The organism is Geothermobacter hydrogeniphilus, assembly GCF_002093115.1.
Classification (GTDB): Bacteria; Desulfobacterota; Desulfuromonadia; order Desulfuromonadales; family Geothermobacteraceae; genus Geothermobacter_A; species Geothermobacter_A hydrogeniphilus.
Map to the genome: position 1 here is coordinate 1 of NZ_NAAD01000010.1, position 57671 is coordinate 57671.

General features: G+C 61.2%; 50 protein-coding genes and 1 tRNA gene (1 of these 51 running past the window's edge). 33 read left to right on the forward strand and 18 right to left on the reverse strand.

The features are described from left to right. Positions 1-162 precede the first annotated feature (162 nt). Positions 163-942 carry a co-chaperone DjlA gene (gene djlA / locus B5V00_RS08825; RefSeq protein ID WP_085010420.1) on the forward strand — a complete coding sequence of 260 codons (780 nt, stop codon included), beginning with the start codon at positions 163-165 and terminating at the stop codon, positions 940-942. Between the two features lie 29 nt (positions 943-971). Here the strand turns inward: djlA and B5V00_RS08830 are convergent, their stop codons facing one another. After that, the gene (locus B5V00_RS08830) at positions 972-2780 is read right to left on the reverse strand and encodes a diguanylate cyclase (protein ID WP_085010421.1); all 1809 of its coding nucleotides are present in this window, start codon (positions 2778-2780) and stop codon (positions 972-974) included. A 389-nt stretch (positions 2781-3169) separates the two neighbouring features. Here B5V00_RS08830 and asd point away from each other — a divergent pair, with 389 nt between their 5' ends. Both asd and B5V00_RS08840 read left to right on the forward strand, forming a co-directional pair. Further along, the gene (gene asd, locus B5V00_RS08835; protein ID WP_085010422.1) at positions 3170-4270 is read left to right on the forward strand and encodes an aspartate-semialdehyde dehydrogenase; all 1101 of its coding nucleotides are present in this window, start codon (positions 3170-3172) and stop codon (positions 4268-4270) included. Between the two features lie 113 nt (positions 4271-4383). Beyond that, a complete protein-coding gene (locus tag B5V00_RS08840; RefSeq protein WP_216355475.1) occupies positions 4384-5529 on the forward strand; it encodes a radical SAM protein in 1146 nt (381 codons plus the stop codon). Between the two features lie 73 nt (positions 5530-5602). Here B5V00_RS08840 and B5V00_RS08845 read toward each other — a convergent pair whose 3' ends face one another. From B5V00_RS08845 to B5V00_RS08855, 3 genes are all read right to left on the reverse strand, one after another. After that, the gene (locus B5V00_RS08845) at positions 5603-6445 is read right to left on the reverse strand and encodes a M48 family metallopeptidase (RefSeq protein WP_085010424.1); all 843 of its coding nucleotides are present in this window, start codon (positions 6443-6445) and stop codon (positions 5603-5605) included. A gap of 235 nt (positions 6446-6680) precedes the next feature. Next, positions 6681-7157: a YbjQ family protein gene (locus tag B5V00_RS08850; protein WP_172399684.1), complete on the reverse strand. Its 477-nt coding sequence runs from the start codon at positions 7155-7157 to the stop codon at positions 6681-6683. Positions 7158-7166: 9 nt separating this feature from the next. After that, positions 7167-7481 carry a YbjQ family protein gene (locus tag B5V00_RS08855; protein WP_085010425.1) on the reverse strand — a complete coding sequence of 105 codons (315 nt, stop codon included), beginning with the start codon at positions 7479-7481 and terminating at the stop codon, positions 7167-7169. 140 nt (positions 7482-7621) lie between these two features. Between B5V00_RS08855 and B5V00_RS08860 the strand changes: the two genes are divergently transcribed. The 7 genes from B5V00_RS08860 (at position 7622) to ilvD (ending at position 14842) form a co-directional block, all read left to right on the forward strand. Continuing rightward, positions 7622-7698, forward strand: a tRNA-Trp gene (locus B5V00_RS08860). 221 nt (positions 7699-7919) lie between these two features. After that, positions 7920-9113 carry a tRNA uracil 4-sulfurtransferase ThiI gene (thiI, locus tag B5V00_RS08865; RefSeq protein WP_085010426.1) on the forward strand — a complete coding sequence of 398 codons (1194 nt, stop codon included), beginning with the start codon at positions 7920-7922 and terminating at the stop codon, positions 9111-9113. A 111-nt stretch (positions 9114-9224) separates the two neighbouring features. After that, entirely contained in the window at positions 9225-9965 is a 741-nt protein-coding gene (locus tag B5V00_RS08870) for a DUF1847 domain-containing protein (RefSeq protein ID WP_085010427.1), read from the forward strand. Positions 9966-10025: 60 nt separating this feature from the next. Continuing rightward, positions 10026-10346, forward strand: a complete 321-nt coding sequence (locus tag B5V00_RS08875) for a heavy metal-binding domain-containing protein (protein ID WP_085010428.1) — start codon at positions 10026-10028, stop codon at positions 10344-10346. A gap of 327 nt (positions 10347-10673) precedes the next feature. Next, positions 10674-12419: a biosynthetic-type acetolactate synthase large subunit gene (ilvB, locus tag B5V00_RS08880; RefSeq protein WP_085010429.1), complete on the forward strand. Its 1746-nt coding sequence runs from the start codon at positions 10674-10676 to the stop codon at positions 12417-12419. A gap of 208 nt (positions 12420-12627) precedes the next feature. Next, entirely contained in the window at positions 12628-13098 is a 471-nt protein-coding gene (ilvN, locus tag B5V00_RS08885; protein ID WP_085010430.1) for an acetolactate synthase small subunit, read from the forward strand. Between the two features lie 40 nt (positions 13099-13138). Next, entirely contained in the window at positions 13139-14842 is a 1704-nt protein-coding gene (ilvD, locus tag B5V00_RS08890) for a dihydroxy-acid dehydratase (RefSeq protein ID WP_085010431.1), read from the forward strand. A 74-nt stretch (positions 14843-14916) separates the two neighbouring features. On the opposite strand, the gene B5V00_RS08895 is transcribed toward ilvD, so the two are convergent. Beyond that, positions 14917-16680 carry a methyl-accepting chemotaxis protein gene (locus tag B5V00_RS08895; RefSeq protein WP_245803939.1) on the reverse strand — a complete coding sequence of 588 codons (1764 nt, stop codon included), beginning with the start codon at positions 16678-16680 and terminating at the stop codon, positions 14917-14919. Positions 16681-16826: 146 nt separating this feature from the next. On the opposite strand from B5V00_RS08895, the gene B5V00_RS08900 reads away from it, so the two are divergent. From B5V00_RS08900 to lysA, 4 genes are all read left to right on the forward strand, one after another. Beyond that, the gene (locus B5V00_RS08900; protein ID WP_085010432.1) at positions 16827-17525 is read left to right on the forward strand and encodes a response regulator transcription factor; all 699 of its coding nucleotides are present in this window, start codon (positions 16827-16829) and stop codon (positions 17523-17525) included. Between the two features lie 171 nt (positions 17526-17696). Beyond that, entirely contained in the window at positions 17697-18761 is a 1065-nt protein-coding gene (locus B5V00_RS08905; protein WP_172399685.1) for a sensor histidine kinase, read from the forward strand. 79 nt (positions 18762-18840) lie between these two features. Then, entirely contained in the window at positions 18841-19308 is a 468-nt protein-coding gene (locus tag B5V00_RS08910; RefSeq protein ID WP_085010434.1) for an Lrp/AsnC family transcriptional regulator, read from the forward strand. A gap of 232 nt (positions 19309-19540) precedes the next feature. Further along, a complete protein-coding gene (gene lysA, locus B5V00_RS08915) occupies positions 19541-20806 on the forward strand; it encodes a diaminopimelate decarboxylase (protein WP_085010435.1) in 1266 nt (421 codons plus the stop codon). 82 nt (positions 20807-20888) lie between these two features. On the opposite strand, the gene B5V00_RS08920 is transcribed toward lysA, so the two are convergent. Beyond that, entirely contained in the window at positions 20889-21305 is a 417-nt protein-coding gene (locus B5V00_RS08920; protein WP_085010436.1) for a hypothetical protein, read from the reverse strand. 128 nt (positions 21306-21433) lie between these two features. Between B5V00_RS08920 and B5V00_RS08925 the strand changes: the two genes are divergently transcribed. From B5V00_RS08925 to B5V00_RS08945, 5 genes are all read left to right on the forward strand, one after another. Continuing rightward, positions 21434-21901, forward strand: a complete 468-nt coding sequence (locus B5V00_RS08925) for an RrF2 family transcriptional regulator (RefSeq protein WP_085010437.1) — start codon at positions 21434-21436, stop codon at positions 21899-21901. Positions 21902-21958: 57 nt separating this feature from the next. After that, the gene (gene cysK / locus B5V00_RS08930; RefSeq protein WP_085010438.1) at positions 21959-22879 is read left to right on the forward strand and encodes a cysteine synthase A; all 921 of its coding nucleotides are present in this window, start codon (positions 21959-21961) and stop codon (positions 22877-22879) included. 52 nt (positions 22880-22931) lie between these two features. After that, positions 22932-23732, forward strand: coding sequence for an ATP-dependent sacrificial sulfur transferase LarE (larE, locus tag B5V00_RS08935; protein ID WP_085010439.1), 801 nt, complete (start codon positions 22932-22934; stop codon positions 23730-23732). A 151-nt stretch (positions 23733-23883) separates the two neighbouring features. Further along, the gene (locus tag B5V00_RS08940; RefSeq protein WP_085010440.1) at positions 23884-24309 is read left to right on the forward strand and encodes a hypothetical protein; all 426 of its coding nucleotides are present in this window, start codon (positions 23884-23886) and stop codon (positions 24307-24309) included. Continuing rightward, complete coding sequence (locus tag B5V00_RS08945) at positions 24306-24791, forward strand: thermonuclease family protein (RefSeq protein ID WP_085010441.1); 486 nt, start codon at positions 24306-24308, stop codon at positions 24789-24791. The genes B5V00_RS08940 and B5V00_RS08945 overlap by 4 nt, the downstream gene beginning before the upstream one ends. Positions 24792-25034: 243 nt before the next feature. Here the strand turns inward: B5V00_RS08945 and B5V00_RS08950 are convergent, their stop codons facing one another. Both B5V00_RS08950 and acnA read right to left on the reverse strand, forming a co-directional pair. After that, entirely contained in the window at positions 25035-25793 is a 759-nt protein-coding gene (locus B5V00_RS08950) for an SDR family oxidoreductase (RefSeq protein WP_085010442.1), read from the reverse strand. Between the two features lie 328 nt (positions 25794-26121). Beyond that, positions 26122-28788: an aconitate hydratase AcnA gene (acnA, locus tag B5V00_RS08955; RefSeq protein WP_085010443.1), complete on the reverse strand. Its 2667-nt coding sequence runs from the start codon at positions 28786-28788 to the stop codon at positions 26122-26124. Between the two features lie 431 nt (positions 28789-29219). On the opposite strand from acnA, the gene B5V00_RS08960 reads away from it, so the two are divergent. Further along, positions 29220-30341 carry a mechanosensitive ion channel family protein gene (locus B5V00_RS08960; protein ID WP_172399686.1) on the forward strand — a complete coding sequence of 374 codons (1122 nt, stop codon included), beginning with the start codon at positions 29220-29222 and terminating at the stop codon, positions 30339-30341. 177 nt (positions 30342-30518) lie between these two features. Next, the gene (locus tag B5V00_RS08965; RefSeq protein WP_085010445.1) at positions 30519-31544 is read left to right on the forward strand and encodes a fatty acid desaturase; all 1026 of its coding nucleotides are present in this window, start codon (positions 30519-30521) and stop codon (positions 31542-31544) included. Between the two features lie 59 nt (positions 31545-31603). Here B5V00_RS08965 and B5V00_RS08970 read toward each other — a convergent pair whose 3' ends face one another. Genes B5V00_RS08970 through B5V00_RS08980 form a run of 3 tightly spaced genes read right to left on the reverse strand, consistent with a single transcriptional unit; the run spans position 31604 to position 36377 of the window. Next, positions 31604-32038 carry an Hsp20/alpha crystallin family protein gene (locus tag B5V00_RS08970; protein ID WP_085010446.1) on the reverse strand — a complete coding sequence of 145 codons (435 nt, stop codon included), beginning with the start codon at positions 32036-32038 and terminating at the stop codon, positions 31604-31606. Positions 32039-32068: 30 nt separating this feature from the next. Next, a complete protein-coding gene (locus B5V00_RS08975; protein WP_085010447.1) occupies positions 32069-35440 on the reverse strand; it encodes an AAA family ATPase in 3372 nt (1123 codons plus the stop codon). Further along, positions 35370-36377, reverse strand: coding sequence for an SPFH domain-containing protein (locus tag B5V00_RS08980; RefSeq protein WP_245803940.1), 1008 nt, complete (start codon positions 36375-36377; stop codon positions 35370-35372). Before B5V00_RS08980 ends, B5V00_RS08975 begins: the two co-directional genes overlap by 71 nt. A gap of 162 nt (positions 36378-36539) precedes the next feature. Here B5V00_RS08980 and B5V00_RS08985 point away from each other — a divergent pair, with 162 nt between their 5' ends. Next, positions 36540-37667 (forward strand): DUF362 domain-containing protein, encoded by a 1128-nt coding sequence (locus tag B5V00_RS08985; RefSeq protein WP_085010448.1) that lies wholly within the window; start codon positions 36540-36542, stop codon positions 37665-37667. A gap of 58 nt (positions 37668-37725) precedes the next feature. Here B5V00_RS08985 and B5V00_RS08990 read toward each other — a convergent pair whose 3' ends face one another. Beyond that, on the reverse strand, positions 37726-38964 hold the full coding sequence (locus B5V00_RS08990; protein WP_172399687.1) for a cytochrome c biogenesis ResB family protein: 1239 nt from the start codon (positions 38962-38964) through the stop codon (positions 37726-37728). Between the two features lie 108 nt (positions 38965-39072). On the opposite strand from B5V00_RS08990, the gene B5V00_RS08995 reads away from it, so the two are divergent. Then, positions 39073-39459, forward strand: coding sequence for an OsmC family protein (locus B5V00_RS08995; RefSeq protein WP_085010540.1), 387 nt, complete (start codon positions 39073-39075; stop codon positions 39457-39459). A 694-nt stretch (positions 39460-40153) separates the two neighbouring features. On the opposite strand, the gene nudC is transcribed toward B5V00_RS08995, so the two are convergent. The 5 genes from nudC to B5V00_RS09020 are packed head-to-tail and all read right to left on the reverse strand — an operon-like array spanning position 40154 to position 44452. Further along, positions 40154-41014, reverse strand: a complete 861-nt coding sequence (gene nudC, locus B5V00_RS09000; RefSeq protein WP_085010450.1) for an NAD(+) diphosphatase — start codon at positions 41012-41014, stop codon at positions 40154-40156. A gap of 15 nt (positions 41015-41029) precedes the next feature. Then, positions 41030-42247, reverse strand: a complete 1218-nt coding sequence (locus tag B5V00_RS09005) for an ABC transporter permease (RefSeq protein WP_085010451.1) — start codon at positions 42245-42247, stop codon at positions 41030-41032. Beyond that, the gene (locus tag B5V00_RS09010; RefSeq protein WP_085010452.1) at positions 42244-42903 is read right to left on the reverse strand and encodes a class I SAM-dependent methyltransferase; all 660 of its coding nucleotides are present in this window, start codon (positions 42901-42903) and stop codon (positions 42244-42246) included. The genes B5V00_RS09005 and B5V00_RS09010 overlap by 4 nt, the downstream gene beginning before the upstream one ends. Then, the gene (locus B5V00_RS09015; RefSeq protein WP_085010453.1) at positions 42893-43933 is read right to left on the reverse strand and encodes a hypothetical protein; all 1041 of its coding nucleotides are present in this window, start codon (positions 43931-43933) and stop codon (positions 42893-42895) included. The genes B5V00_RS09010 and B5V00_RS09015 overlap by 11 nt, the downstream gene beginning before the upstream one ends. 3 nt (positions 43934-43936) lie before the next feature. Beyond that, entirely contained in the window at positions 43937-44452 is a 516-nt protein-coding gene (locus B5V00_RS09020) for a methyltransferase family protein (protein ID WP_172399688.1), read from the reverse strand. Positions 44453-44590: 138 nt separating this feature from the next. On the opposite strand from B5V00_RS09020, the gene B5V00_RS09025 reads away from it, so the two are divergent. Then, entirely contained in the window at positions 44591-45259 is a 669-nt protein-coding gene (locus B5V00_RS09025; RefSeq protein ID WP_085010455.1) for a metallophosphoesterase family protein, read from the forward strand. A 179-nt stretch (positions 45260-45438) separates the two neighbouring features. On the opposite strand, the gene B5V00_RS09030 is transcribed toward B5V00_RS09025, so the two are convergent. Then, positions 45439-46653 (reverse strand): peptidase U32 family protein, encoded by a 1215-nt coding sequence (locus B5V00_RS09030; RefSeq protein ID WP_085010456.1) that lies wholly within the window; start codon positions 46651-46653, stop codon positions 45439-45441. Between the two features lie 145 nt (positions 46654-46798). Between B5V00_RS09030 and ybgF the strand changes: the two genes are divergently transcribed. The 9 genes from ybgF to B5V00_RS09075 form a co-directional block, all read left to right on the forward strand. After that, a complete protein-coding gene (gene ybgF, locus B5V00_RS09035; RefSeq protein WP_245803942.1) occupies positions 46799-47488 on the forward strand; it encodes a tol-pal system protein YbgF in 690 nt (229 codons plus the stop codon). A 265-nt stretch (positions 47489-47753) separates the two neighbouring features. After that, positions 47754-48806, forward strand: coding sequence for a LysM peptidoglycan-binding domain-containing protein (locus B5V00_RS09040; protein ID WP_085010458.1), 1053 nt, complete (start codon positions 47754-47756; stop codon positions 48804-48806). Positions 48807-48924: 118 nt separating this feature from the next. Then, positions 48925-50025, forward strand: coding sequence for a DNA-processing protein DprA (gene dprA, locus B5V00_RS09045; RefSeq protein WP_172399689.1), 1101 nt, complete (start codon positions 48925-48927; stop codon positions 50023-50025). 36 nt (positions 50026-50061) lie between these two features. After that, positions 50062-50532 (forward strand): DUF494 family protein, encoded by a 471-nt coding sequence (locus B5V00_RS09050; RefSeq protein WP_172399690.1) that lies wholly within the window; start codon positions 50062-50064, stop codon positions 50530-50532. A gap of 81 nt (positions 50533-50613) precedes the next feature. After that, the gene (gene topA / locus B5V00_RS09055; protein WP_085010461.1) at positions 50614-52935 is read left to right on the forward strand and encodes a type I DNA topoisomerase; all 2322 of its coding nucleotides are present in this window, start codon (positions 50614-50616) and stop codon (positions 52933-52935) included. 20 nt (positions 52936-52955) lie between these two features. Further along, complete coding sequence (gene trmFO / locus B5V00_RS09060) at positions 52956-54284, forward strand: methylenetetrahydrofolate--tRNA-(uracil(54)-C(5))-methyltransferase (FADH(2)-oxidizing) TrmFO (RefSeq protein WP_085010462.1); 1329 nt, start codon at positions 52956-52958, stop codon at positions 54282-54284. A 172-nt stretch (positions 54285-54456) separates the two neighbouring features. Beyond that, positions 54457-56499, forward strand: coding sequence for a diguanylate cyclase (locus tag B5V00_RS09065; RefSeq protein ID WP_085010463.1), 2043 nt, complete (start codon positions 54457-54459; stop codon positions 56497-56499). A gap of 95 nt (positions 56500-56594) precedes the next feature. Then, positions 56595-57224 (forward strand): Maf family protein, encoded by a 630-nt coding sequence (locus B5V00_RS09070; RefSeq protein WP_085010464.1) that lies wholly within the window; start codon positions 56595-56597, stop codon positions 57222-57224. After that, on the forward strand, positions 57221-57671 hold the 5' portion of the coding sequence (locus tag B5V00_RS09075) for a YggS family pyridoxal phosphate-dependent enzyme (protein WP_085010465.1). It continues 236 nt past the right edge of the window; 451 of the gene's 687 nt are visible here — the first part of the coding sequence; the start codon lies at positions 57221-57223; its stop codon lies off the right edge, out of view. Before B5V00_RS09070 ends, B5V00_RS09075 begins: the two co-directional genes overlap by 4 nt.

Consider the following 57671-nt stretch of genomic DNA (forward strand, 5'->3'; position numbering starts at 1 on the left):
GCTGAAGCGAAAATTCGAGCGTTTGAGCACAGATTTCGGCTCAATTGCCGCCTCATAGCAGTGGCTATGGGGCAAAATGGAGCTGGGATATGGGCCGAACGCGCGGATTTGCAGCCAGTTCATGGATAGTCCGACAGCCTCCCAAGGAAAGGATGAAACAGGATGAGTTGGTTATCAGGTATTATCGGCGGCGGCATCGGTGCCATGCTGGGCGGACCATTCGGCGCCCTGATCGGCGCCGCCATCGGCGCTTCGATGGGCGGCGGCCAGACCCGGCCGCAGCTCGAAGGCGGCTACGCCGGCGGCATTCATCCTTCCCAGCAGAAGCAGATGCTCTTTTTCACCGCTGCCTTTTCGATGGTCGGCAAACTGGCCAAGGCCGACGGCCGGGTCTGCGATGACGAGATCGCCGCTATCCGCCGCATTGCCAGGGACGCCATGGGACTCGACGAGCAGACCCGCCGCTTCGCCATCGAGATTCTCAACCAGAGCAAACAGAGTCCCGAAACCTTCGGCGACTACGCCCGCCAGTTCGGCGAACTCTTCTGGCAGCAGCAGGACATGTGCCAGTTCATGATGAGTTTCCTGTTCGAGGTCGCCATGGCTGACGGCAACCTGCATCCCGAGGAGGAGCGGATGCTGCTGGAAGCGAAGCAGGCCTTCCGACTGCCCGACGCCATCTATCAGTCCCTCTACGCGCGCTACGTCGGCCGGCAGCGGCCGGGCAGTCTCGGCCTGGAGGAGCATTACCGGACCCTCGGCGTCAGCAGCGACATCAGCGATGCCGACCTGAAGAAGCTCTACCGGAAAAAGGTCGCCGAATACCACCCGGACAAGATCGAGGGCAAGGGCCTGCCGCCGGAGTTCATCAAGTTCGCCAACGACAAACTGGCGGAGATCAACGCCGCCTACGAAGCAATCTGCAAAGCGCGGGGCATCTGAGCGGAATTCAGCAGGGTCTTCCGCAACAGTCAGAATTCATCCCCCTGCCACATCTCCTGCTCGAAGCGAACCACCCGGTTGCGCCCCTGTTCCTTGGCCCGGTAGAGGGCAACGTCCGCAAACTTGATACAGTGCCACAAAGTCTGCGCATCGGCGGGAAATTCGCTGGCCCCAACGCTGATCGTCTTGCTGAGAACCTCACGGTCGAGAATGAAACTCGAGGCCTCCACCCGGGAGCGGATCTTTTCTCCGATCGCCTCGGTCTGCCCCGCCTCCACATCCAACAGAATCACCAGAAACTCCTCGCCCCCGAAGCGAACCACGATATCGGCCTGACGCACACACTGCCGAATCACCGCCGCAGTCTCTTTCAGCACCAGGTCTCCCATATGGTGACCATGCACATCATTGACCTGTTTGAAATAGTCGATGTCGCACATCAGCAGGCCTGCCAACCGGCCGCGGCGCCTCAGTCCGGCCACGATGCCCTCGGTGTATTCCTGCAGGTAACGGCGGTTGTGCAGACCGGTCAAGGGATCGAGCAGAGCCGACTGCCGCAGCGCTTCCAGCAGTTTTTTTGATTCGATCACCGAAAGAGACTCCCTGACATACTGCTCCAGATGCGCCAGCCTGGTCTCCAGCTTCAGCCGCTGAATCCGGTTGTCCGGCAACGCAAATCCCACGTTCACCACCCCCGTCACTCCCCCGCTGACCAGCATGGGAATACAATAATGTCCCTTCCCCTTTCCGGCGGACTGGCAGTGGCAGATCTCCGGATAGTCCAGGTTGGAAATGACATGCCCGGTGCGCCGGACCTTGCAGAAACGTGCCTGTTCAAGGACCACCGCCTCACAGCCCGAAGCCATCTCTTCTTCCGGCGGCGGATAGACCAGATTCATCCGGTCAGCGTCCTTGTCGACTTCGAACAACACCGCGGAATCGAAATCGAAGTGGTCGGTAACCAGACGGCCGAGACGCTGATAGATTTGCGGCAGCGTTTCCTCCTCTTCGATCACTTTTTTGAACCGGGCCAGATGTTTCACCGAATCCATCAACCGATTGAACCGCTCGCCGAGGCGGCCAACCTCATCATGCGAATCGACCAGCACCTGCGGCTCCAGTTCGGCGCTACGGCCAGCGGCGACCAGATCGAGTCCATGCATGACCCGGCGCAGCGGTCGGGTAATCCCGGAACCGATCAGCATGGCCAACGCCAGAGTGCCACAGGCAAAAAAGACCGTACCGACCAACAGATCGTGCCGCAACCGGCTGAGATCGCGATCGATATCGTCAAGATAGATACCACTGCCCAGAATCCAGCCCCAGGGCTGAAAGAGCTTGACGTAGGAGATCTTCGGAACCGGATCCTGCCCGCCCGGCTTTGGCCAGCGATAGCTGACAAAACCGGCCCCCTTCTGTTTGCTGACCGCAACAAAATCACGAAACAGTAAATGGCCGGTCGAATCCTTGAAATCGGTCATATTCTGGCCGTTGAACTCAGTACGTATCGGATGCATGATCATGGTCATGTCGAGATCGTTGATCCAGAAATACTGATCCCGGTCATAGCGCAACTCACCAATCCGTCGGGCCGCTTCACGCCTGGCCAGTTCAACAGACAAACGACCTTCTTCGACCTGCCTTTCGTAGTATTCGAGCAGGGTGAAGGCCACCTCGACGACACTGCGGATGCCCTGTTTTTTCCCCTCCCGCATCTTGCCTTCGATCATCGGCAAAAAATAAAGCAGTGAAACCACAATGAACGCCGTCACACTGATCACCGAAATGCTGAGAATTTTCCAGAGAATCGGCCAGTGCCGGAATTGAATCCTGATCATGGGAACTCCTGACAGTTGTCACCTGCCCTCATCGACAGAACAACGTTTTGACAATAGTTGTTTTCTCTGAGGGCGCTCAACCATCAGATTCCACGACCCAAACCCTGTCCCCGAACGCGAATGATAGCCCCTTGACAAAATCGGCCCCTTTGGGCAGACTGCGACACATGCTGACCATGACCCTCAAGAAACAGACCAAGACCACCACCCGGACCACCAAACCGGGACGAGTGACGGTCTGTGTCCAGAAGGTTGCGTAAAGCGAAATTGAACGACACGCAATATACCGACGGCCACGGATCATCGCGATTCGTGGCCGTTTTTCATTTCCACCAACCCCCAATCCCTGCCCGCAGCGGGCAGCCGGACAGTTTCAAGGAGCGAGCCCAATGAACGTCGGATTTATCGGCTGGCGCGGCATGGTCGGATCGGTGCTGATGCAGCGCATGCAGGAAGAAAACGATTTCGCCGCCATCAACCCGGTCTTCTTTTCCACCTCCCAGGTCGGCCAGAACGCGCCCTTCGATGCCGGCAAACTGCTCGATGCCGTCGCCATCGATGAGTTGAAAAAGCTCGATGCCGTCGTCACCTGCCAGGGCGGCGACTACACGAAACAGGTTCACCCGCAGCTGCGTGCCGCCGGCTGGACCGGCATCTGGATCGACGCCGCCAGCAGCCTCCGGATGGCCGATGACGCGGTCATCATTCTCGACCCGGTCAACCGGGAGGTGATCGACGCCGCCCTGGCAGCCGGAAAGAAGGATTTCATCGGCGGCAACTGCACTGTCAGCCTGATGCTGATGGCCCTCGGCGGCCTGTTCCGCGCCGGGCTGGTCGAATGGCTCAGCTCGATGACCTACCAGGCCGCTTCCGGCGCCGGGGCACCGAACATGCGCGAACTGCTGACGCAGATGGGGCACCTGCATGACAGCGTCGCCGACCAGCTCGCTGACCCGGCTTCGGCGATTCTCGACATCGACCGCAAGGTCACCGCCGAGTTGCGCGGCAACGCCATCCCCACCGACAACTTCGGCTACCCGCTGGCCGGCAGCGTGCTGCCCTGGATCGACCGCGAGGTCGAGGACGGCCAGAGTCGCGAGGAGTGGAAGGGCTACGCCGAGACCAACAAGATCCTGCGCAGCACGACCCCGATCCCCATCGACGGCATCTGCGTCCGCATCGGCGCCATGCGCTGCCACAGCCAGGCCCTGACCATCAAGCTCAACAAAGATATTCCGATGGCCGATATCGAAGATCTGCTCGCCAACGACAACCCCTGGGCCGAACTGGTTCCCAACCGCAAGGAAGAAACCCTCGCCAGGCTGACCCCGGCGGCGGTCTCCGGCACCCTCAAAACCCCGGTCGGCCGGGTGCGCAAGATGAAGATGGGCCCGCAGTACCTCTCCGCCTTCACCTGCGGCGATCAGCTGCTGTGGGGCGCCGCCGAGCCGCTGCGACGGATGCTGCGCATCCTGCGCGAACAATCCTGAAACAGCGAACTCATTGCCGGCGAAGAGCACAGGGCATTGACCCGCCTGACTTCCCGGTTCGGGTTATACTCAGACAGGTGACGACAGACACGACAACGGAAAGCATGACCGCGATGGAAGACTACCGAGGCTACGAGCTGGGTCCGATCCGGCCGCCGAGCGAGGCGATGAGCCTGCTGCTGCGGGTGACGCGCAATTGTCCGTGGAACAAGTGCACCTTCTGCGGCGTCTACAAGCGGAAGCCGTTCAGTCTCCGCCCGGTGGCGCACGTCAAGCAGGACATCGACCGTATCCGCCATCATGTCAGCGCCATCGAAGACATCATCAACCGGCCCGGCGGCGGAAACCGGCAGGACCTGCTCGCCCTGCAGCCCGAGCAGCCGGAAAGTGAACAACTGGCATTCCACTCGGCCCTCAACTGGGTGCGCAGCGGGATGAAGTCGGTCTTCCTGCAGGACGCCAACAGCCTGGTCATCAAGCCCGACCGGCTGGTTGAAATCCTGCTGTACCTCCGCCAGGCCTTTCCCGACATCGAACGGATAACCTCCTACGCCCGCTCCCACTCCATTGCCCGCATCAGCGACGCGGATATGGCCCGGCTGGCCGCCGCCGGCCTCAACCGCATTCATATCGGCATGGAGTCGGGCGCCGACGAGGTGCTGGAACTGGTTAAAAAGGGGGTGGACAAAGAGACCCAGATTGTTGCCGGGCAGAAGGTGAAACGAGCCGGGATCGAGCTGTCCGAATACTTCATGCCCGGCCTCGGCGGCGACCGCTGCTCCCGGGAAAACGCCCTGGAGACCGCCGATGCCCTGAACCGGATCAATCCCGATTTCATCCGCATCAGGACCCTGGCGATCTCGCCCAGGCTGGACCTGTACCAGGATTGTCAGGAGGGAACCTTCCGCCAGATCGGCGACATCCGCATGGCTGAAGAATTGCTGCTGTTGCTCGACAACCTGCGCGGCATCACCAGCCGGATCAAGAGCGATCACATGCTGAACCTGTTCCAGGAGGTCGACGGCCAACTGCCGGACGACCGGGAAAGGCTGACCGCCCCGCTGCGCAGGTTTCTGGCGCTGCCGCCCGAAGAGCAGGTGCTCTATGTCGTCGGCCGGCGAACCGGGGTGCTCGCCAATCTCAGCGACCTGAACGATCCGCTACGCCGCGGCCAGGTGGAAACCCTCTGTGCCGAGAACAATGTCACCCCGGAAACCCTGGACGCGTTCACCGCCCGGGCGATGGCGCGCATGGTCTGAGCCTGAATCCGTCCGTGAGTCTCTGTCGGCAGAGACTCACGGACGGATTCAGGCTGAACGGTTCCGGACACTCTCATTCCCCTTTGCCGGCCTCTTCCGCCGACAACCGGCGCAGGTCATCCCCCAGAGGGGTACGCTCAGCAATCGGGAAGCCACGCTGCTCGATCAGTTGCCGCAGCAACTCGATCCGCTTTTCCGGATAAGGATGTGAAGCCAGCAGTCGGGATGGGCGCCGGCCTTTCTTCGCCGCCAGTCGGGCAAACAGGTCGGTTGCCCCGGCGGCCTGGCCGTAGCGGGCCACCAGCAACTCCAGGGCGTAGGCGTCGGCAGCCGCTTCCTGGCGGCGGGAATAACTCGCCTGCCAGGTCAGGAAGAGATCGGAAGCCAGTTCCGTCACCCCCGACCGTTCTCCGAACAGCAGCGCCGCAACCGCGGTGATCACCAGCCCCCGCCCCAACTGGCGCAGATGATCACGATGGGCAAAGTGTCCCAACTCGTGGGCCAGCACCATCGACAGCTCGTTTTCCGACGTCACTGCGTCCAGCAACCCGGAAAAGATCACGATGGTATTGCCCGGCAGGGCCACGGCATTGACCCGCGGATCGGAAGACAGCCGCACCCGAAAAATCCGGTCACGCAGGGGAGAGCCGGGCGGCAGGACGGCGGTCAGGGCATCGAGCCTCCGCTGCAGCGGGGCTGACTCCCGTGCCGGAAACTGCCGCCGGGCATAGTCCCCCAGCCAGTTCTCAACCCGCGTCGGCAGATGATCGACGGTCAGGTCGACCGCCAGCCCGAGGCCGCCGAACACCAGCAGACAGAGCAACAGCAACCCACCCAGCAGCCAGGCCAGTTCGGCCAGGGGATGGGTTCTCGAGACATTGACGTTTTCGTCGGGAAGTCGGGGGGTGAATTTCATCCGTTTATCCGGATTATGAGAAAATAAAGAATGCCGCCAAGATACCAAGAAGGCCAAAAACTCATTTAACGGAGAGGCGGAGAGAAGCAGAGAGGGAGAGAAAAATTTTTGGGTTTAAAACCAAAAATCTACTTTTGGTTTTCTCTGCGTTCTCTCCCTCTCAGCGACTCTCCGTTAAAAAAAGATTTTCCTGGCGCTCTTGGTATCTTGGCGGCCCAGAAGACCCTGAATCCGGTTACTTATTGAATACAATCGCCGTGCCGTAGGCAATCGCCTCAACACTGCCGACCTGGTTTTTCCGGTTGGCGTTGCGGCCGATGGTGGCGGTTTCGAGCCGCAGGTTGAGAATCATGCCGGCACCGCGCTGCTGCGCCTCGGCCTTCATCCGCAGGATCGCCTCGCGCCGCGCCCGGTCGACCAGCGATTCGTAGGCCTTGACCCGTCCGCCGAAGATGTTGCGCAGGATCGCCAGCAGGCGTTTGAAGTAGTCGATCGAAACCACCGTGCTGCCGCTGACCAGGAAGGCCTGCCGGACCCTGCCGGGAGGGAAACTGCCCTCGGCGGTGACCACGGCCAGGCGGACCAGCTCCCGCTCGCGTTTTTCGATCGACTTGTAGTGGCGTTTCTCGGCGAGACTGCCGGCGGCATACCCCAGGGCCAGCAACACGAGAAAAATCACCAGGTCGGGGGACTGGAGAAAGAACTCCACCATGGCCGCCCCCTATTCCACCCGCACCGCGGTGCCGTAGGCGAAGAGTTCCGCGGCCCCCTGAGCGACCGACGACGTGGCGAAGCGGATATTGACCACCGCGTTGGCGCCCATCTGCCGGGCCTGGTCGGACATCCGCTGCATTGCTTCGTTGCGCGATTCCTGCAGCAGCTCGGTATAGCCCTTGAGTTCGCCGCCGACCAGGTTTTTCAGACCGGCCATGAAGTCACGGCCGATATGCTTGGCACGCACCGTGCTGCCCTGAACGATGCCGAAGTGTTCAACAATTTTTTTGCCCGGCACGCTGCCGACATTGGTGAGAATCATACTGCCCTCCTGTTAACCTGAAACAGATTATTTTCGGCAAAGCATAATGAATTTTCGCTCACTTGGCAATCACGGAAAGAGCACCAAGACGACAGAGTCTTGCCTGCCGGACGCAGATCAGTTAACATGACCAACCTTGCAGGCCAGTAGCACAATTGGCTAGTGCACCGGTCTCCAAAACCGGGGGTTGCGGGTTCGAGTCCCTCCTGGCCTGCCAATTATCAAGAAGGGGAGCGGTCCACCCGCTCCCTTTTGCATTGCCTGAATCAGTGCGTTCCTTGTCGGCGGATAGCACAAGTCATTGATCTGCCTGGGCTTCCCAGAAATCACCAGCGAACCTATGGGTGCGCTTCAGATTTCTGGAAACCCCATTCAGGCCAAGCACTTGCACTCTCCATCCAACAAAAACTCACTGATTCAGGCATTGGAGAAACACGAATGTTTGACCGCATCATCATTCACTACAGTGAAATCGGCATCAAGGGCAAAAACCGCTCCTTCTTCGAGAACCAGCTGGTCAGGCGGATCAAGCAGGCCCTCGGCGAGCAGGCACGGGTTCACAAGCGTTACGGCCGCATCGTCTGCGTTCCGGAACCGGATGCCGATGCCGCACGGATCTCCGATGCCCTGCGCCGGGTTCCCGGCATCGCTCATTTTTCCATGGGCTGCGCCGCCGAAAAGGATCTCGAGGCGATCAGGGAGAAGGCGGTCGGGATGCTCTCGGAGATGGACTTCACCAGTTTCGGCGTCAAGAGCCGTCGTTCCGACAAGAGCTTCCCGGTCAACTCCAACGAAATCAACCGCCAGGTCGGCAGCAGCATCGTTCTCGGCCTCGACAAGAAGGTCAACCTGACCGACCCCGATCTCTGGCTCCACATCGAACTGACTCACGACGAGGCCCTGCTCTACAGCACCAAGATCTCCGGGCCCGGCGGGCTGCCGGTGGGCACCAGCGGCAAGGCGGTGGTTTCTCTCTCCGGCGGCATCGATAGTCCGGTGGCCGCCTGGATGATGATGAAACGCGGCTGCGAGCTGGTCTTCGGCCACATCCGCAACGAAACCCAGTTCGCCGGCGGAGCGGTCGGCAAGATCGAAAACCTGGTCGCCACCTTAAGCCGCAGCCAGCGGCGCTCGAAACTCTACATCTTCCCCTTCGGCGATATCCAGCGCCACATCATCGCCTTCGTCCCGGCCAAGGAGCGGATGATCATCTACCGACGCTGCATGATGCGCCTGCTCAACATGCTGGCAGAGAAGGAAAAGGCCGGGGCCATCGTCACCGGCGACTCCCTCGGCCAGGTCGCCTCGCAGACCATGGACAACATGCTCTGCATCCAGGCGGCGTCGAAGCGCCCGGTGCTGGCCCCCCTGGTCGGCCTCAACAAGGAGGAGATCATCACCATCGCCGAACGGGTCGGCACCTTCGAGGACTCGATCCAACCCTACCCCGACTGCTGTTCCTTCATGATCGCACCGCACCCCGACACCCGCGCCAGGCTGCCCGATATCGAGCGTTTCGAAGCCGCCATGCCGCAACTCGACGAGCTGCTGCAGGCCTGCCTCGACGGCGCCGAACTGCGGATCATTGATGCTGAGACCCCGGACGGAGCGGAGTCCGAAACGAAGACCTGAAACCGCCTGCCACTGAAGACGATCTTGCCGCGCCGGTTGCGGGGTGCTAAATTTATCGGATCGCCCCCCGCGAGGCAAACAAACTTTCTGGTTCGGGAAGGAATAAAACCCATGAGCGAAAAGACCGGCGTCAAACCCTCCTGTTCATCCTGCAGCGGCGTCTTCCAGAAACAGGGAGCGACCAACTGCTGGAGCGAACCGGGCCAGGGACCGGCCAAACCGGGCTACTGTCCGTCGGATCCCCATGCCGAGATCATCCGCGAAGCGTTCGAGAGCTACCGGGGGGACGATTTCGACGCCCGACTGGCCCGCATGGCGGCCAAGGTGGAAGGCCTCTGCTACCAGCCGGTGCCCGGCTCCGACGCGGTCAACGCCCGCTGGACGCGGGTCGAGGACACCATCGCCCTGTGCAGGCTGATGGGCTTCAAAAAGATCGGCATCGCCACCTGCATCGGACTGCTCGACGAAACCCGGCGCCTCTCCGAGATCCTCGCCGCCCAGGGCCTGGAACCCTTCTCCGCCTGCTGCAAGGCCGGCAGCATCGACAAGCTCGACCTGAACCTGAAAGAGGAAAACAAGGTCCGTCCCAACACTTTCGAACCGGCCTGCAACCCCATCGCCCAGGCCCGAATCTGCAATGCCGAACAGACCGACATGAACATCATCATGGGGCTCTGCGTCGGGCACGACATGCTGTTCAGCAAATATGCCGACGCCCCCGTCACCACCCTGGTCGCCAAGGATCGGGTCACCGGCCACAACCCGGTCAGCGTCCTCTACGGCCAGAATTTCTACTACAAGCGACTGCAGAAACAGCCGGTGCTGACGGACGAGGAACTGAAAGAAATCTGACATAGCTTGCGTTCCTCCTTTTTCCTGAAACAATTAAACAGGAAAAAGGAGGAACACACCATGCTCATCACTACCACTCCCCAGATCGAAGGCCGGCAGATCAACACCTACCTCGGCGTCATCACCGGCGAAGCGGTCCTCGGCGCCAATATCTTCAAGGATATGTTCGCCAATATCCGCGACATCGTCGGCGGCCGTTCCGGATCATACGAAAAGGAACTGCGCAAGGCCCGCGACTACGCCTTCGAAACCCTGCGTCAAGAGGCCGCCGAACTCGGCGCCGATGCCGTGGTCGGAGTCGACATCGACTACGAGGTTCTCGGCGAAAAAAACGGCATGCTGATGGTTTCGGTCAGCGGAACAGCTGTCAAGCTGGCCTGAAAAAACACCTCGAAACCAGCGGAATCCGTCGGTTTTCTCTCTTCTATCATTGCAACCTGAAATCAGAGCGTTACAGTTAACCTGAATCGGTGAGCCCCTTGCCGGCGGATAGCGCAAGCCATTGACCTGCCTGAACTTCCCCAAAATTACCAGCGAACCTATGGGTGCGCTTCAAATTTTAGGAAAGCCCATTCAGGCCAAGCACTTACGCTCTCCATCCGACAGGAACTCACGGATTCAGGGTTATCTTTACTGGCGGGCGCCTTCCCGGCGTCCCTCTTGAAACCTGATTCAGGTTGAACCCCTAACCAGGCGACTGAGGTTGCGATGACTGGCAAGGAACTTCTCTTACGGGCCCTGGCAGACCGGGGCGTGCAGACCATTTTCGGCTACACCGGCGGCGCCATCATGCCGGTGTTCGACCAGATGGACAAACTCGGGCACTTCAAATTCATCATGTCGCGGCATGAACAGGGAGCGGCCTTCATGGCCCAGGGTCTGTCCCGCGCGTCCCTGTCAACCGCCAACCCGCAGGTCGGGGTCTGCATGGCGACCTCGGGGCCGGGAGCGATGAACCTGGTCACCGGCATCGCCGACGCCTACATGGACTCGGTTCCCATGGTCGCCGTCACTGGCCAGGTCGCCACCGGCGTCATCGCCACCGACGCCTTCCAGGAGAGCGACGTGATCGGAGTGATGATGCCGATCTGCAAACAGACCTACATGCCCCTCTTCGTCGAAGAGATCGAGCAGACCGTACACGAGGCCTTCTATGTCGCCACCACCGGACGCGGCGGACCGGTGGTGCTGGATATTCCCAAGGATGTCCAGAATGTCCAGGTCGACAAGGATTACCACTTCGACACCGCAGCCTTCCGGCCGGCCCTGCCCGGTTTCTACTACCATCCGACACCGGCCCGTGAACCGCTGCAGAAAGCGGTCGAACTGATCAACCGCAGCGAGCGGCCGGTGATCTTCTGCGGCCACGGGGTGATCAGCAGCAACGCCGGCAAACTGCTGCAGCAGTTCGCCGAAAAAGTCAATATCCCGGTCGCCTTCACCCTGCACGGGCTCTCCGCCATGCCCCTCGACCATCCCTTAAGTCTCGGCATGATGGGGATGCACGGCACCGTCGAGGCCAACCGGGCGATCATGGAGGCGGACCTGCTGATCTCCTTCGGCATGCGTTTCGACGACCGCGTCACCGGCAAACTCAGCGAATACGCCCAAAATGCCGACGTCATCCACGTTGAAATCGACCCTTCGGAGATCGGCAAGAACGTCCAGCCGACGGTCGCCATCAACGCCGATGTCTACCGCACCCTGCATGTCCTGGTTAGCGACCCGATGCTAGCCGGCAAGCCGCGGCGCCGCTGGCGCCAACGCATCGCCGAGGCGCGCGAGGTGATGGCAGCGGACCTGCGCCGGGAGATCGACAAGGGCGTGGGGGATGACGGCGCGCTGCTGATGAAAACCATCATCGACCGGCTCTCGAAACTGACCGGCGGCCGCGACCTGATCGTCTCCGACGTCGGCCAGCACCAGATGATGGCGGCCCGCTTCTACAACTACCAGACCCCCAACAGCTGGTTCGCCTCCGGCGGCGCCGGCACCATGGGCTGCTCGCTGCCAATGGCGATCGGTGTCAAACTGGCGCGGCCCGAAGAACGGGTCTGGTCGATCAACGGCGACGGCGGATTCCAGATGAACATGCAGGAACTCGGCACCATCATGGAACAGGGAACCGACCTCAAGATCATGATTCTCAACAACGGCTACCTCGGCATGGTGCGCCAGTGGCAGACCCTGTTCTTCGACGGCCGCTATGCCGGCACACCGATGCAGAGCCCCGATTTCGGTCAGGTGGCTTCCGCCTACGGCATCCCCTACCGCAAGGTGACCGAACTCGCCGAGATCGAACCGGCGATCCAGGAGGCGATCGACCACCCGGGAGCGATCATGCTCGAATTCGTCTGCGATCCGAGCGAGGTGATCCTGCCGATGATCCCCGCCGGCGGCGGCTTCGACGACATGATCATCAAACGCCCGAAGGCGAAGAAGAAAAAGGACTGAGGACAAGACCGGAATCAAAGTCTTTAACGCAGAGGCGGAGAGGAGCAGAGGTGGAGAGAAAACCCGGTTTCAGGGGGACCTCAATCCAAACAAGATTTTGGTTTTCTCTGCGCCCTCTCCCTCTCTGCGGCTCTGCGTTGAAGAGGTTTTCCTGGTGCCCTGATGGCCAATGATATTGTTTTCCAGATGATGAACGGAGAATACCCCCATGAAACGACGCGCGATTCTCGCCTTCATGCTCGACCGTCCCGGCGTGCTGCAGAAAGTCTCGATGCTGATCCGCAAGAAGATGTACAACGTCGACACCCTGACGGTCTGCAACTCCCGCAAGAAAGGCATCAGCCGCATGACCATCACCCTGCGGGAAGATGACGAAGAGAAGGTGCAGCAGATCCTCTCCCAGCTGGAAAAATTTACCGAGGTGGTGTCGGTCAAGGAGCTCGATACCGACCACAGCTATTGGCGGGAAGCGGCGATCATCAAGGTCGAAGCTGATGACGAACATCTTGAATCCTTCCGCAAGGACTACACCTTCGAGATCCTCGACCACAAGAGCAACGAAATCCACATCATCCAGATTGCCGGCTCGACCCGCCGTATCGACGCTTTCGTCAAGGATCTGGGGGAGGAACACATCATCGAAATCGCCCGCACCGGGGTCACGGCGCTGGAGAAATAATAAAACCTGGCGGCCTCAACGAATTAATTAAAGGTCCAACATGAAGAAACGCAGCAGCGAGATCACCGGCACCCCCGGCGGGGCCGACTGGGCGGAGCGGACCGCGGCGCGCAGCATGCTGCGGGCGGTACGTTTTTCCGACGAGGACTTCGAGAAACCGATTATTGCCCTGGCCGTCCCCCATACCAACGGCACCCCCTGCAATGATCATCTCCGCGACCTCGGCGACATTCTGCAGCGTGAAATCGAGGCAGCAGGCGGCAAGGCGATCGTCTTCGGCACCCCGGTGATCTCCGACGGCATCTCCATGGGCAGCGAAGCGATGAAATATTCGCTGGTCAGCCGCGAGGTGATCGCCGACGCCATCGAACTGATGACCGAGGGCTACCGGGTCGACGGCGTGCTGACCCTCTCCGGCTGCGACAAGACCATTCCGGCCGCGCTGATGCCGATCGCCCGCAACGACCTGATCGGCCTGACCCTCTACGGCGGCAGCATCCTCCCCGGCCTGTATGGCGGCGAGGAGCTCAACATCGTCAGCAGCTTCGAGGCCATCGGCGCCCACGCGGCGGGAAAAATCGACGACTGCCGGCTGAAGGAAATCGAATGCCACGCCTGTCCCGGCGCCGGCTCCTGCGGCGGCATGTACACCGCCAACACCATGGCGTCCGCCATCGAAGCGCTGGGAATGAGCATCCCCGGCGCCGCCTCCAACCTCGCCGTCGAACGCGACAACCGCATCAGCGCCGACAAGCGTCTCGATGCCGCCCGCAGCGCGCGGATGCTGATGGGCCTGCTGCAGAAGGGAACCAGAGCCCGCCGCATCATGACCCGCGCCGCTTTCGAGAATGCCCTCACCGTCGCCTGGGCGCTGGGCGGCTCGACCAACGCCGTGCTCCACCTGCTGGCTCTGGCACACGAGGCCGACGTCGAACTCGATCTCGACGCCATCGCCCGCGTCACCGGAAAAGTCCCGCTGCTCGGCAACTTCAAACCCTTCGGCCGCTACCTGATGAACGACCTGCACCGCATCGGCGGCGTGCCGATGGTGATGAAGACCCTGCTCGACGCCGGCTTCCTGCACGGCGACTGCCTGACCGTCACCGGTCTCAGCATCGCCGACAATCTTGCCGACACGCCCACCTGCCCTGAGGGACAGGACATCCTCTATCCGCCCGAGGCCCCCTACGCTCCACCGGGGCAGCACATCCGTATCCTGCGCGGCAACCTCGCCCCGGAAGGCTGCGTACTCAAATTGAGCGGCAGGAAGCCGGGCAGCTTCAGCGGCCCGGCGCGGGTCTTCGAACGGGAAGAAGACGCCCTGCAGGCAATCCTGAAAGGCGAGATCAACCGCGGGGACGTGATGGTGATCCGCTACGAGGGGCCGAAGGGTGGTCCCGGCATGCGCGAGATGCTCTCCCCCTCGGCGGCACTGATGGGCGCGGGCCTGGGTACCGATGTCGCCCTGGTCACCGACGGCCGCTTTTCCGGCGGCACCCACGGCATCATGATCGGCCACGTCGCTCCCGAGGCGCAGGTCGGCGGCACCATTGCCCTGGTCAAGGAGAGAGACCCGATCGAAATCAACCTTGAAACAAACGAGTTAAACCTGCGGATTGATGGCCGTGAGCTGGAAAAACGGCGAGAGATCTGGCAGCCTCCCGGATCCCGCTACCCGCGCGGGGTGCTGGCCAAGTACGCCGGTCTGGTCTCCTCCGCTTCGGAAGGGGCGGTGACCAGTTGAGCAGGGGCCACAAGTGAAGAGGGCAGGGACCTGTCGGTCCCTGCCCTCTTCACTTGTGGTCGAAAAACTTCGGATCAGCTTTCAACTCCAAGGCCGTTTTCAAGCTTGAAACTGGCCAGCATTTCCTGCAACTGCGCCGCTTGACCCGATAATTCCTCGGCGGCGGCGGCCGAACTTTCAGCGCTGTTGGTATTCTTCTGCGTCACCTGGTCGATCTGGTTCAGCCCGGAGGTGATCTGGCTGATCCCCTGAGCCTGTTCGCTGCTCGCCTGGGCGATTTCGGCCACCAGGTCCGAGGCCTTGCTAATGCCGCTGACAATCTCCTCCAGCGAGGCTGACGTCCGGTCCGCGATTTCGGTTCCCCGTTCAGTCTTGGCCACCGTGGATTCAATCATCTCGGCCGTCTCGCGAGCGGCCCTGGCACTCCGCCCGGCCAGGTTGCGAACTTCCTCCGCCACGACCGCGAAGCCCTTGCCGGCGGTTCCGGCCCGCGCCGCTTCGACGGCAGCGTTGAGAGCCAGCAGGTTGGTCTGGAAAGCGATTTCGTCGATCACCTTGATGATATTGGAGATACTGCGTCCCGATTCGTTGATTTCGTCCATCGCCGCGACCATCTCCGTCATCTGCTCGGCGCCGCTCTCCGCCGCCTTGCGCGCCTGGCTGGAAAGATCGTTGGCGGCATTGGCATTTTCGGCATTCTGCTTGGTCTGGTTGGCGAGTTCCTGCATCGAGGCGTTGATTTCCTCCAGCGACGCGGCCGATTCGGTCGCGCCGTCCGAGAGCGCCTGGCTCGATCGGGAGACATCATTAGAGGCCATGGCGATTTCCCGCCCGGCGGTCTGCACCTGGCCCAGCAGCAGGTTCAGGCTGCGGTTGGCTTTCGCCAGCGGTTCCCGGATCAACCCCTTGGCCTTGAAAGTGAAATCGCCGGCGGCCAGGCGGTCAAACGCGGTCAGAATCTCATCCTGCAGACTGGCGGCGAAGGTATCCAGGGCCTTGCCGAGACGTCCGATTTCATCGTTGCGCTTCAGGTTCAGACGCCGATCGAGCTGGCCTGTCTGCATCCCTTCAAGCATGGCTACCACTGAACGGAGCGGATTGATGACCGCCCGTGATGAGAACAAACCGATCAGAACCGCGAAGGCCACCAGGGCGGCGAACATGGTGCCGCCCCCCATGAGCAGGATCCCCGCCAGCTGAGCATCGGCGGCGTCGAGGGAATGGATGATTTCAAAGGCGCCGTGAATCTCACCGACCTTCCAGTTTTCCATCTTGCTGCCGGTCGGATCGAGACCATCCTTGTTGCCCCAGAGGGTTTCCGCCGTGGCCGGATCGCCATGGCAATTCAGGCAGACCTCTGTCAGAACAACGGGCCGGAAATAGTGAACCGCATTGTTCTGCGAATCGATTTCAACATATTCCTTCTGCCCCTGCTTGAGAGCTTTCAGGGCCCTGGCCTCCAGCTCATCCGGCTGGTTTTTCGGGTTCCGCGGCTGAAACTTGGGAACCTTGAAGGTATAGCCGCCCTCCCGGGCCTTGCGCATGGCCGAGTTCCAGGCCGAAACAACCGGCACCGCGGCAAGTACTTTGTCCCGCTCTCCCGCTTCAGCATATTGCTTCACCATCCCGACATTGAAAAGCCCGAGAGACCATTTTTCCTCCATTTCCTGGCGGGCGGACTCCACGGTGCGCGCCAGCACACGCGACTGATCGATATACTCGTTCAGAACCCGGTCCTTTTCAGTCCGGTAGAACGCGACGAACAGACCACCGAGAATCACCGCCGGGATCAGAACCCCGCCGGCGATCAGCTTGAATCGCAGGGACACGGATTTCATCGTCAACCTCCAGTTGAGAAACTATCCACCTTCTCGACCCGGAGTCAGATTTGCTTTAGAAAAAAGCGTTTTTTGTCAAACTCGAATCGGTGAGCGTGCGGTTACGCGTTATAATTTCCGCAACCACCTGTCGACTGGAGTTCGTGATGCCTCAGGCCCCTCTCACCCAACCGATCCTGATCATCGAGGATGATCCCAACACCGCGGCACTGGTCGAAACCTACCTGCGGCGCGAAGGATTCACGACCCTCACCGCCAGTGGAGGGATCCGGGCACTGGAGTTGGCCCGCTCGTGCAAACCGGGCTTTGTCATCCTCGACATTATGCTGCCGGAAGTGGACGGCTGGGAGATCTGCCGGCGCCTGCGCCGGGAATCAGAGGTTCCCATCCTGATCCTGACCGCTCGCGAAGAGGAGATCGACCGGGTTCTCGGCCTCTCCCTCGGAGCCGACGACTACGTGGTCAAACCCTTCAGCCCGCGGGAACTGGTCGAACGGGTCCGGGCGATCCTGCGCCGAACTCAGGCCGGCAGGACGGAACAAAAGTCGGAACTCTGCCAGGGAAGGCTCTGTCTCGATCCGGAGCAGCACCGGGTCACCCTTGCGGGGAAAACCATTGATCTGACCGGCGCCGAATTCCGTCTGCTGCAGGTTCTGCTCGGGACTCCGGGCAGGGTCTTCTCGCGCGGAGAACTGCTGGAGAGACTCTATGACAACGGGGAGACGGTGGTCGAAAAGGTGATCGATGTCCACATCGGCAAACTTCGCCAGAAGCTCGGCGACCACGCCGCCGAGCCGGAGTTCATCGAAACGGTGCGCGGCTTCGGCTACCGGCTGAAATCCTGAATCGGAGGGTCCCTTGTCGGCGGATAATACAAGTCATTGCCCTGTTTGCACTTGCCAAAAATCACCAGCGAACCTATGGGTGCGCTTCAGATTTTTGGCAACCCCATCCAAGGCAAGCACTTGCACTCTCCATCCAACAGGGCCCCACCGATCCAGGAGAGCGGAGACCCCATGAAGCAGCGCCTGGTGTGGAAACTGCTGCTGATCAATCTGCCGGTGATCGGCGTGATCATGCTGGTTGTCTGGCTGGCCATCGACCAGCTGGCGGCCAACTACTTCATGGTGCTGATGGACAAGTACATGGTGGCGCCGACCGAAACCCACCAGGCCTTTCTGGACGCCATTCATCACTACCTGATCTGGGCCGGCCTCGCCGGTCTGGCCCTGGCCCTGCTGCTCAGTTACCTGCTGACCCGCCGGGTGCTGCGGCCGCTGGGACAGATGACCAGGATCAGCGGCGAAGTCGCCGCCGGCAACTTCGATGGCCGGGTCGCGGTCACCTCCGCCGACGAAATCGGACAGCTCGGCAGATCCTTCAACCGCATGGCCGACAACCTGCAGCAGCTTGAACGGCTGCGCCGCAACATGGTCAGCGACATCGCCCACGAACTGCGTACCCCGCTGACCAATCTGCGCGGCTACCTCGAAGCCCTCAGCGACGAGGTGGTGCCGCCGTCGAAGAAAACTTTTGTCATGCTGCAACAGGAGATTCTTCGTCTGGTCCACCTGGTCGAGGACCTGCAGCAGCTCTCCCGCGCCGATGCCGCCCGTGCCTACCTGAATCGTCGGCCGCTCTCCCTGCCGGAGGAGATCGGCCGCATGCTCGCCCTTTACCGGCCCCATTTCGAAACCCGCGCCCAGCGGGTGGAAACCGCTTTCGCGGCGGATGCCGTAACCGTCCATGCTGACCGCGACAAGCTGCTGCAGGCAATCCGCAACCTGGTCGACAACGCCTGCAAGTATGCTCCCGCCGGCAGCACCATCCACATCAGCGGTGAACGGCGAACCAACGACATCCGGGTGACCTTCACCAACAGCGGTCCGCCGATCCCTGCCGAATCCCTGCCGCTGCTGTTTCAGCGTTTCTACCGGGCCGATCCCTCCCGCTCCCGCGAGGCCGGTGGTGCCGGCATCGGCCTCGCCATCGTCAAGGAACTGATCGAAGCCCACGGCGGCCGGGTCGGTGCCGAGAGTTCCGAGGGTGAAAACCGCATCTGGTTTGAACTGCCGGACTGATCATGGTCAAGATTCCTTTCCGGATACCCGCAAAAAATAGTTGACACCAACAGTCATCAATGAATAAAATTCTCTCGCTATGGACATCATCAGAACAATCGACGAAATCGATCACAAAATACTGACCATTCTTCAGGAAAAGGCCAGAATCCCCAATGCCGAGGTTGCCCGGCAGGTCGGCATGGCACCTTCGGCGGTGCTGGAACGGATTCGCAAGCTGGAGGAACGGGGGATTATCGAGGGTTACGAAGTACGCCTCAATCCGCTTCCCTTCAAACAGGGGCTGGCGGCCTTCGTCCTGGTCGAAATCGACCGCAGCCGCGGCAACGGCAGCCTGGAGCAGCGTCTGGCCGAAGTGTCGGGGGTGCAGGAGGTTCACCAGATCGCCGGCGAGGACGGCTACCTGCTGAAAGTTCGCGCCGCCGACCCGAAAGCGCTCGGTCAATTACTGCGCGACCAGTTACTGACCATTCCCGGCGTCAAAGGAAGCCGTACCCAGGTGGTACTGAACACGGTCAAGGAGACGCGGCGGATCGAGCTGGAATAAATCGGAGGAGGCCACCAAGGCACCAAGAGCACCAAGAAATTCAAGAAAAATCTGTTTGGAGGCGTTACCGGCCATCATTCTCTTAAACCTTGCGCCTTCGAATTGACAGAACCATCCGGAGCTTGCCAACGGTCAACCCTTTTCGGATTTTGCTTTTTCTTGGTGTCCTTGGTGTCTTGGTGCCCTAAATGTTTGCAACAAGCCCCTGAAAACCTGCAGGAGATCTTTACCCATGCCCATGTCAAACGCATTCAAAGAGCGGCTCTTTCCCGACCTGGAACAGATCGCCGACCACTTCGGCACCCCGTTCCATATCTACGATGAGGCCGGCATCCTGGAGACCGGCCGCCAGCTCAAGGAAGCCTTCGCCGGAATCGACGGCTTCCAGGAATATTACGCGGTCAAGGCGCTGCCGAACCTGAAAATTCTTGAACTGATGAAACAGCTCGGCTTCGGCTTCGACTGCAGTTCGATTGCTGAACTGATCATGGCCCGCCAGGTCGGCGCCGAGCCGATGGAGATCATGTTCACCTCCAACAACACCGATCAGGAGGAGTTCGACGCGGCATTGAAGGATGGCGGCTGCATTCTCAATCTGGACGATATCTCGCTGATCGACAAGGTCCCGAATCCCTTCCCGGAACTGATCTGCTTCCGCTACAATCCGGGTCCGCGCCGTACCGGCAACATCATCATCGGCAACCCGGTCGAGGCCAAGTACGGCGTCACCCATGAGCAGGTGATCGAGGCCTACCGGCGCGCGCGACAGCGGGGCGCGAAACGCTTCGGACTGCACACCATGGTCGCCTCCAACGAACGCGACTACAGCTACATGGTCGAAACCGCCCGCATGCTGCTGGAAATCGCCGCACTGGTCGAATCCGAGCTCGACATCCGCTTTGAATTCCTCAATATCGGCGGCGGCTTCGGCATCCCCTACCGGCCCGAGGACAAAGAACTCGATATCCGCAGCATGAGCCGGGAGATCACCGAGCTGTTCAATACTTTCAAACGGGAGCATGGCTACGCGCCGCGCATGGTGATGGAGTCGGGTCGCTGGATGACCGGCCCGCACGGCGTACTGGTGACCCGCGCCATCAATCACAAGGATACCTACCGCAAATATGTCGGCGTTGACGCCTGCATGTCCAGCCTGATGCGCCCGGCACTCTACGAGGCCTACCACCATATCGACATACTCAACGGCGCGGACCGGCCGCACGAGGTCGTCGACGTGGTCGGTTCGCTGTGCGAAAACAACGACAAGTTCGCCGTCCAGCGGGAACTGCCTCGGGTCGAGGACGGGGATCTGCTGGTCATCCATGATACCGGCGCCCACGGCCACGCCATGGGTTTCCAGTACAACGGTCGGCTGCGGCCGCAGGAACTGCTGTTGCGCGGTGACGGCCGGGTGGAACTCATCCGGCGGGCGGAAACCCTGGAAGACTACTTCGCCACCCAGAACTTTAAGGCCGACAGTTTTACCCCCGCAAAGTAAATCCTCTCCACAACATCAGAACGCCCGCAAAAAGGCCGGTTCGAAATTTCGAACCGGCCTTTTCATCTGTTCCCGGACGGGATCAGGCGGGATGCGCCGACGGCAGAAAAAGCTGCTTCCAGCCACCCACCTGGCAGAGCCGGTTCAAGCTTCGTCCCACCAGGCGGCACCCGCCTCCGTCGGCCTCGGTCAGCTGCGCCTTCAGCAGCAGTTTTCCATGCCAGTCACGAACCTCGACAAGTCGCCCCTGGAAGGAAACTTCCGTGACCTTCCGGCCGCCGACCTCCAGCGGTATCGTCAGCACCAACGGTTGCCCCACCCGCAAGTCACTCCGCGACAGCCCCGCCTCGGTCAGAGCCAGGGTGATCGTCGGCGTTCCGCCGCAGACAAGACCGAACCAACCGACCCGCAACGAACGCGTCTCATCGGCAAGAACAACCTGCAATCGAGCCAGGGGCCGCTGTGGATCAAAGGGATTGCGACTTCCGATCGGAATCATGAAAACAACCTTTCCTGTACTGATTTCAGTTAACCAGACAGCGCTGAAATCGCAAGCGGGAAAAGTTTCTTGACAATCTTCATGGGTTTTATGAATATTAAATTACCGGAATTTAGAGGAGATTGCAGATGAAGCTTTCGACCAAAAGCCGCTATGGAGTACGCGCCCTTTTCGACATGGCCTATCATGGTGGCAACATGCCCTGTCAGATCAAGGACATATCGCGACGGCAGAAAATCTCGCCGCGCTACCTGGAACAAATCTTTCAGGAGCTGAAAAAAGGCGGATTGCTCAACAGCCGCAGAGGACCGCAGGGGGGATACACCCTGGCCAAAGCCCCTGACAAGATGACCGTCAAGGATATTATCGAAGCCGCCGAGGGTGAAGTTTTTCTGGTCGCCTGCACCGCCCGCGATAAAGCCTGCCGGAAAAACTGTGAATTTGACAACCAGTGTGTCACCCAGAAAATCTGGCAGGAAGCCAACAACCGGCTCAACGATTACTTCAGTTCCCTGAGCCTGCAGGATCTCTGCGAAATGGCCCGGGACATGGGACTGGAAAAAGAACTTGATCACCGTTTCATGTATTTCATCTGATGGAATCTGCAAACGGTCCCGCACAAACCCCTTCTCCCCGCAAACCGGAGGCTGACCATGCCTGTCGCCGTCAGTGAAAATCCCCTCGTCCAGATCGGCAACACCCCGCTGATACGCATCAGTTCTTCCTCTGCAGAAAACGGGGCCGCGATCTGGGGCAAGCTTGAGGCCGCCAATCCGGGCGGGAGCGTCAAGGACCGCATCGCCCTGGCGATGATTGAAAAAGCGGAAGCAGACGGTTGCCTCCAACCGGGCGCGACCATTGTCGAACCGACCAGCGGCAACACCGGCATCGGCCTTTCCCTGGTGGCGGCGGTCAAGGGCTACCGTCTGATCCTGACCATGCCCGACAGCATGAGCATCGAACGGCGGCGCCTGCTCGGCGCCTATGGCGCGGAACTGGTCCTGACTCCCGGCTCCAAGGGGATGCGGGGCGCGATTGACAAGGCCGAGGAGATCGCCCGGCAGAAAAAGTGCTTCATGCCCCAGCAGTTCAACAATCCCGCCAACCCGCTCGTTCACCGGCAGACCACCGGCCCGGAAATCATCCGTGCCTTAGATGGCGGACTCGACGCCTTCGTCGCCGGGGTCGGCACCGGCGGCACGATCACCGGAGTCGGCCACGCCCTGCGGGACCACGGGCTGAAACCGCTGATCGTGGCGGTCGAACCGGCCGACTCGCCGGTCCTCTCCGGCGGGGCCCCGGGACCACACAAGATCCAGGGCATCGGCGCCGGCTTCATTCCCGAGATCCTCGACCAACAGATTTACAGTGAAGTCATCCAGGTTAAAAATGAGGATGCCATTGCCACGGCCAGAAAGATGGCGCGTGAAACGGGGCTGTTCACCGGTATTTCCAGCGGCGCCAATGTCTTTGCCGCCACGCAGATCGCCCGTCGCCTCGGCCCCGGAAAGACTGTCGTGACAGTCCTCTGCGACACCGGGGAACGCTATCTCTCGACCGGGATTTTTGACTGATCCCGACCCTCACCCATCCCGATTCCGGCCATTGATGCCGCGCGGAAAGAATATGATCGAACAGAAATACCGTCAATTGCAGCAGATCCTGCGCGACCTCGAGTCCGTGGTTGTCGCCTTCTCCGGCGGCGTCGACTCGACCCTGCTGCTCAAGGTGGCCGTTGACACCCTCGGTTCCGACAAGGTGCTGGCCCTGACCGCGACCTCGCCGACCTATCCGCAGTTCGAATTTGAACAGGCCTGCCGCCTGGCCGCGGAGTTCGGCGCCCGGCAGGTGGTCATCGAAAGCAATGAGCTGGAGATCCCCGGGTTCGCCAAAAACGACCGTCGACGCTGTTACCACTGCAAGCACGAACTCTTCTCCCTGTGCCGCGCCAAGGCCCGTGAACTCGGCTTCCGGGCGATTCTCGACGGCTCCAATTGCGACGATCTGCAGGATCACCGTCCGGGACGCGAGGCCGCCGCCGAGCTTGAGGTCCGTTCCCCGCTGCTCGAAGCCGGTTTCGGCAAGGACGACATCCGCCGACTGAGCCGTCAACTGGGGCTGGAAACCGCCGACAAACAGGCCTTTGCCTGTCTTTCATCGCGTTTTCCCTACGGCACCGAAATCACCCCTGAACGCCTGCGACAGATCGACTCCTGTGAAACCTTCCTGCGGGAACAGGGCATCCGCAACTACCGGGTCCGCTACCACGACAGCGTCGCCAGAATCGAGGTCGCGCCGCTGGAGATCGCCCGCTTTCTCGATGAGGATTTTCGCAGCCTGGTCGTCGACGCTTTCAAGAAAGCGGGTTTCACCTACGTGGCCCTCGACCTGCAGGGCTACCGAACCGGCAGCATGAACGAAGTCTGAGGTCGACAAGCGGGTGCCGGTTATGTATCTTGAATTGCTGCGAATCGACGCACTGTGATCGGAAGACAACCCGCGGGGGGGTAACAGGTTGCTTCCGCCTGAATGAAGCCTGAAGTCGTGACCTGATCGTCACTTCAGGACAGGAGGCGTTATGAACCGGGGTTCCGCTCTACTGGCAACAGCCTTTGCCGCCGGCCTGCTCGGCGGACTCTGCAACAGCCTGGCCCTCTGGCTGGCGGGGGACTGGGGCCTGACCGCCCTGCTCGGCGTCAAGATTGCTCCCCACCTGACACCCGCCTGGCTTTATCCCCGACTGGTCTGGGGCGGCATCTGGGGCCTGGTTTTCTACTTCACCATCGCCCGTCCCCGCGCCCGCAGACACTGGGTTCGCAAGGGACTCTGGATCAGTCTGCTGCCCAGTGCCGTCCAACTCTTCATCATCTTTCCCAATACCACGCATTTCGGCATGCTCGGCTTCGGCCTCGGCCAACTCACTCCGCTGGTGGTGCTGCTCGCCAACGCCGTCTGGGGCCTGTTCACCGGAGTTTTCACCCGCGCCCTCTGGGGACGTGGATGAGATTGCTCCTCTGCCTCTGCCTGCTGCTTCTGACCCTCCAGCCGGCCACGGCGGAAAACCTTCGCGGCAAAGTAACCTGGATCTACGACGGTGACACCCTCAAGGTCGCCGGGGTCGGCAAGGTCCGCCTGATCGGCATCGATGCCCCGGAACATGCGAATTCGGACCGCGACCGCTTCTACCGCCGCTGGAACATCCCCCCCGCGCGTCTCCGGAAAATTGCCGCCGCGGGCAAGCAGTTCCAGATCAGGACCGTTAAGGGCAAGATCGTCAGGCTGAAATTTGATCGGACAAAACGGGACAAGTACGGCCGCACCCTCGCCTACATCATCCTCCCCGGCGGCCGCATGCTCAACCGGGTGTTGCTCGAAAAGGGCTACGCGACCGTCTTCCGACGCTATGGTTTCAAACTGAAAAAAGATTTTCTTGAAGTGGAAGCTGCGGCCCGCAAGGCAGGGGTCGGGTTGTGGAGCAGGGATTGAAAATCTCCCGGCCTTGAACATGGCGTCTCCCGCCTGAAGGAGTGAGGCGTAGCGGAGCTACGTCGCAGCGACTGAGGACGGGAGCAACGCAGCAGACGGGCCCTTTTCAGCCGCCCTGCCACCACTGTTGAAGGCGGCTCAAAAGTGCCTGGATGCAAGGCGTCTCCCGACTGAAGAAGTGAGGCGTAGCGGAGCTACGTCGCAGCGACTGAGGGCGGGCGCAACGCAGCAGACGGGTGCTTTTCAGCCGCCCTGCTCCCGATAAACCATGGTTGCTCCCCAGGTCTGCTCCGTCGGCATCACCTCCAGCTGGTTGATGTTGACATGCTCCGGCAGGCCGGCACACCAGAAGACACACTCGGCGATATCCTCGGCGGTCAACGCCCGGGTGCCCTTGTAAACCCCGGCCGCTTTTTCATCATCCCCCTTGAACCTGACCTGCGAAAACTCGGTTTCGGCCATCCCCGGCTCGATGCAGGTGGCGCGCACCCCGGTACCATGCAGGTCGGTGCGCAGGTTGCGGGTGAACTGCTGCACGAAAGCCTTGGTGGCGCCGTAGACGTTGCCGCCGGCATAGGGCCAGGAACCGGCGATCGAACCGATGTTGATGACATGCCCGCGGCGGCGTTCGACCATACCGCCGAGCAGGGCCCGGGTGCAGTAGGCCAGGCCCTTGATATTGGTGTCGATCATCCGCTCCCAGTCGTCCAGGTCGACCTCCCAGGCCGGTTCCAGGCCGACCGCCAGCCCGGCGTTGTTGACCAGCACATCGACCGCGGCGAATTCGGTCGGCAGCGCCGCGACCACTGCTCTGACCGCCTCACTGTCGCGCACGTCGAGTTCGGCCAGATACACCGGGGCATCGCCCAGCTCGCTCTTGAGCGCCTGCAGCTTGTCCAGCCGCCGCGCGGCAAGCACCAGCCGATCCCCCGCCGCGGCAAAGCGCCGCGCACAGGCAGCCCCGAATCCGGCCGAGGCGCCGGTGATGAAAACAGTTCGCATGTTGAGTCCTCCTTTTGGAAAATCATAAATGCTGAGAACCTGAAAATCCCGTACAGGCCACCAAGACACCAAGTACACCAAGAAAAACAAGAACAGAGAGTTTGACCTGAATCAGTGAGCTCCTTGTCGGCGTATAGCACAAAGTCATTGATCTGTCTGAGCTTGCCAAAAATCACCAGCGAACCTATGGGTGCGCTTCAGATTTTTGCAAAGCTCATTCAGGCCAAGCACTTGCACTCTCCATCCAACAGAAGCTCACTGATTCAGGCTTGGATTATCTCTTGGTGTCCTTGGTGTCTTGGTGGCAGATTTATTGTGCCCAAGGTCGTCAACCCTGGGCTTTCATAATCCGCTGCAGGACGTAATTCAGAATCCCGCCATTGATGTAATAGCGGATCTCGTTTTGCGTATCAAGCCGGCAGAGGACCGGCACCTCCTCGCTGCGGCCATCGGCGCGGTGGATAACGATGATCAGCTCCTGGCCGGGCTCAAGCGGCGCGGACTGGTCGGACAGATCGAAGGTTTCGCTGCCGTCCAGACCCAGGGTCTCGCGGGTCATACCGTCCTTGAACTGCAGCGGCAGCACCCCCATGCCGATCAGGTTGGAACGGTGGATGCGCTCGTAGCTCTCGGCGATCACCGCCTTCACCCCGAGCAACAGGGTTCCCTTGGCCGCCCAGTCCCGGCTGGAACCGGTACCGTATTCCCTGCCGGCGACAATCAGCAGCGGCGTGCCCTCCTGCTGGTATGCCATGGCGGCCTCGAAGAGGGTCGTCACCTCGCCGTCGGGGCCGATGGAAAAGCCTCCCTCGGTCCCGGGCGCCAGCTCATTGCGCAACCGGAGATTGGCGAAGGTGCCGCGCACCATCACTTCGTGGTTGCCACGCCGCGAACCGTAGGAGTTGAACTCGACCGGCTCGACACCATGCTCACGCAGGTAGATACCGGCCGGGGTCGAGGCGAGAATCGCCCCTGCCGGCGAAATATGGTCGGTGGTGATCGAATCTCCCAGCTTTGCCAGCAGGCGCGCCCCGGAGAAGCCCTCCAGGCCGCCGGTTGCCGGTTCACGCAGGTCGAAGAAGGACGGCTCACGCACGTAGGTCGAGGCCGGATCCCAGGCGTAGGTCTCCCCTTCCGGAACCGGCAGCTCGCGCCAGTTCTCTTCACCGCTGAAGACATCGGCGTATTTTTCGCGGAACATCCCCGCCGACACCAACTTCACCAGTTCGGCGATCTCGGCGTCACTCGGCCAGATATCCTTCAGATAAACCGGGTTGCCCTCCCGGTCCTCGCCGAGCGGCTCCCGGTCGAGATCGATGCGGGTGGTGCCGGCGAGGGCGAAGGCGACCACCAGCGGCGGCGAGGCGAGCCAGTTGGCGCGGGTCTGGGCGTGAATCCGGCCCTCGAAGTTGCGATTGCCGGAAAGCACCGAGCAGACCGTCAGGTCACCGGTCTCGATCGCCTCGGCAATCGGCCCGGTCAGCGGGCCGGAGTTGCCGATGCAGGTGGTGCAGCCATAGCCGACCACGTTGAAGCCGAGGGTGTCGAGGTACTGCTGCAGCCCGGCCTTCTCCAGGTAGTCGGTGACCACCTTGGAGCCGGGCGCCAGCGAGGTCTTGACCCAGGGTTTCTGCCGCAGTCCCTTTTCAACCGCCTTTTTCGCCACCAGCCCGGCGCCCATCATCACCGCCGGGTTGGAGGTGTTGGTGCAGGAGGTGATGGCGGCAATCACCACGTCTCCCTGCTTGAGCCGGTACCCGGCGTCGGTGACCGGGACCTGTTTGCCTTCCTCTCCGGCCGGGATCGCCGTCTCGGTCGCCTTTCTCAGATCCACCAGGTTGACCCGGTCCTGGGGACGCTTCGGCCCGGCCAGGCTCGGCTGAACCGTCGCCAGGTCGAGCTCCAGCACATCGCTGTAGAGCGGGTCGGGGCCGTCATCAGAACGCCACATGCCCTGCTCTCTGGCATAGGCTTCGACCAGGGCGAGGGTCTCGTCAGGACGACCGGTCAGGCGCAGGTAGTCGAGAGTCACCTGGTCAACGGGGAAGAAACCGCAGGTGGCACCGTATTCGGGCGACATGTTGCCGATGGTGGCCCGGTCGGCGAGCGAGAGTCGCGACAGCCCCTCGCCGAAAAACTCGACGAACTTGCCGACCACGCCGAATGCGCGCAACTGCTCGGTGACCGTCAGCACCAGGTCGGTGGCGGTCACCCCCTCGCGCAGGGCGCCGGTAAAGCGGAAGCCGACCACCTCCGGGATCAGCATCGAAATCGGCTGACCGAGCATCGCCGCTTCGGCCTCGATGCCGCCGACCCCCCAGCCGAGGACCGCCAGGCCGTTGATCATGGTGGTGTGCGAATCGGTGCCGACCAGGGTATCGGGATAGGCGAATCTCACGCCGTCCCGCTCCTCACTCCAGACGGTGCGGCCGAGGTACTCGAGGTTGACCTGGTGGCAGATGCCGGTGCCGGGCGGCACCACCCGGAAATTGTCGAAGGCCGTCTGCCCCCAGCGCAGAAACATGTAGCGTTCACGGTTGCGCTCCATCTCCCGCTTGACGTTGTAGGCGAAGGCCTCCGGCATGGCGTACTTGTCGACCATCACCGAATGGTCGATGATCAGGTCAACGGGAATCCGCGGGTTGATCCGTTGCGGGTCACCGCCGGCCCGTTTGACCGCGTCGCGCATGGCGGCCAGGTCGACTACCGCAGGCACGCCGGTGAAATCCTGCATCAGCACCCGGGCCGGGCGGAAGGCGATCTCGTGGTCGCTGCGTCGTTCACTCAGCCAGCCGGCCAAGGCCTCGATGTCGGCGCGGGTGACCGTGTCGCCGTCCTCGAAGCGCAGCAGATTCTCCAGCAGCACCTTGAGGGTGAAGGGCAAGCGGTCGATCGTCCCGAAACCGGCCTCGGCGACCGCTTCGAGGGCGTAATATTGATAGTCGTTGCCGCCGACTGAAAGAGTACGGCAGGCATTGAAGGTCTGTTCTCTCATGGATTGTCTCCCGGACTGGATTTGACTTCACCCCCATTCTACCAGATTCGACAGGGGCTACAGTGCCCTGACACTTGTATTTCCGGGTATAATCCTGCAAGCTTGCGAAATCTATCTATGCCGCCAAGACGCCAGAGACGAACAGGAAAGTCAAACACTCATTTAAACGGAAGACGTGAAGAGAAAATCTTTTAGACCGACCAAAACAAAGGCAATTTGCCACCAAGGCGCCAAGAACACCAAGAAACCCTGTTCCCAGGGCTCTTGGCGGGCTTAATGGCTCTGCGATTCACCTCATCGTTTTTCGGGCTTTATCTGCAAACTGCTTTTGGGTTTTCTCTACGGTCTCTCCCGCTCTGCGCCTTTCCGTTAAAAAAGATTTTCTTGGCGCCCTTGGTGCCTTGGTGGCCCAAGATTTTCCGGAGATGACAATGCTCGAAACCATCCGCCAGATCTTCACCGAAACCTTTCTCGGCATCCCTTTGAGCCGCGTTGCCGCCGCCCTCGGGGTGCTGATCCTCGCCCTGCTGGTGAAAAAACTGATCGGCCAGTTCTTTCTCCGCATCCTCTTCCCGCTGGCCGGGCGCACCCGGGGAGAATACGATGACCGGGCGCTGCAGGCACTGCGCAAACCGGCTGAATTCCTGGCGGTGATCGGTGGGCTCTTCATCAGCCTGCAGCTGCTGCAGCTGCCGGTCAAGCCGGTCAACCTGAACCTGTTCGGCAGCGCCCTCATCAAGGTGCTGGTAACCTTCAACATCGCCTGGGTGCTGTTCAACCTGGTCGACGTCCTCGACCTGCTGCTGGGCCGCTGGGCGGGCAGAACCGAAACCGATCTCGACGATCACCTGGCACCCTTCATTCGCAAGTCGCTGCGGGTTTTCATCGTCGCCATGGCGATCCTGATGGTGGTGCAGAACCTCGGCTACTCGATCTCCGGGCTGCTCGCCTCACTCGGCATCGGCGGCCTGGCGGTGGCGCTGGCCGCCAAGGATACCCTGGCCAACATCTTCGGTTCGATCATGATCCTGCTCGACCGCCCCTTCGGCCTTGGCGACTGGATCAAAACCGGGGACCTGGAAGGGACCGTTGAAGAGGTCGGCTTCCGCTCAACCCGCATCCGCACCTTTGCCAAGACCCTGATCACCGTCCCCAACTCGGTGATCGCCAACCAGTCGATCAACAATTTCAGCCGGATGCCGAAACGGCGCATCAAGCTGACCGTCGGAGTGACCTACGCCACAACCCCGCAGCAGATGCGGGACGCGGTCGCCGCCATCCGCGAGATGCTGCGCAGCCACCCGGCCATCAACCAGGACTTCTGGCTGGTCAACTTCACCGACTTCGCTCCTTCGTCCCTCGACATCATGGTCTACTGCTTCACCACGACCACCAACTGGGGCGAGTACCTCGACGCCCGCCAGGACGTCTGCCTGAAAATCATGGATATCCTGGAAGAAATGGGACTGCAGATCGCCTTCCCGAGCCGGACGATCTACCTGGAGAACAAAGCCGCGGATATGGAGATGGCAGAAGCTGAAGAAAAAACCTGAAACGCACCCACAGGTACGCTGATGTTTATCGGGAGACTCTGGCAGGCCGGTGACTTGCGCAATCCGACGACAAGGGATTCACTGATTCAGGAATAAAACCGGAAATCGTGGCAGGCGGCCCACTTGAAACATTCTCCCGAAGTCCTATATTTTTTCAAAAGGAGGTGCATTGAGGAGATGCCTGTTCAACCATCCGATCCCGGTCGCAACTGGCCGGACCGCCACCCGCAACTGGCCCCGTTCTGCAAAAGTGACAACCGCCGCGCATTGTGGCAGGTTGTCAATACCGTCGGCCCCTACCTGCTGCTCTGGTCCCTGGCGGTCAACAGCATCGAAAAGAATGCTCCCTGGCCGTTGACCGGACTGATACTGATCTTCGCCGCCGCCTTCCTGGTACGGATTTTCATCCTCTTTCACGACTGCGTCCACGGCAGTTTTTTCACCGCCAGAAAAGCCAACACCTTTTTCGGCTACCTCTTCGGCCTGCTGGTCTTCACCTCCTTCGAAGACTGGCGGTTCACGCATCTGCGTCATCATGCGACTTATGCCAACCTCGATGCGCGCGGCTTCGGCGACATCTGGACCATGACGGTGGAGGAATATCGGTCCAGCTCGCGATGGAAGCGCCTGGGGTATCGTCTTTATCGCCATCCCCTGGTGCTGCTCGGTCTGGGAGCGCTGTTCAATTTCCTGCTGCACAACCGCCTGCCCGACCGCCGGGCCCGCCGACAGGAAGCCATGAGCGTGGCCCTGACCAACCTGCTGCTGTTGGCCATTGCCCTGATCGCCGGTGCCACCATCGGCTGGCGCACCTACCTAATCGTGCAGTTGCCGGTTCTCTGGCTGGCCGGTGCCATGGGGATCTGGCTTTTCTACGTGCAGCACCAGTTCGAAGGGGGATACTGGGCTCGCAAAGAAGACTGGGACCCGCTCCGGGCCGCCATGGTGGGAAGTTCCTTCTACCAGCTGCCGGCCTTATTCGACTGGTTCTCGGGACACATCGGCTACCATCACATCCACCACCTCAAACCGCGCATCCCCAACTATTTTCTGCCCATCTGCCAGCGAACCATACCCGCCCTGAAGCAAAAACGACCGATACGGCTGCGCCAGAGCCTGTCCTGCACCAGGGTCAAGCTCTGGGATGAGGCGGCTGGACGCATGGTTGATTTTTCGGGGGAGACTCCTGCCACGGGCAACTGAGGAATGAAGGGCTCCAGGCGTTCAGAAAGGCTGGGGTCTGCTGCGGACCGGGAGACCGCTCAATCCGCCGCAACCTCAATCTGCTTCGGCTTGCCGGCCGGCTGTTTGGGCAGCACCACGCGCAGGACACCGTTTTCACAGCGGGCACTGATCTCTTCTTCACTGATGCCGGGGGGCAGGGCGAACATCCGGCTGAAGGGACCGTAATTCCCTTCAACACGCTGAAAGCCTTCTTCCTGCGGCAGATGCCTCTCTCCCGCGACGACCAGCTGATGATCCTCGACCTGCAGGGTGATATCCTCCTGCGGGACACCGGGAAGCTCCAGACAGAGGACAATCTGCGTTTCGTCTTCGTAGATATCCGTCAGCGGCTGCCAGGGGATCGCCTCGGGCAGCTTTTCCTCGACCAGGGCACGATCTTCGCGGGACATCTCATCCATCCTCCGGCGCAATTCTTCCAGTTCGGGCAGGGGATTCCATCGGACCAGCGGCATGATTCTTCTCCTCCAACGCAAGGGGGGGGGCTATTGTCCACCAGCCGAGCCCGGTTTGCAAGCCTCGGAGAGCTGGTCCCGGGCGGACATCTCCACCTGTCCGGCAGCGAAAAGACGCTCCAGGTTGATCTCCCGCTGCTCCGGATCGGCAACGAACTCCCGGATCGCCTGCATCCGCCGACGGATCTCCTGTTCGCAGTGACGACGCAGATCGGCCAGGGTCTGTTCAAGACGCTTCTCACAGCGCGGATGAGGAACGCCGTGCGCTTTGTCGAGCTCCATCTTGATCCGTTCACGGTGCAGCTCCTGCAGCTGCCGCAAGGGTTCGTCACCGAAATAAAAGACCTCCGGCACCAGCGCCGAAAAGCTGACCACCCCCTGGATATTGCGTCCTTCGACCCGGTAGGCCTCCAGCAGCTCCGGCTCGAAATCGAGATAATTCGGCTGCGGCATGAACATCCGCGGCAGGTACTGCAACACCTTTTCAGCCTTCTGGCGATGCCCGCCGATGATCACCGAGGCGCCGACTTCACCACGTTGCGAACCCTTGGTCCAGGGCGCGCCGGTGATGCCGAAATCGTTGAGTACCGGCAGATAGATCAGGACCGAGAGGGTGTTGATCGCCAGAGCGAAACCGGCCGATGGGCCACCGACGCTGTAGGACGCCGAAAGCAGCTGGTGATGAAGGGTGTAACCGTCGAGATAGGCACCGAGCAGCCGGGAAACGTTGAACTCGGGGCAGAGCGACTGCAGGTAATTTTCCACCAGGGTGAGTGCTTCCTGCGCGCTCTGTCGGGTCATCTGCACCGCCAGATCCATTTCGGCGGCCCCCGGCGCCGCTGATGAAACCGCGCCGGTGACGACGATTTTTTCCGGAAACATGCGATAGACCAGCGACGAGGCGATCGGCAACAGCACGCCGCTGGTCTCGTTGGCGCCGACCCCGACCACGAAGCCGACCTGCGGTTCGTTGGAGAGTTCGGTTTCGAGAAACTGGTCGAGATCCTGTTTGCCCTTGCGGGTCGGGCTGGCGGCGAGCTGCTGACGGGCCGACTGCAGGTGCCAGGTACTGACCGGATAGCTGCCGTCTTCCTGGTAATGCCCCAGCTTTTCGGCCGCAGGAGCCAGGCAGCGGAGCAGTTCCTCCTCACCCTGTCGGGCCTTCAGGGCCAGCGTATTGTCCCCGGCGGAGCCCTCCAGCAGACCGAGCAGAATCTTGTAATTGAAACGCACGAAACGCGCCCGGTCAGCCTCGCTGCCGCGCACCGCGGCCTGCAGTTTTTCAATCACCTCGATTTCAGTGGTACGCAGACTGCGGATCTTTTCGGCGAAGGCGGTGAAATCGGCCGGGGTTTCGCAGAGCCCGCGCGCCGAACGGACAATTTCTTCGTGGCTGAGGTTCTCCTCCAGGGGGATGCCGGCCATCTCCTTGCGGATGATGCGCAGGGCATCCTCGTCACGCAGATGACCGGTGACATTGAGCACCTTGAGCCGCTTGGAACGGATCAGCGCCGGGTCGAGGATATCGAGCCGGTTGGTGGTCAGCACGGTGAAAACCCGGTTGAGGGGCGCTTCGCCGTCGATGATGGAGAGGAACTTGTTGGTCACCTTGTCGTAGGGACTGCCCCCGGTCGGACTGCGGCGCGGGGCGATGGCGTCCCCTTCGTCGAAAAAGACCATCGACGGCGAAAGCATCTTGGCGATGTCATAGGCCCGTTCGAGATTCTCCACCATCCCCTCCAGCGGCGACATCGGGTCGGTCAGGTCGTTGAGGTTGACCACCAGGTCCTGCACCTCGCGATTGTCTCCCAGCCAGGCCTGCACCATGTAGGTCTTGCCCGATCCGGGCGGCCCGGTCAGCACCACCCCCTTCTCCTCGTTGACGTTGTAGTAGAGGGAGTTGTTGGCCATTTCGGAGAACTCGTTCTTGATGGTGCCGATATACTCCGACCACTGCACCGAGCGATCCATGTGCCCGACCAGCTTGTTGTAAAGGGATCCATGGACATTGCGCGCCACGGCCTTGAGGGCGTCACGCACCAGAAACTGGTCATCGAAGTAGACCGGATCGAAGTCCCCCTTGAGGCTGATGATCGAATGAATCAGCCGCCGCACGTAGGCGGGAATCATGCGCAGTGAACGTTCGCGAAAAATCGGCGCCAGCTTTTCGACGGTCCGCTCAAGGGCACTCTCCGGAACTCGGTTTTCTTCGAGGCGGTCGGTTTCAAAAGTAAAATTGTGCCGCCGCAATTCCATCCGCACCACTTCCTTCAGGTTCTCCGGATCGCACCAGTAGTCGCCGATATCGATCACCAGCCCGCGCTCGACAAAACGCCGGTAGATGGCCGGGTCAAATTGTTCCGGCTGATCGGTGGTGGCAATCAGCAGACAGTCCCGGCGACCGAAGGCGATCTCGTCGAGGATGATGTTGGCGGCATCGACCAGGGTCGACTGCTGCCCCTTGACGGCACTCATCTGGTCGGGCCGGCCGAAGGCACTGTGGGCTTCCTCCAGGTGGCGGATGCAGGTCCGGCGCGGGTCCCCCATCGCCTTGCGCAGGTAATTGCCCGGCTCCCCCGCCCAGGCGGTCTGGTAATCGTTGGGGGTGATCATGGCGAAATCGACCGGCACCCCTTCTTCTTCCAGGTTGGAAAGCGCCTGGCTGATACGTTTGCGATAGAAATACTTGATCAGCGGCAGATGGGAGAGGAACCGCAGCAGTTCCAGCTTATGCCGTCGCTCGATGGCGACCGCCAGCTCGAAATCGACCTCCTCGAGACTGCGCCAGATCGGCTGATCGGCCAGAACTTCCTCGCGCTTGGCCTGCAGGTCGAGCACCGGGCGGACCTCGTTCTGGAAGATCGCCTGCTCCACCGCCTCCTTGACAGTCACGCTTTTGCCGCTGCCGGAAGAGCCGATCACCAGCACCAGCGGCGTACGCGGCACCTGGGGATCATCACTGTATTCCTTGAGAATATGAGCGTGGTAGATCTTCTTGAAAAGATCACACAGAGCAGGAGGGACAAAAATATCGGAAGTGCGTTTTTCCAGCAGGAAACGCAGATACTGGTAGTCGTGCCAGTCGAGTTCGCGGTCGAGAATCCGCTCCCAGGTGGCGTTGGCGCTTTGTGAACCGGAGACCTCGATGCGCCGCCGCCAGTCGGAAAGCCGCTCCGGATCGCAGAGATGAACAAACTTCCGCTCCCGGGGCCAGAAGACGCTGTGCAGCCAGATGGGAAAGGTTTTCAGAATCGACCGCGAGGGCGTGTACTGGTGCAGGCGACGCAGAACGAAACGCTGGGTTTCGAAGCTCCAGGAATCGACCAGCCCCTCAATTTGCGCGATTCGCTGCTCGGAGAGCCTGACGTAGATCGGGCTGCGGGTTTTGCGGTATCTGCTCATGCCGCTGCTCCACCTTTTCAACATTCACCCGGCTGGTCGGCAGGACCACCGGGATACCGCCATTGGTGTTGTTGAGAACAAAGGTATTCTGGCCGGACTGGTTCTTTTCGTAGGCGGTCGCCCACTTCTGCTGGTTGAGAAACTGGAACAGGGCGCGATTGTCATCGGCCGTCATACCGAGAGCGGCACGGAACTGCCGAATCGAATCACTGTAGGCGGCGTAGAGCTTGCGGGTCCGGCTCGCTTCCTGGTCGGCGGCGTAGTTCTCCGCCTCGGCGATCAATTCGCGACGTTTTTTCTCTTCACTGGCGGCGGCCAGTTTATCGCCGAACCGGGTGTCACGGAGAATAAACGAAACGATTTCAATCCCGTACTTGTCCTCCAGGGTCGGCCCGCCCTTGTTGATCGGCCGCTTCTTCAGATCGATAAAAATTTCTTCCTTGATCCGTTCACGTTTGGAGATCAGGTCATCGACCATGTTGGCCTGCATGACATCCTTGACGATGCCGTCGAAATCGTTCTGCAGCAGGCTCTGCGGCGACTGGTTCTCGATTCCCCAGCGTTCCAGGTCACGAATGCGGTAGGTCAACATGGCACTGGTCCAGAGGGCGACATTCCCCTGCGAGACGATGCGCACCGGCTCCGGCCGCCCGCCGAGGTGCATCTCCTGGTTCATCAGCGGCACTTCCAGTTCCAGACGGGTGAAAAAGGGCAGGCGGCCGTGCCAGCCGACTTCATCGACCACCCGTCGCTGACCGCCGAGATCCTCCAGAATCACGGCATAGTTGCGCCGTACCTTGTAGAAGGTCTTGGTCGCGTAGACCAGCGCCACCAGGCCGTAGAGCATCAATCCGGCAACCAGCAGCAGGACGACGCGCTTGATGAAATTCTTCACCCGCGCCCGCTGCAGCAGACGATAGCGTTGTTCCTCTTCCACTCTCCCACCTCCGGGTCAGCAGTGGGTGAATTATACCATTTTTTCGAGACCTTACCCGGAGACCGAAAGACGGGTGGATTGTCCCGCGCCCCCCCCTGTGCTAATTTACCCGCATCAGCCATCTGTCCCGCATCAACCATCTGTCATCCAGGGAGGGAATCCATGCCCAGCAAGGTTTATTTTGCCGATCTGCGCAGCGGCTATCGGGAAAACCTGTTCGACAAACTCACCCGTCTGCTGACTGAAGCCGGCCTGACCGATCTGTTCCAGCGCGGCAGCCTGGTGGCGGTCAAGGTCCATTTCGGCGAAAAGGGCGGCCATGCCTACATCCGGCCGACCTTCCTGCGCCGCATCGTCGATATCCTGCGTGACGCCGGGCACAAACCCTTCCTCACCGACTCCAGCACCCTCTACCCGGGGGAACGCAAGGAAGCGATTTCCGCCCTGCGCTGTGCCATCGAAAACGGCTTCGACTTCGCCGTCGCCGGTGCGCCGCTGATCATGTGCGACGGGCTGCGCGGCCACAGCGCGCGGCGGGTACCGATCAACGGTGAACTGCTGCGGGAAGCGGAAATCGGCGCGGAGATTCTCGAGGCCGACGGCCTGGTGGTGGTCAGCCATTTCAAGTGTCACGAGCTGACCGGCTTCGGCGGGGCGATCAAGAACCTCGGCATGGGCTGTTCCAGCCGGACCGGGAAGATGGAACAGCACTGCAATGTCGCGCCGACGGTCAAGGAGGAACGCTGCACCTCCTGCGGCGCCTGCCTGCGGGTCTGCGCCCACTCGGCCATCAGAGCGGTGGACGGCAAGGCCCGCATCGACCCCGAAAAATGTGTCGGCTGCGCCCGCTGCATCACCATCTGTCGGGATACTGCCATCAGCATCAACTGGGGGGCCGAATCGAATCAGGTGATGAAAAAAATGGCCGAGTACGCCCTCGGCGCGGTGAACGGCAAGGCGGATCGTGTCCTGTTCGTCAACTTCGTCACCCAGGTCTCCCCGCTGTGCGACTGCTACGGCCACACCGACGCGCCGATCGTCCCCGACCAGGGGATCCTGGTCAGCAGAGACCCGGTCGCCATCGACCAGGCCGGTGCCGACCTGGTCAACCGGGCCGAAGCCCTGCCGGGAACCGCCCTGGTCACCAACCTGAAAGCCGGCGAGGACAAGTTCCGCGGCCTGCATCCCGAAATCGACTGGGAAGTCAGTCTCGAACACGGCGAAAAGGTGGGGCTGGGAAGCCGAAAGTACCGGCTGGAGACGCTCAAGCCGAAGGGACGGGACTGGTAAGACGTGAGATGGGAGACGTGAGACGTGAGATGGGAGATGGGAGATGGGAGATGCGGGGTTACGGCGTTTGGTCGTGAGCTGAGCGCAGCTTTTCCGCCAGTTGCTGCAGGGCCTCGCGGCCGGCCTCACCGCGGAAACCGAGCAGGCCGACCAGCCGCCAGTTGTCACCGCCGCGAACCAGGCCGACGGCCCGCGGACGCAGCAGCATATTGATGAACAGGCCGAGCATCAGCACGATGCAGCCGGCCCAGACCAGCGGCGCGCCCGGATCGCGGGAGAACTGGAAGCCACCGTAGAAACGGCCCGACGGGTCGCGGTCGAAGGCGGTCTGGTAGATGGTGATACCGCGATGCACCAGCGGCTGGTTGACTTCGATGACTCCCTGCCGAACCACCCTGCCCCCCTCCAGGATCGACACCTCGCTGTGCAGTTGCTTGAGAACCGGATCCCGATACGCCAGCGGGTAGAAAATCATGCCGCCGACCTGGTTGTCCGGGTCCTTGACGCCCGCCGTCACACGATACTCCGCGACAACTTTCCCCTCTTCCAGGATCTTCAGTTCGAGACGCTGCACAAAGGGGTCAAAATGCGTCACCTCGGCCTGCCAGCCGGCACGCGGCAGGTCAACCCGCTCCCCTTCTCTGGTGGTGTACTCACGCAGGGTCTTTTGGCCGGCGGCATCCATAACCGCAAAACGCAGATCAATGGGATAGAAGCGCGGCTCAAAGTGGTCGAGACGAAAAGCGAAGCCGAGCGGGCGGTCCGTGCCGGCATCCCAGTCAAAAACGGTGGAGCTGGAATCACCGACATAGATATTCAGGGTGCCGACGAATCCGGCGCCGCTGAGCAGCGCCCCACCCATGATCGCCAACAGCGAGCCATGAATGATCAGCACCCCGTAGCGACCGATGCGCCGCCGCCAGGCGAGGATCCTGCCGTCAACAAGCCCTCCCCGATACCCTTCTCTTTTCAGCAGGTCAAGCAGGGTTCCGGCCTCTGCCTCAAACGGCAGCCGGCAACCGCTGTCGGTCTCTTTGCACAGTTGCTCGCCCAGTCGCTGCCGGTCCCGCAGACGCCGCATCAGCAGCCGCAGGGTACAGACAATCAGATTGAACGCCAGCAGGCCCAGCAGCAACCGGAACCAGGGGGTCTGGTAGAAGAGTTCGTAGCGGAAGACATCGAGATGGGTATCACGCGACGGCCAGATGGTGCCGAAGACAGCCACCAGCGCCAGGCCGAGCAGCAGCACCAGCGCCAGGCGCAGGGAAGAGAAAAAATCGAGCAGTCTGTTCAGCATCGGTTCAGCCCAGTGGTGTTTCCAGGGGAGTATGCTACAATCCGGCGACCCGCGGGATTCTAACATCCCGCCCCATAACAGACAACATGGAGGAATAAGACAGTGGAAATGAAGATCAGTTTTCCCGGCGGCGTCGCCGTGCAGGCCGACTACAAGGGCTTCAGCATTCTCAGCGACCAGCCGGAGGCCAACGGCGGCACTGACCAGGCCCCTTCGCCCTTTGACCTGTTTCTGGCCGCCCTGGGCAACTGCGCCGGCTTCTTCGCCCTGCGCTTCTGCCAGCAGCGGCAGCTCGACACCAACGGTCTACAGCTGACCCTTGAAGGCGACTGGGATGCTGCGACACACCGACTGGCCAAGGTCAATATCACCATTCACCTGCCGGAAGGTTTCCCGGAAAAATACCGGGCCGCCATCATCAAGGCGACCGACCAGTGTGCCGTCAAGCGGGCGATTCTCGATCCTCCGGAGTTCAGCGTAAAAACGCTGACCTGAATCAGTGAGTCCCTTGTTCTCCCGTCACCTGCCGCTGTCGATCACGAAGGGGCAGGTGACCACCAGCCCCGCCGGACAACATCCGGGCTGTTGTTCCCGACAAACTTTTTTTCCGTCCCGAGAATTTACCGTCCCTTTTCCCTTGACCTGAAGCCAAACTGCCGTTATTTTTGCTAAAGTTTTTTAGTCGGATTAAAATCATCTTCCGGTTGAAGAAATGCTTTTTCAACCCAGGAGCCTGTCGACGGCCCGAAATTCTTTTCGCAGTATCTCTTTTTTCAGCCGTGAAACCTCCTCCAGAGTTGGCTGGTTCCCCAAGAAAAGAGATCGCTTTGCGACCCCCCCGGTTATCCCCAACCGGGGGTTTTTTTTATTCAAGAGGTTCGAGGTTCGAGGTTCGAGGTTCGAGGTTCGAGGTTCGAGGTTCGAATAAGCAGAACAAAACCTTGAAGTTCGAACAAGCAAAACCCCGAGATGCGAACGAGCCTGTTCTCGCCTCTTGGGTCAGCTCCTTCGAAGTTCGAGGGGGACAGTCCCTCTCCTTAAAGGGACTGTCCCCGTACACCGTTCCAGGGCTGATCAAAAGTGCCCGGATGCAAGGCGTCCGCCCCCCGCGGAATAAGGAGTACCGAAAGGTACGTCGTTGACGCGGGGGGGAGGACAACGCAGCAGACGGGTGCTTTTCATCAGCCCGCTACCGCCCCAGGCAGGTGTCGAGCAGGTATCGGGCGATGGAGCGCCGCGGCGGCAGATCGGGCAGCGCGTCGAGAGCGAACCAGCGCGCGTCCTCCAGTTCCTTCTCCTCGACCCGGATCTCTCCGCTGACATATTCGGCCCGAAAGCCGACCATCAATTGGCTCGGGAAGGGCCAGGCCTGGCTGCCGATGTAACGGATATCGGCAATTTCCACCCCGGTTTCCTCGCGTACCTCGCGCGCCACGGTTTCCTCCAGGCATTCGGAGACATCGACAAAACCGGCCACCAGGCTGTAGCGATTGGGCGCCCAGTCGGCCTTGCGGGTCAGCAGCACCTCGCCGGGACGCTGCACGATGACGATAATGCAGGGATGGATATGCGGAAAATGTGTGCTGCCGCATCCCCGGCAGCTTTTCCCCCATTCTCCCGGCAGCCGCTCCAGCACCCCGCCGCAGCGGGCACAGCAGCGGCTGTTTCGCTCCCAGTGGTTGAGCTGCAGGCCAAGACCGCCGAGGCTGAGCATTTCCAGCGGCAGGTGCGGTCTGCCCGTGGTCAGCCCGGCGGCACTCATTCCCGGCGGCAGGCTCAGCTCCCGCGACAGGATACGCAACCGCAGCGGCTGCCCCTGCCAGAGGCCGAGGAAGAGATCCCGTCCCTTACCAGGCGGCAGTGCCGAGGTGGTCGCAGGCAGCAGCGGCTGCTCCGGCGAACCGGCAAAGACCAGGTTCGGACCCTGCAGGGCCAGCAGCACCCCGTCCCCGCCGGGATCGACATCCGGCGTCAGCAAATTGAAACAACCCGCAAGACGGGTACGGTTGAAAGGCAGGTGCAGAGGCGAGGAGTAGCTGTCAGGCAACATGAGAGGGACTCCGGTTCAGTTCTGTCGCAATGCCTCGACCGGATGCAGCCGCGATGCCTTCCAGGCCGGGTAGAGACCTGCCAGCAACCCGGTCAACAAGGTCACCAGGTTGGCCAGCCAGAAATCTCCCGGCCGCAGCAGCGCGTGCAGAACGTGGCTGGTGGCAAAGTAGCGGTTTGAACTGGTCAGGGCGGTCAGGTCAAGGCCATGCACCGCGAACCAGGACGCTCCGGCCCAACCGGCCAGACCACCCACCAGGGCACCACAGAGACCCAGCAGCAGGGACTCGGCAACCACCAGTCGGACAATCCCGGCGGGCCGCATGCCGAGGGCCGCCAGGATACCGAACTCCCGATAGCGTTCAAAGACGGTCATGGTCATGGTGTTGGTGATGCCGAGGGCAACGATGAAAAAAACGATCAGCACCAGCAACCGCATGGTGCCGTCATTCAACTCGATCAACTGGCTGACATCGGGGGCGATGCGATCCCAGCTGTCAACCCGGTAACGATCGGAATCGAGAACCGCCGCAAGGCGCGCGATCTGTTGCTGTTCTTCCCCGGACGGGACCCACACCGCGATCTCACTCACCAGGCCGTCAGCCCGGAGCAACGCCCGGGTCGCCGACAACGTCAGGAACAACTGACCGCGATTGAAGCCCGCCAGGTCCGTACGAAAAATCCCGCCGACCTTGAACCTTTTGGCCGCCGGGCTGCCGAGCAGCGAGCGAACCATCAGTTTCAGTTCATCACCGACGCCGACCCCGAGAGCCGTGGCCAGTTCGGCGCCGATCAGCAGTTCATCCCGCCCGCCGAGGTAGCTTCCGGACTGCAGGCGGGAGGCGATGATGGTCAGCCGTGCTTCCCGTTCGGGGTCCACGCCGGAGAGCAGCACCGAAGCGCTTCCCCCCGGCCCGATCACCAGTGCCGGCGCCTTGAGGCGCGGAGCATAGACCAGGCCGAGGCGATCGAGCTTCCGCAACAGCTCAGGCAAAGCCGGCAAGGGACTCAGGGTCATCCGGTTGGGGCGATAGCCGGCCGCATGAATCTGAAAGGAACCGGTATCGAGCTGAACGGTACTGGCGACCATTTCATGGTGCAGTCCCGCCTTAAGGGACTGAAAGAGGATCAGGCAGAAAAGGCCGAAGGCGATGGCCGCCACCGTCAGCAGCGACCGGCGCAGGTTGCGACGGACGTTGCGCGCCGCCAGCCGCCAGAACAACGGGCCGTTCATGCCGCCTCCGCCTTGCAGGCGGTAAAGAAGGAGACCAGACCGTAGACATGGTCGACCCGGCGCACATCGAGCAGGCCGGCTCCCCGCATCAGGTCAGGCAGGTCGCCGCGCAGGTTGTCGACCAGCTCCTTCTGCACCAGGACCCAGCGCGCCCCCCAGCCCATCAACCAGCCGACCGGAGTGGTGGGCCGATCGACATCGGCCGTCACCAGCGTTCCACCCGGCTTGAGAACCCGCTCCATCTCGGCAAAGGCGCGTTTCTTCAGCCCGGTGTCGATGTGGTGGGTAAACATCGAATTGACCACCAGGTCGAAACTGGCATCGGGAAAGTCAAGCGCTTCGGCCACACCGGGATAAAAACGGGCCGGGACTCCGGCGGCCGCCGCCTTGCGGCGGGCGATCTCGATCATCTTCGGCGCCGCGTCGATACCGACCGCCTCCCCGGGAGCCTGCAGCCGTCCGGCCACCAGCAGCGTCAGACTGCCGGTGCCGCAGCCGACATCGAGGATCCGGTCTCCGGGACCGAACTCCATGTAATCGAGGGTTTTTTCCCGGAACCGGCGTTCCCGGCCGAAGGAGAGCCCCTCGATGATCGGATCATAGAGCCAGGCGACATGGTCGAGATCACGCCCCCTGGTTTTCGGTTCATGGGTCATCGCCGGCCTCCAGGGTCATCACGAAACAGTTGTCGGCAGGCCACAGGGAAAGCAGCTTCCCCACACCACGCAACCGGAAAAGGTAACGGATCAGCCGCAGCGCGTCCCTGTTGCCGAGCCAGAAGCCGGCTTTTTCCAGCTGGGCGAACCCGGCCAGGGCTTCGCCGACAGCCCGGTGCATGACCCGCTCCACCGACTCGCGGAAGGCCCCTTCCACCGGCTGCGTACCCTCGGCGCCGGTCAGCAGTTCCTCCAGGCGCTGCCGCTCGACCGCGGTTCCCTCGAAACGGACCGAAGAGACCAGGTAGTTGTGCCGCCGATCAACGATATCCTGGTAAAAATCGGTCAGATCATCGATGACCTGCAGGGCCATGCCGATGCGGAAAATCCCCTGATCTGCCTCTTCAAGCGCCGAAAAACAGTCCTTTTCGATCATCCGCGGCGCGACGAAGGCGAGCCGCAGCAGGTTGCCCCCCTTGTGGACATGGACCGATTCGAGAATCGCCTCCGGGCTGAGGATATCATGAACGCCCCCCTCTTCGGTCGCTTCCTCCCCGCCGATCGGCACCATCGCCTGGAAGATCTTCTGCTGAACCAGCTGACGCTGTTCCGCATCCAGCATCCCCTGCAGCACCGCCTCATCCATGACCCGAAACAGGAAGCGGTCAAACAGCAGGATATGCATCACGCTTTTGAAACGGGTCGCCTGCTCGGGAAATTTGAGCGGCAGCATTTCCTTGTACTCATCATCGAGCAGGTTGTCGGTACCGGTGACAATGCCGCGGATCGCGTGATTGATGACACCATAGAGCAGGCGCCGTTCCGCGGGAATGCCGATCGCCTGGTAAATCGCCAGAAAAAGAATGGAGAAGACATTGCGCTGGGCATACCGCAACGGGTTGACCGGCAGGCGGGTCGGTTTCAGGTAACCCTGCTCAAGGGTTTCCTCCAGCAGGAGCAGAACTTTTTTCTCCACCTCGCGATGCTCACGAACCGAGGGGAGCAGATGGCGCAGATTCAGCAGGGTCATAAGTCAGCCATGTCCGGGCGGCCGGGGAATCAGCAGCGGCACCCGGTCGCGATAGTTGAGGTAGTCGTCCCTGAAGCGCTTCACCAGCAGGTGTTCCTCCCGCCGGCGCAGGAATCGCAGCTGCAGAACGATAAACAGCGGATAAGAAAACAGCAGCATCCCCCATGAGCGGCAACCGAGAACGACCCCCAGGGCGGCGAGGTCGTAACCGAACCACATCGGGTGCCGACACCAGGCGTAGATACCCTCGGTCACCAGTCTTTTCGGCGGCGCCTGCGGGGCCGGGGTCCCCTCACCCCAGCGGGCAAAATCATGGGTCGCCCGACCGACAATCCAGATGCCGCAGGCGACCAGCAGAGCGGCGGCGATCAGTGTCGCGGACCGGTACGGCCAGCGCGCCCAGCCCAGCAGCCAATCGAACAGCAGGCCGCCACCGATAACCGCCGCCGGCAGCCACAGCCAGTAAAGCAGAGCAGCCCGCAGCTGGAAGGAGAAAATCTCTTTCTTCCAGTATCCCATATCAGCGCCTTTCACGCGGAGCGGACACCACCAGGCCGACTCAAGTCGGCCCATAAACGGGGGGATTGTGGTCTGCACCCCCTGCATTTGTCAACTGCTCCGGTGGTGTATCCTGTTACGACCGGGTATGCTTGCAGCATGGGATACCGGCTCCGCAACCCGTCCACAGCGAATCAACGTCCCGGCAGGCTGCTGGCCGTCGGTGATATCCATGGCTGCGATCAGCTGCTACGTGAACTGCTGGCGCAGGTGGAACCGACGGAGCACGACCAGCTGGTCTTTCTCGGAGACTACATCGACCGCGGCAGCGGCAGCCGCCGGGTCATCGAACAGCTGCTGGCACTGCGACAGGCCTTCCCGCAGACCGTCTTTCTCAAGGGCAACCACGAACAGATGCTGCTCGCCTACCTGGCCGGCAACGATGAAGCTCTCGATTTTCTGGCCAACGGTGGCGGCCGTACCCTGGAGAATTACCGGACGGCAGGTCAGCTCAGCATCCCCAAAGAGCATCTCGACTTCTTTATCGCCCTGCGCAACCGTTACGAAACGGAGGATTTCATCTTCGTTCACGCCGGCCTGCGACCGGGAATTCCGAGCGACCGGCAGAGCGAGGCGGATCTGCTCTGGATCCGCTCCGAATTCCTCGACAGCGACTACGACTGGGGAAAAACCGTGGTTTTCGGCCACACGCCGCAGACCAGCCCGATCCTGACAACAAACCGCATCGGTCTCGATACCGGAGCCGTCTATGGACGGCAGTTGAGTTGCTGCGATGTCCTGACCCGAAAAATCTGGACCGCCGGTTGAGACCTGGCAGGGGGTTGAAAAAGTCACGGTCCCCAGGAGTCGGACTATCCGGGCTGATCAAAAATGTCCAGATGCAAGACGCCCTCAGCTCTGCGGGATAAGGCGTACCGGAAGGTACGTCATTGACGCAGGGATGAGGGCAACGCCGCAGATGGGCTTTTCATCAGCCTGCTGAAGTCCTACCCCGCCACCGGTCTCCGCAGCAGATCGCCGGCGGCGGTTCCGGCCGGCAGCTGCAGCCACACCCGGAAATTGGCGTGGGCCGCGGACAGGGATTCGCCGTCCTCGGTCTCGATCCGCTCCAGTACCAGGGTCTGCTGCCGCATCCGTGGACCGATTACCTCGATCTGCTCCCCGACCCGGAACCGGTTGCGGCCCTCCACCAGGGCACGCCCGTTCGGGTCAGCCGACAACACCACGGCGACGAAATCGCAGGCCCGCCGGTAGCGGCTCTCCCCCGCTTCGACCACCGGGTCTTCGCGGGCAAAGAGAAAGCCGCTGTCGTAGGGACGATGACTGACCTTGTCCAGCTCCTCCAGCCAGAGCGGATCGCAGTGCCAGCCCTCCGGATCGGCCTGCCAGGCATCCAGCGCCCGGCGGTAGACGCGGGTCACCGCCGCAACGTAGTAACGGCTCTTCATCCGTCCCTCGATCTTCAGGCTGTCCACTCCAGCAGCCAGCAGCACCGGCAGATGCTCAACCAGCCGCAGATCGCGGCTGTTGAACAGATAGGTTCCCCGCTCATCCTCTTCGATCGTGTGATATTCGCCCGGCCGCAGTTCCTCCTCCAGCCGGTAGGACCAGCGGCAGGGCTGGGCACAGGCGCCGCGATTGGCGCTGCGCCCGGTCAGCGCCGCTGACAGCAGACAACGTCCCGACCAAGCGACGCACATGGCACCATGGACAAAGGCCTCCAGTTCAAGGTCGGTTCCGGCGCGGATGGCGCGGATGTCGTCGAGCGACAACTCGCGCGCCAGATTGACCCGGCTGACTCCCGCAGCCTGCCAGAAACGAACGGCGGCGGCATTGGCGGTATTGGCCTGGGTCGACAGATGAATCTCGCGCCGCGGATCGAGCTGCCGGACCAGAGCCAGCACCCCCGGATCAGCGACGATATAGGCATCCAGGTCGAGGGGACGCAATTCTTCGAGATAGGCCTGCAGGTGCGGCCATTCGCCGGTCCGCGGAGTGGCGTTGAGCGTCAGGTAAAGTCGCACGCCATGCTCGGAACAAAGCCGACGGGCCTGACGCAACTGATCAAGGTCGAAATTCCCGGCCTGTGACCTGAGACCGTATCCGGGGCCGCCGAGATACACGGCATCGGCGCCGAAATAGATGGCGCTGGCCAACTTCTGCGGATCGCCGGCCGGCGCCAGCAGTTCAATCTTCTTCATTCCCTCATGTCCCTTGAATCTGAATACTATCCACCGGGACAAAGCTTACCACAGCCCGTCCCGTTTATGGCACCCTTGTTGCTTGACAAGACTCATAAAAGCCTATAGTTTTTAGTGAATTTTGATTAAGGGAGGATAGTTGCCGGTGATCCCGGACAGCTTTCAGTTGATGTTGCGCCTGCGTTATTTTCTACCTCTTTTGCTGCTGACCGCCTGCGCCCCCGCGACGGGCGTTGCTCCGACCGCCGTCCCGGCGACGGACATTGACCAGATACGACAACTGCAGTCAAATCTGCAGAACCGGCTGACAGAGCTGGAGAACCGTTTGGCCCGAGTTGAGAATCAACTCGACAAGCAGCGGCAGCAACTCGATCAACCCCGAAACAGCACCGAAATGGGCACCGGGGACGGTCAAATCACGGAATCAAAGCCGCAACCGACTCCCCGGCAGACGACGGACGACACCGGCAACGGGCAGACGCCGACCGCCCTCTACCTGCGCGCCTTTTCCGCTTACGCGGCAGGCCGTTACGCCGAGGCCACTGATGACTTTCGCCAGTTTCTTGATCTTTACCCGCGCAATCCCTTTGCCGGCAACGCGCAGTTCTGGCTTGGAGAATGCTATTATCGGAAGCATCTGCTGAAACGGGCCGTCGACGAATTTGCAAAAGTCGTCTCGATCGACCCATCCGGCAAAAAGGCGCCGGACGCCCTGTTGCGCATGGTCGCTGTTTACCGGGAACTGGACCGACCGATCATGGCCGAACAGACCCTGCAACAGCTGCTGACGGATTATCCGGACAGTGCCGCCGCCCGCAAGGCCGGCACCCGCTGACCAACACGGCGGACGAAACCCCGTTGCGACGACAACTCTTGATGCTTTCGCAAAAAAGCATCAAGAGTGTTGGCTAAGCAAAAAGCGCCGGCAGCAAGGCGCGCGATTGTCGAGCAATGAGGCGTACTTACGTACGTCGAAGCAGCGAGGCAAGCGCAGCAACGCAGCAGCTGGTGAGTTTTTGCGACGCCATCAACAATTTGACCGATCTGATCACTTGCTTTGGTCCATTCCTCTTCAAGGACAGGCATTCAAGGGGGTTTGCATGAAAAAATCGCTACTGTTGATTCTGTCTCTGCTGCTTCTGCTGCCGGCTCTGGCCGCCGCCGGCGGGAGCCCGGCCACCCGCACCTACGTGATAAAAAAGGGCGATACCCTGTGGGGCATTTCCCAACGTTTCATCAAGGACCCCTACTACTGGCCCAACCTCTGGTCCAACAATCCCTTCATCACCAATCCGCACCTGATCTACCCGGGACAGAAGGTCGCCATCTACGACGGCAGAATCGAACTGGTTCCCGAATTCCCTGAACCGGAACAGCCCGCGACCCAACCCGCCGAGAAGAAGGAAACACCGGCGGAGCCGACCGCGACCACAGCCCGGGCAAGCCAACCGCTGCCTGAAGTCCAGGAAGCCATCACCATCCGCACCATGGGTGGTGCCGAGGGCTTCGTCAGCCTCGATCAGATCGACAATGCCGGCACCCTCATCGACGCCACCGACAACCGCCTGATGATGGCCGCCGGCGACACCGTTTTCTGCGACATGAAAAACCTCGCCGACACCCACCCGGGCGACACCTTCTCCCTGGTTGAAGTCGGCAGGGAGGTTCTTCACCCGATCACCGGAGAACCGGTCGGACGCCAGATCGCCGAAACCGGGGCACTGGAAGTGGTCAGCGTCAACAATTCGGTGGCAACCGCCCGCATCATCAGCTCCAACCGGGAAATCCATCGCTCCAACCTGCTGATTCCCTTCAGCGCACCGTTACTTGAGGTTGAACTCAAACGCTCCGACAAGCCGATTGAAGGTGTCATCATCTCGGCCAAGGAGAACAAGATCGGTATCGGCCAGCACGACATCATCTATCTCGATCTCGGCACCGCCGACGGGCTACAGATCGGCAACATGGTCAACATCAGCCGCAAGCGCAAGCCATCCGAATTCATTGTCAATAAAACCGAGGTCGAACTTCCTGATGTTCTGCTCGGGGCGGCGGTGGTTCTGACCACCGAGGAGCACACCTCCTCGGCCCTGGTCCTCAAGAGCGTGGAGACCCTGCTGCGCGGCGACAAGGTGACCACGGTTACCGAGTAGGCGCCGGACATTTGTACTGCGTTTTGCAAAAAAGGGTTGAAGCCGCCAGGCCTCAATCCTTTTTTTCCGCTATTGCCCGAACCTGGAAGGTTTCGGCCCTCTATGGATGGAGACGCCGATGGATATTGGCAGCAACGAGGACTGGCTGCGGCTGCACCTGATTGCCGGACTCGGCAGACAGGGACTGTTCAAACTGATGCGCTGTTACGGCACACCGGCCGCCGCCCTGGCCGCCGACCCGGCCGAGTGGCGTACGGTCGCGGGACTGCGCCGTGACCTGAGCCCGGCGCGACAGCAGGTCGACAATACCCGCCGCCTTGAAGCCACCCTGGAACAGCTTGAATCTCTCAACGTGGAACTGGTTTCCTACTGGGACCGGCATCGCTACCCGGCGGCTCTGCGTACCATCGCCGACCCACCGGCGCTGCTTTACCTTCGCGGGCAACTGAACAGCGACGAGGCCGCCCTGGCGGTGGTCGGCTCACGCAAGGCCACAGGGCCCGGTCGACGCTTTACGGAACAGATCGCTTCCGAACTGGCGGCCGCCGGAATCTGCATTGTCAGCGGCCTGGCGCGCGGCATCGACACCGCCGCCCATCGCGGCGCCCTGGCGGTCGGAGGACGGACCATCGCCGTCCTCGGCTGCGGCATCGACCGCGTCTACCCCCCGGAAAACGATGCCCTGTTCCAGCAGATCGCCGAGCAGGGGGCCGTTCTCTCGGAATACCCGCCCGGGACGGAACCTTTGGCCGGGCATTTCCCGGGCCGCAACCGCATCATCAGCGGCCTCTGCCGCGGCGTTCTGGTGGTCGAGGCGGCCACCGGCAGCGGCTCGCTGCTGACCGTCGACTTTGCCCTCGAATCGGGACGGGAGGTCTTCGCCGTCCCCAACCAGGTGCGGTCGGCAACCAGCAACGGCGTCAACCAGCTGCTCAAGGACGGGGCCCACGTGGTGACCGACAGCCGCGACATTCTTGAGGTTCTCTGGCCCCATGTCCGATCCGGCGAAAGTTCTCCCCGAACGGGAGAGGATCTTCCGGAGTTGCCGGAGCATCAGCACAAGCTATTGAAACTGCTGAGTTTTAATCCGATTCATCGTGACCAGCTGCTGCGGACAAGTGGCTTGACACCCATGGAGCTTTCCGATAGTTTACTGCACCTAGAACTGTCCGGACACGCAACCCAGCTGCCCGGCGGTCATTACATCCGCGCCCGCTGAGCCAGGCGCGGCCAACCGATGGAGCAAGAAACGCCTGTGCGGGACCGTGTCCTGGCTATTGTCAGTCTAATCGCCCAGTATGTCATGGAAGAGCCCGAACTCTTCAACGAACGTGACATCGTCGAGCAACTGCTCGAGGAAGGGTTCGAAGCCGAGGAGATTGATGCGGCCTTCAGCTGGATGGAGCGACTTTCATTTGTCGATGAAAGACGGTCCGGCGACCTCGGCCTGAGCGAGCCGACCTACCGCGTCTTTACCGGTGAAGAGACCCAACAGCTCTCCTGCGAAGCCCGCGGTTTCCTGGTTCGGCTGCGGGCTCTCGGCATCCTCAACGACGACCTGCAGGAAGAGATCATTGACAAAGCCGTGCAGTTGAGCGAAGACGAGGTCAGCCTCAAGGAAATCAAGGCACTCACCGCCCTGACCCTCTTCAGCCGTTCCCAGGCCAACTGGCAAAGGGAAGTCGACTGCTTCATGGAAGACGACTGGTCGCGACTCTATCATTGACCTGACGACAGCCGGCTGCGGATGATACCGCAGCCTTTTTGCTTCCGGCTCGCGAGACCGCCACAACACACAGAGATCATCATGGCCAAGACCCTCGTTATAGTTGAATCCCCCGCCAAAGCCAAAACCATCGAGAAGTTCCTCGGTGCGGGCTACAAGGTACTGGCATCCTACGGGCATGTTCGCGCCCTGCCGAGCAAGCAGGGATCGGTCGATGTCGACAACGACTTCGAACCGCGCTACCACGTTCTGCCGGAGAGCAGCAAGCACATCAGTACCCTGAAGAAGGAACTCAAGGGCGTCGATGAACTGATTCTCGCGACTGACCCCGACCGCGAAGGAGAGGCGATCGCCTGGCACCTGCTGCAGGCCCTCGGCATCGATCCGCAAAAGCGCAAGCCGGTGGTCAAACGGGTCACTTTTCACGAAATCACCAGAGGCGCCATCCAGCAGGCCCTGGCCGAACCGGGCGAAATCTCGCGTGAACTGGTCGATGCCCAACAGGCGCGTTCCATCCTCGACTACCTGGTCGGCTTCAATCTCTCCCCCTTCCTGTGGAAGAAAATCCGCTACGGCCTCTCCGCGGGGCGCGTGCAATCGGTCGCATTGCGACTGATCTGTGAGCGGGAAAAAGAGATCAACGCCTTCAAAAGCGATGAATACTGGACCATCGAAGCCGACCTGAACAGCGACGCCGGAAAGCCGTTCAAGGCCAGGCTGGCCGCCATCGACGGCAAGAAGCTGACCAAGCTGGCCATCGGCAACGAACAGCAGGCCAAAGAACTGGTCTCTGAACTGAAACAACAGAGCTACCGGGTGGCCGGGCTGCAGGTCAAACAGAAAAAACGCAACCCTTCCCCCCCCTTCACCACCAGCACCCTGCAGCAGGAGGCGAGCCGCAAACTCGGCTTCTCGGCCCGCAAGACCATGCAGGTTGCCCAGAAGCTGTACGAGGGGATCGATATCGGTGAAGGGGCCATCGGCCTGATCACCTACATGCGAACCGACTCGGTGGTCCTGTCGAAGGTCGCGACCGATGAAGCGCGCGAGCTGGTAACTGAACGTTTCGGTCGTGAATACGCCCTGGCCAAGCCCCGCGTTTTCCGCAACAAGGCCAAGAACGCCCAGGAAGCTCACGAAGCGGTGCGGCCGACCAGCCTCAAGCGAACCCCGGAAGAGCTGCGCAGCAAACTGAGCCTCGACCAGTACAAACTCTACCGGTTGATCTGGCTGCGCACCATGGCCTCACAGATGGCCGCAGCCATCCTCGACGCCACCAGCGTCGATATCAGCGCCGGCGACCGCTTCCAACTGCGCGCCAGCGGTCAGGTGGTGCGTTTCCCGGGCTTCATGCAGCTCTACACCGAGGGCCGGGACGAACCGGTGGAAGAGGAATCGGGCATCCTGCCGCCGCTGGCGGAACAGGAAAAACTTGACCTGCTCAAGCTCAGCCCGGAACAGCACTTTACCCAGCCGCCGCCGCGCTTTACCGAGGCAACCCTGGTCAAGACCCTGGAGGAAAACGGCATCGGACGCCCCTCCACCTACGCCAGCATCATCCAGACCCTGGCCAACCGCAAGTATGTCCGGCTGGAAAAGCGCACCTTCTTCCCCGAAGACATCGGCATGGTGGTCAGTGACCTGCTGGCCAGGCATTTTGAAAAGTATGTTGACTATGACTTCACCGCGAAGATGGAGGAGGATCTCGACGCCATCTCCCGCGGCGAACAGCAATGGCGTCCGGTTCTGCGGCAGTTCTGGGAACCCTTCATCAGCCTGCTGCGCCAGAAGGAGCAGGAAGTCAACAAGGATGATGTCACCACCGAGAAAACCGGTCAGGAATGCCCCGAGTGCGGCAAGGAGCTGGTGATCAAGCTCGGTCGGCGCGGCAAGTTCCTCGCCTGCAGCGGCTTCCCCGACTGTCGCCACACCCAGCCGTTGAAGAACGGTTCAGAGCAGGAGCCGGAAGAGCCGGAGTACTCGGACCAGAACTGCGACAAGTGCGGTGCCAGGATGCTGATCAAACAGGGACGCTACGGCAAGTTCCTCGCCTGCAGCGCCTATCCCGCATGCAAAAACATCCAGCCGCTGGTCAAACCGAAGGCCCTGGACATTCCCTGCCCTGAATGCGGCGAAGGGGAGATGATGGAAAAGAAGAGCCGCTACGGCAAAATCTTCTATTCCTGCAACCGTTACCCCAAGTGCAAGTATGCCCTCTGGAATCCGCCTAAAGCCGAGCCCTGTCCCAAGTGCAGCTGGCCCCTGACCGAGATCAAGACCACCAAGCGTTACGGGACCGTCCGCAGGTGTCCGCAGGAAAACTGCGATTTCGAGGAAACCCTGGTGGCGCCGGAGAAACCGGTCTCAACGAAAAAGAAGCCGGCCGCCAAAAAAGCCAGGTAAGGACCGGATTCACCTCCCCCATGGAAACGCATCCGATCACTGTTATCGGCGCCGGTCTGGCGGGCTGCGAAGCAGCCTGGCAGATCGCGCGGCACGGCCTGCCGGTCGTACTCAAAGAAATGAAGCCGGAACGCATGAGCCCGGCTCATCATTCCCCGCGGTTCTGTGAACTGGTCTGTTCCAACAGCCTGCGCGGCACGCAGTTGAGCAACGCCGTCGGCCTGCTCAAGGAGGAGATGCGCCGCCTGCGGAGCCTCTTCATCCTCACCGCCGACCGCCACGCGGTTCCTGCCGGAGGCGCCCTCGCCGTTGCCCGCGACGATTTCGCCGCCGCCATCACCGCCGCCGTCCGCAGCCATCCGCTGATCGAAGTCGTTACCGGCGAAGTAACCGAACTGCCGAACGAAGGCTGGACCATTGTCGCCAGCGGACCGCTCACCTCGGAGGCCCTGAGCACCTCGATTGCCCGTCTGACCGGCACCGAGCAGCTCTACTTCTATGATGCCATCGCCCCGATCGTCGAAGCCGGATCGATTGACATGTCGGTCGCCTGGCGCGCCTCGCGCTATGGTCGCGGCGAGGACGACTACATCAACTGCCCCCTGAACGAAACCGAATACCGGCAATTCGTCACTGAACTGCGCCGGGCCGAGAAGGTGCCGGCCCGGGACTTTGAAAAACTGATCCATTTCGAGGGTTGCATGCCGATTGAGGAGATGGCCGAACGGGGCGAGATGACCCTCGCCTTCGGCCCCCTCAAACCGGTCGGCCTGCCCGACCCGCGCACCGGTCGGGAACCCTTCGCCGTCCTGCAGTTGCGCCAGGATGACCGCCACGGCCAGCTCTACAACATGGTCGGCTGCCAGACCAAGCTGACCTACCCCGAGCAGCGGCGGATTTTCCGCAGCCTGCCGGGACTGCGGCAGGCCGAATTCGCCCGGCTCGGCAGCATGCATCGCAATACATTTCTCAACGCCCCGCGCTGCCTGACCCCGACCCTGCAGTTCAGGGAAGCAGAACACCTGCTGTTCGCCGGCCAGATCACCGGCGTCGAAGGCTATGTCGAATCAGCCGCCTGCGGCTTCCTCGCCGGCTGTTTCGCCGCCCGCCTGGCACGCGGTGAAGAGATCTCCCTGCCGCCGGAAACAACCGGGTTCGGTGCCCTGCTGGCCCATCTGCGACATGCCGACGACAACCATTTCCAGCCATCCAACATCAACTACGGCCTCTTCCCCCCTCTTGCGCAACGCATCCGCAAACGCAGTGAGAAACGACTTGCCCTGGCCGAACGCGCCCTGCGGGACCTGCGGGCCTGGTGGGCCGAAATCAACCCCGAACGATCCTCCTGAACAACATTTTTTCTCCTGATTTCAGGCAACTGCTTGTTGAACAAGCCTTTTTCCTTTATCATTAGCCTTAGGCCGGTGATTGAATCACTGGTCAAGCCTTGATCTGACTCCGGTCCCCTGCCGACTGCCACCGGCAAACCGGTATCCTGTCTTCAACAGGTTGCGACCCGCTATGGCTGACAATATTCTGTTCACTGCAGACCCGGTCGAACTGCTCGACACCCTGCGCGAATTCTCTTTCCTGCAGCCCTACAACCTGGCTGTTTTTTCCGAACGGGAAGGGCTGGTCGCGTTTCGAGGAGAAAAAAACCGGATGTGCGGCGCCTTCGGCGAGAACTGGCTCTGTCTCGATGGTTGCGACAAGAACTACAAACAGGAAATCGATCGCGCCGTCAGCGAACGCAAGGCACGTATTTTCAACTGCTCCAGCGGATTGCTCAATTTCGTGCTCCCGTTCCAGGACCGCGATCAACACATCCACTACCTGCTTGCCGGCGGCATTCGGGATCAGGCCACCGACCTCGAACACCTGGAAACCATTATCCGTGACCGCCAGATCAACGGCATCTATTTTCTTGAACAGTGGGAGCAGCTGCCAAGCACCACGCGTCTCGCGGTCAAGGATGTAATTGACAATATCTACGGGGTGCTGCCGCTGATCGGGGACAACAATTACTACGCCCGGGTCTATGAACGCACCGTCGACCTCATCAATACCATCTCCGACCTTGGTCCGGAAATCGACCGGGCGGAAACGGTCGATGATGTCATCCAACTGCTCAGCGAAACCCTGACGGTGCTGTTCAATATCCCCCGCATCGCGATCCTCTACCCGCAGGGCAACAAACGCCAACTGATTCTCAAAGGCCTGCTCGGACTGGACAACGGTGCCGCCATCCGCCTGGGGGCAAAGAGTTCCGGGGTCCTGATGCAGCGCAAGGGTGAGCGATCCCTGGTGCTGCGCGGCAAACAACTGAAGAGTCTTTTCCCCTATCTCGATGCCGAACACCTGAGCTGCCTGCCGCTGCTGGTCGACAATAAACTGATCGGCTTTCTCGCTCTCTTCGACCACGAACTTTCCCAACGCGACCTGATGATCATCGAACTGCTCTGCAGCCGCATCGCCGGCAAACTGCTGCGTCTGCGCCGGCGCCGCAACCGGGAGCAGGAAAGCCAGCGTTCCCGGCAGCTGCTCGATATGGTCAGCCGTCTCGCGCAACTGGAAAATTCCCAGCATTTCCACCAGGGGCTGGTCGAGATGGCAACCGATCTGCTCGATGCCGGCAAGGGCTCGCTGATGCTGCTCGACGACCGCCGGGAAAAGCTCGCCATCGTCGCCTCCATCGGCATGAACCGCCAACTGGCACGCAACATGAAACTGCTCAAGGGGCAGGGCATCGCCGGCCGGGTGGTGATCACCGGCAGCCCGATGCTGGTCCACGATATTGAACAGGATCAACGTGTCAGCATTGACAAACGTCCTCGTTTCGCGACGCAATCCTTTCTCTGCCTGCCCTTCCGCAGTGAAAATGAAATCATCGGCGTCCTCAACCTGAGCGACAAGAACAACGGCAGCGCCTTCACCGTTGCCGACCTGAAAACGGTCGAGCCGCTGCTCGAGCATGCCGGCAGCCTGGTGCGGCGCGCCGGCACCCTGGAGCGCGCCAGCCTGCTTGAGGAACTTTCTTCCTGCGACAGTCTGACCGGACTGCACAATCGACGCTTCCTCGACCAGCGGCTGGACGAGGAACTGAACCGCAGTTCACGTCAGAAGCTGGAATTTTCGGTGCTGCTGCTCGATATCGACCACTTCAAGAACTACAACGATCACTGCGGCCACCTGGCTGGCGACAAGGCCCTGAAAAAACTCTCGCATCTGCTGCGTCGTTCCGCCCGGGAGATGGATTCCGTCACCCGCTTCGGCGGCGAGGAGTTCTGTATTCTGCTGCCGGAAACCGGGCGCGAACCGGCCCGCATGGTTGCCGAACGCATCCGCCACGGCATCGAACGAGAACCCTTTTACCAGGAAGAGGTGCTGCCCGGCGGCCGTCTCACCATCAGTATCGGCATTTCCTGTTACCCGGCCGACGGTGACAGTGCCGAGGCGCTGCTTGAAGCCGCCGACCGCGCCCTCTACCAGGCCAAGGACAACGGCCGCAATCGCATTCAGCTGTTCGAACCCACCCTGCGCCAGCAGCGCATTGTTTTCATCTGATCTCACCGGGGCGGACCCTCCCGGCCTCTCCCATCTTGCCTGAAAGCCCGGTTGCGGCTACAATCGCCATTCCCAATCACCGAATCGAGTTCGCCATGCAGCAGAAAAACAATGATCAGCCGCCTGAACTGGTTCTCGCTTCCGCCTCCCCGCGGCGCCGGGAGCTTCTCCAGCGGGTCGGCCTGAATTTCGCCGTCGTCCCGAGTACCGCGCCGGAGGACGAAATCCCCGGGGAATCCCCCGAACAGCACGTCATCCGCCTCAGTGAAGCCAAAGCCCGCGAGGTCGCCGGCCGCGCCGCCCAGCCTGGACGTTATTTCATCGGCAGCGATACCATTGTCCTGCGCGACGATGCCATTCTCGGCAAACCGGCCGACGCCGGACAGGCCGCCGCCATGCTGCGCACCCTGTCCGGCCGACGCCACCGGGTCCTGTCCGGATTCGCAGTGGTCGACCGCGCTTCCGGCAAATGCTACAGCGGCGCGGTCAGCACCAAAGTCTTGTTCAAACAACTTACGGAGGCGGAAATCAGCGGCTACATCGCCACCGGCGAACCCTTTGACAAGGCCGGCGGCTACGCTATCCAGGGGATCGGTACGTTCATGGTTCGATCCATCGAAGGCAGCTACAGCAATGTCGTCGGTCTGCCGCTGGCCGAACTGCTCGACCTGCTCGCCGAGATCGGCGCCGCCACCCCCTTTCCGCAAGCGGAGAGAACGACATGACCATCGCCGCCAACCTCAAAGACATCCGGCAGCAGATCGAGGCCGCCTGCCGACGCTGCGGACGCGATTCCCGTGACGTCAGGCTGGTCGCCGTCAGCAAGAAAAAACCCGCCGCCGCCATCGAAGCCGCTTTCATGGCCGGCCAGAAGCTGTTCGGCGAAAGCTATGTCCAGGAATTCTGTGACAAGCAGGAACAGATCGACCAACCGCTCGAATGGCATTTCATCGGCGGGCTGCAAAGCAACAAGGTCAAGTACCTGCGTGGCAGAACCGCGCTGATCCACTCCGTTGACCGGCTCTCCCTGGCCCGGGAGATCAGCCGCCAGTGGCAGAAGATCGGGCAGCGCGCAGACATCCTGCTACAGTTCAACCTCGGCCGCGAAGCGAGCAAGAGCGGAGCCGACGAGAACCAGGCCCTCGAACTGGCCAGGGCGGTCAGCGAGCTGC

Coding starts and splice junctions, on each gene's coding strand:
- B5V00_RS08920 (WP_085010436.1), bottom strand. CDS start 21,305: ATGATTCCGATCGGAAGTCGCAATCCCTTTGATCCACAGCGGCCCCTG.
- B5V00_RS08985 (WP_085010448.1), top strand. CDS start 36,540: ATGCCCAGCAAGGTTTATTTTGCCGATCTGCGCAGCGGCTATCGGGAA.
- B5V00_RS08900 (WP_085010432.1), top strand. CDS start 16,827: ATGCCTCAGGCCCCTCTCACCCAACCGATCCTGATCATCGAGGATGAT.
- ilvB (WP_085010429.1), top strand. CDS start 10,674: ATGACTGGCAAGGAACTTCTCTTACGGGCCCTGGCAGACCGGGGCGTG.
- B5V00_RS08945 (WP_085010441.1), top strand. CDS start 24,306: ATGAGATTGCTCCTCTGCCTCTGCCTGCTGCTTCTGACCCTCCAGCCG.
- B5V00_RS08975 (WP_085010447.1), bottom strand. CDS start 35,440: ATGAGCAGATACCGCAAAACCCGCAGCCCGATCTACGTCAGGCTCTCC.
- B5V00_RS08875 (WP_085010428.1), top strand. CDS start 10,026: ATGCTCATCACTACCACTCCCCAGATCGAAGGCCGGCAGATCAACACC.
- B5V00_RS08965 (WP_085010445.1), top strand. CDS start 30,519: ATGCCTGTTCAACCATCCGATCCCGGTCGCAACTGGCCGGACCGCCAC.
- B5V00_RS08960 (WP_172399686.1), top strand. CDS start 29,220: ATGCTCGAAACCATCCGCCAGATCTTCACCGAAACCTTTCTCGGCATC.
- B5V00_RS08970 (WP_085010446.1), bottom strand. CDS start 32,038: ATGCCGCTGGTCCGATGGAATCCCCTGCCCGAACTGGAAGAATTGCGC.
- B5V00_RS08870 (WP_085010427.1), top strand. CDS start 9,225: ATGAGCGAAAAGACCGGCGTCAAACCCTCCTGTTCATCCTGCAGCGGC.
- djlA (WP_085010420.1), top strand. CDS start 163: ATGAGTTGGTTATCAGGTATTATCGGCGGCGGCATCGGTGCCATGCTG.
- B5V00_RS09070 (WP_085010464.1), top strand. CDS start 56,595: ATGCAGCAGAAAAACAATGATCAGCCGCCTGAACTGGTTCTCGCTTCC.
- cysK (WP_085010438.1), top strand. CDS start 21,959: ATGCCTGTCGCCGTCAGTGAAAATCCCCTCGTCCAGATCGGCAACACC.
- B5V00_RS09015 (WP_085010453.1), bottom strand. CDS start 43,933: ATGACCCTGCTGAATCTGCGCCATCTGCTCCCCTCGGTTCGTGAGCAT.
- B5V00_RS08905 (WP_172399685.1), top strand. CDS start 17,697: ATGAAGCAGCGCCTGGTGTGGAAACTGCTGCTGATCAATCTGCCGGTG.
- nudC (WP_085010450.1), bottom strand. CDS start 41,014: ATGTTGCCTGACAGCTACTCCTCGCCTCTGCACCTGCCTTTCAACCGT.
- B5V00_RS08840 (WP_216355475.1), top strand. CDS start 4,384: ATGGAAGACTACCGAGGCTACGAGCTGGGTCCGATCCGGCCGCCGAGC.
- ilvN (WP_085010430.1), top strand. CDS start 12,628: ATGAAACGACGCGCGATTCTCGCCTTCATGCTCGACCGTCCCGGCGTG.
- B5V00_RS08910 (WP_085010434.1), top strand. CDS start 18,841: ATGGACATCATCAGAACAATCGACGAAATCGATCACAAAATACTGACC.
- B5V00_RS09005 (WP_085010451.1), bottom strand. CDS start 42,247: ATGAACGGCCCGTTGTTCTGGCGGCTGGCGGCGCGCAACGTCCGTCGC.
- B5V00_RS09065 (WP_085010463.1), top strand. CDS start 54,457: ATGGCTGACAATATTCTGTTCACTGCAGACCCGGTCGAACTGCTCGAC.
- larE (WP_085010439.1), top strand. CDS start 22,932: ATGATCGAACAGAAATACCGTCAATTGCAGCAGATCCTGCGCGACCTC.
- B5V00_RS08950 (WP_085010442.1), bottom strand. CDS start 25,793: ATGCGAACTGTTTTCATCACCGGCGCCTCGGCCGGATTCGGGGCTGCC.
- thiI (WP_085010426.1), top strand. CDS start 7,920: ATGTTTGACCGCATCATCATTCACTACAGTGAAATCGGCATCAAGGGC.
- B5V00_RS09025 (WP_085010455.1), top strand. CDS start 44,591: ATGGGATACCGGCTCCGCAACCCGTCCACAGCGAATCAACGTCCCGGC.
- B5V00_RS09020 (WP_172399688.1), bottom strand. CDS start 44,452: ATGGGATACTGGAAGAAAGAGATTTTCTCCTTCCAGCTGCGGGCTGCT.
- lysA (WP_085010435.1), top strand. CDS start 19,541: ATGCCCATGTCAAACGCATTCAAAGAGCGGCTCTTTCCCGACCTGGAA.
- B5V00_RS08940 (WP_085010440.1), top strand. CDS start 23,884: ATGAACCGGGGTTCCGCTCTACTGGCAACAGCCTTTGCCGCCGGCCTG.
- B5V00_RS09010 (WP_085010452.1), bottom strand. CDS start 42,903: ATGACCCATGAACCGAAAACCAGGGGGCGTGATCTCGACCATGTCGCC.
- B5V00_RS08925 (WP_085010437.1), top strand. CDS start 21,434: ATGAAGCTTTCGACCAAAAGCCGCTATGGAGTACGCGCCCTTTTCGAC.
- trmFO (WP_085010462.1), top strand. CDS start 52,956: ATGGAAACGCATCCGATCACTGTTATCGGCGCCGGTCTGGCGGGCTGC.
- dprA (WP_172399689.1), top strand. CDS start 48,925: ATGGATATTGGCAGCAACGAGGACTGGCTGCGGCTGCACCTGATTGCC.
- asd (WP_085010422.1), top strand. CDS start 3,170: ATGAACGTCGGATTTATCGGCTGGCGCGGCATGGTCGGATCGGTGCTG.
- acnA (WP_085010443.1), bottom strand. CDS start 28,788: ATGAGAGAACAGACCTTCAATGCCTGCCGTACTCTTTCAGTCGGCGGC.
- B5V00_RS09040 (WP_085010458.1), top strand. CDS start 47,754: ATGAAAAAATCGCTACTGTTGATTCTGTCTCTGCTGCTTCTGCTGCCG.
- B5V00_RS09030 (WP_085010456.1), bottom strand. CDS start 46,653: ATGAAGAAGATTGAACTGCTGGCGCCGGCCGGCGATCCGCAGAAGTTG.
- B5V00_RS08845 (WP_085010424.1), bottom strand. CDS start 6,445: ATGAAATTCACCCCCCGACTTCCCGACGAAAACGTCAATGTCTCGAGA.
- ilvD (WP_085010431.1), top strand. CDS start 13,139: ATGAAGAAACGCAGCAGCGAGATCACCGGCACCCCCGGCGGGGCCGAC.
- B5V00_RS08990 (WP_172399687.1), bottom strand. CDS start 38,964: ATGCTGAACAGACTGCTCGATTTTTTCTCTTCCCTGCGCCTGGCGCTG.
- B5V00_RS08895 (WP_245803939.1), bottom strand. CDS start 16,680: ATGAAATCCGTGTCCCTGCGATTCAAGCTGATCGCCGGCGGGGTTCTG.
- B5V00_RS08830 (WP_085010421.1), bottom strand. CDS start 2,780: ATGATCAGGATTCAATTCCGGCACTGGCCGATTCTCTGGAAAATTCTC.
- B5V00_RS08995 (WP_085010540.1), top strand. CDS start 39,073: ATGAAGATCAGTTTTCCCGGCGGCGTCGCCGTGCAGGCCGACTACAAG.
- topA (WP_085010461.1), top strand. CDS start 50,614: ATGGCCAAGACCCTCGTTATAGTTGAATCCCCCGCCAAAGCCAAAACC.
- B5V00_RS08855 (WP_085010425.1), bottom strand. CDS start 7,481: ATGATTCTCACCAATGTCGGCAGCGTGCCGGGCAAAAAAATTGTTGAA.
- B5V00_RS08850 (WP_172399684.1), bottom strand. CDS start 7,157: ATGGTGGAGTTCTTTCTCCAGTCCCCCGACCTGGTGATTTTTCTCGTG.